The 54841-nt window shown below is 64.6% G+C and carries 61 protein-coding genes (2 of these 61 running past the window's edge); 30 read left to right on the top strand and 31 right to left on the bottom strand.

Annotated features, from left to right (window positions below; all coding sequences use genetic code 11):
- Both rarD and ACO055_RS06630 read right to left on the bottom strand, forming a co-directional pair.
- Positions 1-551 carry the 5' portion of an EamA family transporter RarD gene (rarD, locus tag ACO055_RS06625; protein ID WP_422061796.1) on the bottom strand. It extends 367 nt beyond the left edge of the window, so the window shows 551 of its 918 coding nt (coding positions 1-551); it begins with the start codon at positions 549-551; the stop codon falls past the left edge of the window.
- 19 nt (positions 552-570) lie between these two features.
- Positions 571-792, bottom strand: coding sequence for a hypothetical protein (locus tag ACO055_RS06630; RefSeq protein WP_422061797.1), 222 nt, complete (start codon positions 790-792; stop codon positions 571-573).
- A gap of 180 nt (positions 793-972) precedes the next feature.
- On the opposite strand from ACO055_RS06630, the gene ACO055_RS06635 reads away from it, so the two are divergent.
- From ACO055_RS06635 to ACO055_RS06650, 4 genes are all read left to right on the top strand, one after another.
- Positions 973-1371, top strand: coding sequence for a glycine zipper 2TM domain-containing protein (locus tag ACO055_RS06635; RefSeq protein WP_422061798.1), 399 nt, complete (start codon positions 973-975; stop codon positions 1369-1371).
- Between the two features lie 186 nt (positions 1372-1557).
- On the top strand, positions 1558-2109 hold the full coding sequence (locus ACO055_RS06640) for a GNAT family N-acetyltransferase (RefSeq protein ID WP_422061799.1): 552 nt from the start codon (positions 1558-1560) through the stop codon (positions 2107-2109).
- Positions 2106-2552 (top strand): DUF1330 domain-containing protein, encoded by a 447-nt coding sequence (locus ACO055_RS06645; protein ID WP_422061800.1) that lies wholly within the window; start codon positions 2106-2108, stop codon positions 2550-2552. Before ACO055_RS06640 ends, ACO055_RS06645 begins: the two co-directional genes overlap by 4 nt.
- 86 nt (positions 2553-2638) lie before the next feature.
- A complete protein-coding gene (locus tag ACO055_RS06650) occupies positions 2639-3388 on the top strand; it encodes a hypothetical protein (RefSeq protein WP_422061801.1) in 750 nt (249 codons plus the stop codon).
- Between the two features lie 94 nt (positions 3389-3482).
- Here ACO055_RS06650 and ACO055_RS06655 read toward each other — a convergent pair whose 3' ends face one another.
- The 3 genes from ACO055_RS06655 to thiS all read right to left on the bottom strand — a co-directional run bounded on the left by ACO055_RS06655 (position 3483) and on the right by thiS (position 4793).
- Positions 3483-3665 carry a CsbD family protein gene (locus tag ACO055_RS06655; RefSeq protein WP_422061802.1) on the bottom strand — a complete coding sequence of 61 codons (183 nt, stop codon included), beginning with the start codon at positions 3663-3665 and terminating at the stop codon, positions 3483-3485.
- A gap of 151 nt (positions 3666-3816) precedes the next feature.
- Entirely contained in the window at positions 3817-4587 is a 771-nt protein-coding gene (locus ACO055_RS06660) for a bifunctional sulfur carrier protein/thiazole synthase protein (protein WP_422061803.1), read from the bottom strand.
- A complete protein-coding gene (gene thiS, locus ACO055_RS06665) occupies positions 4584-4793 on the bottom strand; it encodes a sulfur carrier protein ThiS (protein WP_422061804.1) in 210 nt (69 codons plus the stop codon). Before thiS ends, ACO055_RS06660 begins: the two co-directional genes overlap by 4 nt.
- 94 nt (positions 4794-4887) lie before the next feature.
- Here thiS and ACO055_RS06670 point away from each other — a divergent pair, with 94 nt between their 5' ends.
- The 5 genes from ACO055_RS06670 (at position 4888) to ACO055_RS06690 (ending at position 9034) form a co-directional block, all read left to right on the top strand.
- On the top strand, positions 4888-5106 hold the full coding sequence (locus ACO055_RS06670) for a hypothetical protein (RefSeq protein WP_422061805.1): 219 nt from the start codon (positions 4888-4890) through the stop codon (positions 5104-5106).
- A gap of 30 nt (positions 5107-5136) precedes the next feature.
- Positions 5137-5577 carry a type II 3-dehydroquinate dehydratase gene (locus ACO055_RS06675; protein WP_422061806.1) on the top strand — a complete coding sequence of 147 codons (441 nt, stop codon included), beginning with the start codon at positions 5137-5139 and terminating at the stop codon, positions 5575-5577.
- Between the two features lie 70 nt (positions 5578-5647).
- Complete coding sequence (gene accB / locus ACO055_RS06680) at positions 5648-6124, top strand: acetyl-CoA carboxylase biotin carboxyl carrier protein (protein WP_422061807.1); 477 nt, start codon at positions 5648-5650, stop codon at positions 6122-6124.
- A gap of 7 nt (positions 6125-6131) precedes the next feature.
- On the top strand, positions 6132-7493 hold the full coding sequence (gene accC / locus ACO055_RS06685) for an acetyl-CoA carboxylase biotin carboxylase subunit (RefSeq protein WP_422061808.1): 1362 nt from the start codon (positions 6132-6134) through the stop codon (positions 7491-7493).
- A 191-nt stretch (positions 7494-7684) separates the two neighbouring features.
- Positions 7685-9034, top strand: a complete 1350-nt coding sequence (locus ACO055_RS06690) for a L,D-transpeptidase family protein (RefSeq protein WP_422061809.1) — start codon at positions 7685-7687, stop codon at positions 9032-9034.
- A gap of 54 nt (positions 9035-9088) precedes the next feature.
- On the opposite strand, the gene ACO055_RS06695 is transcribed toward ACO055_RS06690, so the two are convergent.
- The gene (locus ACO055_RS06695) at positions 9089-9856 is read right to left on the bottom strand and encodes a murein L,D-transpeptidase catalytic domain family protein (protein WP_422061810.1); all 768 of its coding nucleotides are present in this window, start codon (positions 9854-9856) and stop codon (positions 9089-9091) included.
- Positions 9857-10023: 167 nt separating this feature from the next.
- Between ACO055_RS06695 and ACO055_RS06700 the strand changes: the two genes are divergently transcribed.
- Together ACO055_RS06700 and ACO055_RS06705 are read left to right on the top strand one after the other, a co-directional pair.
- Positions 10024-10368, top strand: a complete 345-nt coding sequence (locus tag ACO055_RS06700) for an arsenate reductase family protein (RefSeq protein ID WP_422061811.1) — start codon at positions 10024-10026, stop codon at positions 10366-10368.
- A gap of 264 nt (positions 10369-10632) precedes the next feature.
- Positions 10633-10839, top strand: coding sequence for a hypothetical protein (locus ACO055_RS06705; RefSeq protein ID WP_422061812.1), 207 nt, complete (start codon positions 10633-10635; stop codon positions 10837-10839).
- Here ACO055_RS06705 and recF read toward each other — a convergent pair.
- The gene (recF, locus tag ACO055_RS06710; protein ID WP_422061813.1) at positions 10823-11935 is read right to left on the bottom strand and encodes a DNA replication/repair protein RecF; all 1113 of its coding nucleotides are present in this window, start codon (positions 11933-11935) and stop codon (positions 10823-10825) included. The genes ACO055_RS06705 and recF overlap by 17 nt on opposite strands.
- A gap of 318 nt (positions 11936-12253) precedes the next feature.
- Between recF and ACO055_RS06715 the strand changes: the two genes are divergently transcribed.
- Positions 12254-12382: a hypothetical protein gene (locus ACO055_RS06715; RefSeq protein WP_422061814.1), complete on the top strand. Its 129-nt coding sequence runs from the start codon at positions 12254-12256 to the stop codon at positions 12380-12382.
- A 58-nt stretch (positions 12383-12440) separates the two neighbouring features.
- On the top strand, positions 12441-12620 hold the full coding sequence (locus tag ACO055_RS06720; protein WP_422061815.1) for a PspC domain-containing protein: 180 nt from the start codon (positions 12441-12443) through the stop codon (positions 12618-12620).
- A 93-nt stretch (positions 12621-12713) separates the two neighbouring features.
- Here the strand turns inward: ACO055_RS06720 and ACO055_RS06725 are convergent, their stop codons facing one another.
- From ACO055_RS06725 to ACO055_RS06740, 4 genes are all read right to left on the bottom strand, one after another.
- Entirely contained in the window at positions 12714-13427 is a 714-nt protein-coding gene (locus ACO055_RS06725) for a TonB-dependent receptor (protein ID WP_422061816.1), read from the bottom strand.
- 120 nt (positions 13428-13547) lie between these two features.
- Positions 13548-17825 carry a DNA-directed RNA polymerase subunit beta' gene (gene rpoC / locus ACO055_RS06730; RefSeq protein WP_422061817.1) on the bottom strand — a complete coding sequence of 1426 codons (4278 nt, stop codon included), beginning with the start codon at positions 17823-17825 and terminating at the stop codon, positions 13548-13550.
- A gap of 121 nt (positions 17826-17946) precedes the next feature.
- A complete protein-coding gene (rpoB, locus tag ACO055_RS06735; RefSeq protein WP_422061818.1) occupies positions 17947-22125 on the bottom strand; it encodes a DNA-directed RNA polymerase subunit beta in 4179 nt (1392 codons plus the stop codon).
- A gap of 213 nt (positions 22126-22338) precedes the next feature.
- Entirely contained in the window at positions 22339-22950 is a 612-nt protein-coding gene (locus ACO055_RS06740; protein WP_422061819.1) for a TetR/AcrR family transcriptional regulator, read from the bottom strand.
- A gap of 210 nt (positions 22951-23160) precedes the next feature.
- On the opposite strand from ACO055_RS06740, the gene ACO055_RS06745 reads away from it, so the two are divergent.
- A complete protein-coding gene (locus tag ACO055_RS06745) occupies positions 23161-25509 on the top strand; it encodes a TonB-dependent receptor (RefSeq protein WP_422061820.1) in 2349 nt (782 codons plus the stop codon).
- Between the two features lie 31 nt (positions 25510-25540).
- On the opposite strand, the gene ACO055_RS06750 is transcribed toward ACO055_RS06745, so the two are convergent.
- The gene (locus tag ACO055_RS06750; RefSeq protein ID WP_422061821.1) at positions 25541-25840 is read right to left on the bottom strand and encodes a UBP-type zinc finger domain-containing protein; all 300 of its coding nucleotides are present in this window, start codon (positions 25838-25840) and stop codon (positions 25541-25543) included.
- A 106-nt stretch (positions 25841-25946) separates the two neighbouring features.
- On the opposite strand from ACO055_RS06750, the gene ACO055_RS06755 reads away from it, so the two are divergent.
- Positions 25947-26327 carry a RidA family protein gene (locus ACO055_RS06755; RefSeq protein ID WP_422061822.1) on the top strand — a complete coding sequence of 127 codons (381 nt, stop codon included), beginning with the start codon at positions 25947-25949 and terminating at the stop codon, positions 26325-26327.
- 167 nt (positions 26328-26494) lie between these two features.
- Here ACO055_RS06755 and ACO055_RS06760 read toward each other — a convergent pair whose 3' ends face one another.
- The 4 genes from ACO055_RS06760 to ACO055_RS06775 all read right to left on the bottom strand — a co-directional run bounded on the left by ACO055_RS06760 (position 26495) and on the right by ACO055_RS06775 (position 30112).
- The gene (locus ACO055_RS06760) at positions 26495-26863 is read right to left on the bottom strand and encodes a hypothetical protein (RefSeq protein WP_422061823.1); all 369 of its coding nucleotides are present in this window, start codon (positions 26861-26863) and stop codon (positions 26495-26497) included.
- Between the two features lie 28 nt (positions 26864-26891).
- Positions 26892-27557 carry a DUF4197 domain-containing protein gene (locus tag ACO055_RS06765; RefSeq protein ID WP_422061824.1) on the bottom strand — a complete coding sequence of 222 codons (666 nt, stop codon included), beginning with the start codon at positions 27555-27557 and terminating at the stop codon, positions 26892-26894.
- Between the two features lie 70 nt (positions 27558-27627).
- Positions 27628-29412: a diguanylate cyclase gene (locus ACO055_RS06770; RefSeq protein ID WP_422061825.1), complete on the bottom strand. Its 1785-nt coding sequence runs from the start codon at positions 29410-29412 to the stop codon at positions 27628-27630.
- Between the two features lie 91 nt (positions 29413-29503).
- Complete coding sequence (locus ACO055_RS06775) at positions 29504-30112, bottom strand: TetR/AcrR family transcriptional regulator (RefSeq protein ID WP_422061826.1); 609 nt, start codon at positions 30110-30112, stop codon at positions 29504-29506.
- A gap of 86 nt (positions 30113-30198) precedes the next feature.
- Here ACO055_RS06775 and ACO055_RS06780 point away from each other — a divergent pair, with 86 nt between their 5' ends.
- A complete protein-coding gene (locus ACO055_RS06780; RefSeq protein ID WP_422061827.1) occupies positions 30199-31641 on the top strand; it encodes a carotenoid oxygenase family protein in 1443 nt (480 codons plus the stop codon).
- Here the strand turns inward: ACO055_RS06780 and ACO055_RS06785 are convergent.
- Positions 31562-32422, bottom strand: coding sequence for an NTP transferase domain-containing protein (locus tag ACO055_RS06785; protein ID WP_422061828.1), 861 nt, complete (start codon positions 32420-32422; stop codon positions 31562-31564). The two genes, ACO055_RS06780 and ACO055_RS06785, sit on opposite strands and share 80 nt — an antisense overlap.
- Entirely contained in the window at positions 32419-33447 is a 1029-nt protein-coding gene (locus ACO055_RS06790; protein WP_422061829.1) for a D-alanine--D-alanine ligase family protein, read from the bottom strand. Before ACO055_RS06790 ends, ACO055_RS06785 begins: the two co-directional genes overlap by 4 nt.
- Before the next feature lie 133 nt (positions 33448-33580).
- On the opposite strand from ACO055_RS06790, the gene ACO055_RS06795 reads away from it, so the two are divergent.
- A complete protein-coding gene (locus ACO055_RS06795) occupies positions 33581-35095 on the top strand; it encodes a hypothetical protein (protein WP_422061830.1) in 1515 nt (504 codons plus the stop codon).
- A gap of 134 nt (positions 35096-35229) precedes the next feature.
- Positions 35230-36249, top strand: a complete 1020-nt coding sequence (locus ACO055_RS06800; RefSeq protein ID WP_422061831.1) for a hypothetical protein — start codon at positions 35230-35232, stop codon at positions 36247-36249.
- 89 nt (positions 36250-36338) lie between these two features.
- On the opposite strand, the gene rplL is transcribed toward ACO055_RS06800, so the two are convergent.
- Positions 36339-36710, bottom strand: a complete 372-nt coding sequence (gene rplL, locus ACO055_RS06805) for a 50S ribosomal protein L7/L12 (RefSeq protein WP_422061832.1) — start codon at positions 36708-36710, stop codon at positions 36339-36341.
- 56 nt (positions 36711-36766) lie between these two features.
- The gene (gene rplJ, locus ACO055_RS06810; protein ID WP_422062433.1) at positions 36767-37282 is read right to left on the bottom strand and encodes a 50S ribosomal protein L10; all 516 of its coding nucleotides are present in this window, start codon (positions 37280-37282) and stop codon (positions 36767-36769) included.
- Between the two features lie 478 nt (positions 37283-37760).
- On the opposite strand from rplJ, the gene ACO055_RS06815 reads away from it, so the two are divergent.
- The 5 genes from ACO055_RS06815 (at position 37761) to ACO055_RS06835 (ending at position 40036) form a co-directional block, all read left to right on the top strand.
- A complete protein-coding gene (locus ACO055_RS06815; RefSeq protein WP_422062434.1) occupies positions 37761-38321 on the top strand; it encodes a PadR family transcriptional regulator in 561 nt (186 codons plus the stop codon).
- Positions 38321-38644: a DUF2218 domain-containing protein gene (locus ACO055_RS06820; protein WP_422061833.1), complete on the top strand. Its 324-nt coding sequence runs from the start codon at positions 38321-38323 to the stop codon at positions 38642-38644. Before ACO055_RS06815 ends, ACO055_RS06820 begins: the two co-directional genes overlap by 1 nt.
- Positions 38645-38852: 208 nt before the next feature.
- The gene (locus tag ACO055_RS06825) at positions 38853-39377 is read left to right on the top strand and encodes a DUF2975 domain-containing protein (protein ID WP_422061834.1); all 525 of its coding nucleotides are present in this window, start codon (positions 38853-38855) and stop codon (positions 39375-39377) included.
- Positions 39377-39586: a helix-turn-helix domain-containing protein gene (locus ACO055_RS06830; protein ID WP_056373879.1), complete on the top strand. Its 210-nt coding sequence runs from the start codon at positions 39377-39379 to the stop codon at positions 39584-39586. The genes ACO055_RS06825 and ACO055_RS06830 overlap by 1 nt, the downstream gene beginning before the upstream one ends.
- Before the next feature lie 141 nt (positions 39587-39727).
- Positions 39728-40036 (top strand): zf-TFIIB domain-containing protein, encoded by a 309-nt coding sequence (locus ACO055_RS06835; RefSeq protein ID WP_422061835.1) that lies wholly within the window; start codon positions 39728-39730, stop codon positions 40034-40036.
- Positions 40037-40139: 103 nt separating this feature from the next.
- Here ACO055_RS06835 and ACO055_RS06840 read toward each other — a convergent pair whose 3' ends face one another.
- Together ACO055_RS06840 and ACO055_RS06845 are read right to left on the bottom strand one after the other, a co-directional pair.
- Positions 40140-41537 (bottom strand): amino acid permease, encoded by a 1398-nt coding sequence (locus tag ACO055_RS06840; protein WP_422061836.1) that lies wholly within the window; start codon positions 41535-41537, stop codon positions 40140-40142.
- A gap of 98 nt (positions 41538-41635) precedes the next feature.
- On the bottom strand, positions 41636-41923 hold the full coding sequence (locus ACO055_RS06845; protein WP_422061837.1) for a 4a-hydroxytetrahydrobiopterin dehydratase: 288 nt from the start codon (positions 41921-41923) through the stop codon (positions 41636-41638).
- Positions 41924-41973: 50 nt separating this feature from the next.
- Here ACO055_RS06845 and ACO055_RS06850 point away from each other — a divergent pair, with 50 nt between their 5' ends.
- Genes ACO055_RS06850 through ACO055_RS06860 form a run of 3 tightly spaced genes read left to right on the top strand, consistent with a single transcriptional unit; the run spans position 41974 to position 43654 of the window.
- Complete coding sequence (locus ACO055_RS06850) at positions 41974-42402, top strand: metallopeptidase family protein (RefSeq protein ID WP_422061838.1); 429 nt, start codon at positions 41974-41976, stop codon at positions 42400-42402.
- A gap of 23 nt (positions 42403-42425) precedes the next feature.
- The gene (gene ccmA, locus ACO055_RS06855) at positions 42426-43010 is read left to right on the top strand and encodes a heme ABC exporter ATP-binding protein CcmA (RefSeq protein ID WP_422062435.1); all 585 of its coding nucleotides are present in this window, start codon (positions 42426-42428) and stop codon (positions 43008-43010) included.
- A complete protein-coding gene (locus tag ACO055_RS06860) occupies positions 43007-43654 on the top strand; it encodes a heme exporter protein CcmB (protein ID WP_422061839.1) in 648 nt (215 codons plus the stop codon). Before ccmA ends, ACO055_RS06860 begins: the two co-directional genes overlap by 4 nt.
- 197 nt (positions 43655-43851) lie before the next feature.
- Here ACO055_RS06860 and rplA read toward each other — a convergent pair whose 3' ends face one another.
- From rplA to ACO055_RS06895, 7 genes are all read right to left on the bottom strand, one after another.
- On the bottom strand, positions 43852-44550 hold the full coding sequence (gene rplA / locus ACO055_RS06865; protein WP_422061840.1) for a 50S ribosomal protein L1: 699 nt from the start codon (positions 44548-44550) through the stop codon (positions 43852-43854).
- Positions 44551-44554: 4 nt separating this feature from the next.
- The gene (gene rplK / locus ACO055_RS06870) at positions 44555-44986 is read right to left on the bottom strand and encodes a 50S ribosomal protein L11 (RefSeq protein WP_422061841.1); all 432 of its coding nucleotides are present in this window, start codon (positions 44984-44986) and stop codon (positions 44555-44557) included.
- A gap of 174 nt (positions 44987-45160) precedes the next feature.
- The gene (locus tag ACO055_RS06875) at positions 45161-46093 is read right to left on the bottom strand and encodes an acyl-CoA thioesterase (protein WP_422061842.1); all 933 of its coding nucleotides are present in this window, start codon (positions 46091-46093) and stop codon (positions 45161-45163) included.
- Between the two features lie 99 nt (positions 46094-46192).
- Positions 46193-46729 carry a transcription termination/antitermination protein NusG gene (gene nusG / locus ACO055_RS06880; RefSeq protein ID WP_422061843.1) on the bottom strand — a complete coding sequence of 179 codons (537 nt, stop codon included), beginning with the start codon at positions 46727-46729 and terminating at the stop codon, positions 46193-46195.
- A 36-nt stretch (positions 46730-46765) separates the two neighbouring features.
- A complete protein-coding gene (gene secE, locus ACO055_RS06885) occupies positions 46766-46963 on the bottom strand; it encodes a preprotein translocase subunit SecE (protein WP_422061844.1) in 198 nt (65 codons plus the stop codon).
- A 186-nt stretch (positions 46964-47149) separates the two neighbouring features.
- Complete coding sequence (locus ACO055_RS06890) at positions 47150-48478, bottom strand: MFS transporter (RefSeq protein ID WP_422061845.1); 1329 nt, start codon at positions 48476-48478, stop codon at positions 47150-47152.
- Between the two features lie 62 nt (positions 48479-48540).
- Positions 48541-48861 carry a DMT family transporter gene (locus tag ACO055_RS06895; protein ID WP_422061846.1) on the bottom strand — a complete coding sequence of 107 codons (321 nt, stop codon included), beginning with the start codon at positions 48859-48861 and terminating at the stop codon, positions 48541-48543.
- A gap of 261 nt (positions 48862-49122) precedes the next feature.
- Between ACO055_RS06895 and ACO055_RS06900 the strand changes: the two genes are divergently transcribed.
- The gene (locus ACO055_RS06900) at positions 49123-50253 is read left to right on the top strand and encodes an NADH:flavin oxidoreductase/NADH oxidase (RefSeq protein ID WP_422062436.1); all 1131 of its coding nucleotides are present in this window, start codon (positions 49123-49125) and stop codon (positions 50251-50253) included.
- 3 nt (positions 50254-50256) lie between these two features.
- Here the strand turns inward: ACO055_RS06900 and ACO055_RS06905 are convergent, their stop codons facing one another.
- The gene (locus ACO055_RS06905; protein WP_422061847.1) at positions 50257-51039 is read right to left on the bottom strand and encodes an SDR family NAD(P)-dependent oxidoreductase; all 783 of its coding nucleotides are present in this window, start codon (positions 51037-51039) and stop codon (positions 50257-50259) included.
- Positions 51040-51165: 126 nt separating this feature from the next.
- Between ACO055_RS06905 and ACO055_RS06910 the strand changes: the two genes are divergently transcribed.
- A complete protein-coding gene (locus ACO055_RS06910; protein ID WP_422061848.1) occupies positions 51166-51927 on the top strand; it encodes a ThuA domain-containing protein in 762 nt (253 codons plus the stop codon).
- On the opposite strand, the gene ACO055_RS06915 is transcribed toward ACO055_RS06910, so the two are convergent.
- A complete protein-coding gene (locus ACO055_RS06915) occupies positions 51924-53561 on the bottom strand; it encodes a GMC family oxidoreductase (RefSeq protein ID WP_422061849.1) in 1638 nt (545 codons plus the stop codon). The two genes, ACO055_RS06910 and ACO055_RS06915, sit on opposite strands and share 4 nt — an antisense overlap.
- Before the next feature lie 122 nt (positions 53562-53683).
- Between ACO055_RS06915 and ACO055_RS06920 the strand changes: the two genes are divergently transcribed.
- Complete coding sequence (locus ACO055_RS06920) at positions 53684-54433, top strand: glucose 1-dehydrogenase (RefSeq protein WP_422061850.1); 750 nt, start codon at positions 53684-53686, stop codon at positions 54431-54433.
- Positions 54430-54841, top strand: the 5' portion of a protein-coding gene (locus ACO055_RS06925) for an SDR family NAD(P)-dependent oxidoreductase (RefSeq protein WP_422061851.1). Its footprint extends 305 nt past the window's final position; 412 of the gene's 717 nt are visible here — the first part of the coding sequence; the start codon lies at positions 54430-54432; the stop codon falls past the right edge of the window. The genes ACO055_RS06920 and ACO055_RS06925 overlap by 4 nt, the downstream gene beginning before the upstream one ends.

The following is a 54841-nucleotide window of genomic DNA, read 5'->3' on the forward strand; positions in this document are numbered from 1 at the left end:
AGGCCCGGCAGCGACCCGACCGGCACGATCTTGCGGATGAGGCCATAGGTACCAAAGCTGAGTGCGAGCGTAAGGCTGATCCACAGCGTATCGAGCGCGCCCGCGAGCAGGATCGCGACCCCGATCCCCGCGATGACCGCCGCGAGCAACTGCAACCGCGACAGCCGCTCGCCGAGGAAGATCATCCCCAGCACCACATTGATCAGCGGGTTGAGATAATAGCCCAGGCTTGCCGCGAGCACATGATCGCTGAAGATCGCATAGATATAGACGAGCCAGTTGACCGCGATCAGCACCGAGCTTGCCAGCAGCAACCGCAGCGTCTTCCAGTCCTTCAGCGCGACCAGATAGTCGCCGATCTGTCGCCGGAACGCCATGATGACAAAGCAGAGCGGCAAGGACCACACGATCCGCTGGGCCAGCACCTCGGCCGGCGGCACGCTGGTCAGCAGCTTGAAGAAGAGCGGGACAAAGCCCCAGATGCCATAGGCCGCCAACGCATAGGGCAGCCCGCCCTGATGGCTCCCAGCGGGGGCCGGTGCACGCGCCATGACGGTCAACCGCTCTGGATCAGATGATGCCGCCGCCGAGCATCAGGCGGACGACGCCGATGACGATGACGACGATATTGAGGTTTCGTCCGGCCGTCTTGTCCGAGATGGCACCCAGCGCGAGACCGACGACGGCGATCGGCACGATAAGCCAGTTCGCCCAGCCGAGCAGCGGGATGAAGGCGAAAACGGCCAGAACCAGCGCAATGGCGCCGATGACGAGCGAGGCAATGTTGAGCATGGCCGATATGTCGCATGGCCGCCGCCCGCCTTCAAGAGGCTTTCGGCTCATCGACGGATGCACTCGTTTCGTCTTGTTGCCGCATATTCATGCAACGGCCGGCGGACCCCGGTCGTTTTCCCTCTCGAAGCGCCGGGTCCCTGACCGGATCGAGGCGTCGAGACCAGGAAAGGACTTGATATGCGGACTCTCACCAAAGGCCTGATGGGCGTGTTCGTCGCCGCGAGCGTCATGGGCACCGCACCGGCCTATGCCGGCCTGTCGAGCGCCGCTCCGGCGCAGGGCTATCACAAGGCCGAAACGTCGGCGGATTTTTATCGCAAGAAGGATCGCCGCTATTACGCCTCACGCGACCAGCGCGTGAACGGCAACACGCGCATCTGGCGCGATAACGACGGCCGTTATCGCTGCAAGAAAGACAATGGCACGACCGGCCTGCTGATCGGTGGCGCCGTTGGCGGCCTGGCTGGCCACGAGATCGCCGGCAACGGTGACAAGCTGCTCGGTACGGTGCTGGGCGCCGCCGGTGGCGCGCTTCTGGGTCGCGAGATCGACAGAGACAAATATCGCTGCCGCTAAGCGATAAAGGAACCCGTTGCGGGTGTGGGTTCGAGACCCCTCCACCTGCACCTCGTGATGGAGAGGGCGTCGACTTCGGTCGGCGCCCTCAATCATGTCGGCATATCGGGCATGTCGGCATATCCGGCTTGCCCCTCCCGCGCGCTTCCCGCACAAGCATCGGCCAGATGCTGCGGGAGTGATAATATGTTGAACGGCCCTCTGCTCGTGACCGAGCGGTTGATCCTGCGCCCGCCGTCCGCCGAGGATTTTGACGCTTTCGCCGAAATGTGCGCCGAGGAAGACACGATGCGCTTCATCGGAGGCGCCTGCCCGCGGGCGTCGGCGTGGCGGCTGTGGTGCACACTGGCCGGGGCGTGGCATATCCGGGGATATTCGATGTTTTCGGTGATCGAGCGCGAAACCGGCGAGTGGGTTGGGCGGCTGGGTCCATGGGAGCCCGACGGCTGGCCGGGGCACGAGATTGCCTATGGCGTGCGCGAGAAATTCGCCGGCAAGGGCTATGCGTTCGAGGGTGCGGTCGCCGCGTGCGACTTTGCGGTCGAGTTTCTGAAATGGTCCGAGTTTCTGCACTGCATCGACCCCGCAAACACGCGCTCGCAGGCGCTGGCCAAGCGGCTCGGCGCAGTGAACAGCGGCCCCACCCGCCTGCCCGCTCCGTTTCAGGACGCGCCCGTCGACGCCTGGCGCCAGACCGCCGACAAGTGGCGCGTCAATCGCAAGGAGTTTCTGCCGTGAGCGACCAGCATATCGATCCCGAACGCCCCCAGTTCGAAGCGTTCAAGGCGTTGCCGCGCGACACGACAATCCACATGCTCAACCTCGTCCGCTTCAAGGAAAAGGCGACCTATCCCGCTGATCATCCCCTCGCGGCCGCAGGCCTGAGCGGCGCCGAGGCCTATGCGAACTATGGCAAGGACAGCGGCCCGGTCTTCCAGCGCGTCGGGGGCGGCATCGTCTGGCGCGGCACGATGGAGGCCATGCTGATTGGCCCGGCGGACGAGACATGGAACGCGATGTTCGTCGCCGAATATCCGAACAGCGGCGCGTTTCTGGAGATGGTCACCGACCCCGTTTACCGGCAAGCGGTGATCCACCGCCAGGCCGCGGTCGAGACGTCGCGGCTGATCCGCACCGCACCCGGCCTCGATCCGTCTCGCTCAGAGACAGTTTTCGGCTAACAAAGTCTTACCCGTTAACGCATTTTATTTGCGTCTTTTTAACCAGGATCGGGCATTCCCTGTAAGATATTAAGGGAGTGTTAGCTATGATCGTGCGGGGAAAATGGCTGGTTGCCGGGTTGCTGATGGCGACCGCGCCGCTGGCGGGGTGCCGCGACAATCCGAACGCCAAGGCGGATCTCGCGCCGCTCGACGACGGGCTGACCAACGCCGATCCGGCGGTCAAGGGCGCGCTCGAAGACAAGATCATGGTCGACCCGAAGCTGACGGGTCAAGCGAACAAGAATGCCGTCGGTCCGGGCAACAGGCCCGTCGACGGCGGCGTGCCCGGCGTGGCGGGCGGCAAGGCGGCCACCGCCGCGGAAGCCGCAGCCGCGCAGGCCGCAGGCAAGCTGCTCGCAGCGCCCAAGGCCCTGCCGTTCGAGGAAACTTGCGGCGGCGATTGCGCCGCCAAACGTCCGGTCACGATCGGCGGGCTGGCGCGTGACCAGCAAAAGGGCGGCTGCGACGCCAAGCTGACCTATGGCAACGCCTGGGCCGATCGCCTGCCAGCCGCGTTCAAGGTCTATCCGCGCGCAACCTTGCGCGAGGCCGCAGGCGTCGCGGGCGGCAAATGCAACGTCCGCGTCGTCAATTTCCAGACCGCGGCATCGACGCAGGCCGTGCTCGATTATTATCACACGATGGCGGTCCGCGCCGGCTATTCGAGCGACCACCGCGTGCGCGGCGACGAACATATGCTCGGCGGCACGAAAGGCGATCTGGCCTATGTCGTGATGCTGCGCCGAGACGGCGGCATGACCGACGTCGACCTGGTGGCCTCCGGGGGCAAATAAGGCGCGCGGCCAATAAGCCAAATCACGAGACGCAATGAAAAGGCCCCGGGGAGAGGGAATCCCCGGGGCCTTTTTCATGCGGGACGAACGATCGTCAGACTTTGTTGCCGAGCGCGCCTTCGACCTTGCCCCTCAGATTCTGGGCTTCGCCTTTGCGCTCCTGCGCTTCGCCTTTGGCGCGGAGGCTTTCATTGTCGGTTGCCTTGCCAATCGCCTGCTTGGTGTTGCCAACGGCTTCGTTGGCGAGGCCTTTTGCTTTGTCCTTGAGTTCGCCCATGGGGTATCTCCTTGATCACTGAGGCGCGAGGGGGTCGCCTCATGCAGGATCAACGAGGGACAGCGGGCAAAGTTGCGAATTTTTGCGACTAACCACTTGTCGTATAATAGTTTTCACAGGCGGAACATCGCAAGCCGCCGCGCGTTTTCGGTCAAATCAACCCGGCCAGCGGGCTCGAGGGATCGGCATAGCGCCGCAGCCCCATTCGCCCGGACAGATAGGCATCGCGCCCCGCCTCGACCGCCAGCTTCATCGCGCGCGCCATGCGGATCGGATCCTTGGCCTCGGCGATCGCGGTGTTCATCAGCACGCCATCGCAGCCGAGCTCCATCGCCACCGCCGCGTCGCTTGCGGTGCCGACCCCGGCATCGACCAGCACGGGCACCGACGCACCCTCTACGATCAGCCGGATCGTGACGCGGTTCTGGATTCCCAGTCCCGAACCGATCGGCGCGCCGAGCGGCATCACGGCGACCGCGCCCGCATCCTCGAGCTGCTTCGCCGCGATCGGATCGTCGACGCAATAGACCATCGGCAGGAAACCTTCCTTGGCCAGCACCTCGGTCGCCTCCAGCGTCTCGCGCATGTTCGGATACAACGTCTTCGCTTCGCCGAGCACTTCCAGCTTCACCAGATCCCAGCCGCCCGCCTCGCGCGCCAGCCGCAGGGTGCGGATCGCGTCGTCGGCATTGAAGCAGCCCGCGGTGTTCGGCAGGTAGGTGATCTTCTTCGGATCGATATAATCGGTCAGCATCGGTGCGGTGGGGTCCGACACATTGACGCGGCGCACTGCGACCGTGACGATCTCGGCCCCCGATGCCTCGACCGCGGCGGCGTTCTGCTCGAAATCCTTGTACTTGCCGGTACCGACAATCAGCCGCGACGTGAAAGTCCGTCCGGCAACGCTCCAACTGTCGGTCAACAACCGCCTCCTACAAAATGAACGATTTCCAGCGCGTCGCCCTCGGCAAGCGCGACGTCGGCAAGCGTCGAGCGCGGCACGATCGCGCGGTTGCGCTCGACCGCGACCTTCTTCACGTCGAGGCCGAGCGAGGCAACGAGGTCGGCGATGCTGCCTTCGCGGACCTGCCGCGGGTCGCCGTTGAGGATGATCGAGATAGATTTCATCGCTTCGACGCGCCTAGCCCAAGAGCGCTCCGATACTCAAGGGGAGTGCAAGCCTTCCGAACCGGGAAATTGTTGCTATAGGGAAAGCATGACGATGCTCGACAAATTTCTTTCCTTTGCAAAGCGGCTGCCTGCAGACCGGCTGGCGTCGGTCGAGGGGTCGCTGGCGGCTTTGATGGAGTCCTTTTCGGAAGGATATGAACTGACGCCGGACGAGCTGGCGGAGATCGACCGTAGGATTGCAAGCCACAATCCCGAATTTTCGCGTCAGGACGATGTCACCAAGATTTTCGGTCAGCCTTTCGCGGCATGATGACCATCATTTTCCGCTATCAGGATCGCGATGTCTGATCGTCCCACCGTCTATGTCCTGAGTGGCCCCAATCTCAACCTGCTCGGCACGCGCGAGCCGGAGATTTACGGCCACGACACGCTGAACGACATTCACGCGCGGCTGGAAACGCAGGCCGAAGGGCTGGGGCTGAAACTCGAATGCCGGCAAACGAACCATGAGGGCGTGCTGATCGACTGGTTGCACGAGGCCTATATCGCGGGAGCGAAAGCGGTTCTGCTCAACGCCGGCGGCTATACGCATACCTCGATCGCGATCCACGACGCGATCAAGTCGATCAAGGTGCCGGTGATCGAGGTACATCTGTCGGACCCGATGCAGCGCGAAGCCTTTCGCCACATCAGCTATGTCGGCATGGCTGCCGTCCAGCATTTTGCAGGCCATGGCGCGAACAGCTATACGCTGGCGCTGGACGCCGCCGCGCGTCTCTGACAATAGGGCGCATCAAAAACGGGGTCCGAGCGTCCTTATCAAGGAACGCCGCAGCAACAGGAACATTCTCATGGGTGACCATAAAGACGATGGCATCAATATCGATCCGGCCTATGTCCGCGCGCTCGCCGAGCTTCTCGACGACACCGGCCTGACCGAGATCGAAGTCGAGGATGGCGACCGGAAAGTGCGCGTCGCGCGCAAGGCAGCCGCGGTTGCCGCACCCGTCGCTTACGCCCCCGCGCCCGTGGCCGCCCCCGCCGCCGCTCCGGCGGTTGCCGCTGCGCCCGCCACCCCCGCCGCCGACAGCTTCGCCGACGCGGTGAAGTCGCCGATGGTCGGCACCGTCTATCTGTCGCCCGAACCCGGTGCCCCCAATTTCGCCGCGATCGGATCCGCCGTGAAGGCCGGTGACACGATCCTGATCATCGAGGCGATGAAAGTGATGAACCCGATCGTCGCGCCCGCATCGGGCACGCTGACCGCGGTGCATGTCGAGAACAGCCAGCCGGTCGAATTCGACCAGCCGCTGTTCACCATCGGCTGAGGCACGCATGACGATCGAAAAGCTTCTGATCGCCAACCGCGGCGAGATCGCGCTGCGCATTCACCGCGCCTGCCACGAGATGGGCATCAAGACCGTGGCCGTCCATTCGACCGCCGACGCCGACGCGATGCACGTCCGCCTGGCCGACGAGGCCGTCTGCATCGGCCCGCCCGCGGCCAAGGACAGCTATCTCAACATCCCCGCGATCATCTCGGCCGCCGAAGTCACCAACGCCAACGCGATCCATCCCGGCTATGGCTTCCTCTCCGAGAACGAGCGGTTCGCCGAGATTATCGAAGCGCATAATCTGATCTTCGTCGGCCCGAAGCCCGAGCATATTCGTACGATGGGCGACAAGGTCGAGGCGAAGCGCACCGCGGTCGCGCTCGGCCTGCCGGTGGTTCCGGGCTCGCCCGGCGCCGTGACCTATGGCGACGAAGCGCGCAAGATTGCCGACGGCATCGGCTATCCGGTGCTGATCAAGGCTGCCTCGGGCGGCGGCGGGCGCGGGATGAAGGTCGTCGCCGAAGCCGACACCCTCGAAAGCCTGATGGGTCAGGCGTCGAGCGAAGCGGCGGCGGCGTTCGGCGATCCGACCGTTTACATGGAAAAATATCTCGGCAACCCGCGCCACATCGAATTTCAGGTGTTCGGCGACGGCAAGGGCAATGCCATCCATCTGGGCGAGCGCGACTGCTCGCTGCAGCGCCGCCACCAGAAAGTGCTCGAAGAAGCGCCTTCGCCGATCATCTCGGCCGAAGAGCGCGCGCGGATGGGCAAGGTGTGCGCCGACGCGATGGCGGCGATGCATTATCGCGGCGCCGGGACGATCGAGTTCCTGTGGGAAAATGGCGAATTCTTCTTCATCGAGATGAACACGCGCATCCAGGTCGAGCATCCGGTGACCGAAATGATCACCGGCTTCGACCTCGTCCGCGAACAGATCCGCATCGCCGGCGGCGCCGGCCTGTCGGTGAAGCAGGACGACCTGGAATTTCGCGGCCATGCGATGGAATGCCGCATCAATGCCGAGGATCCGCGCACCTTCCTGCCCTCGCCGGGCAAGGTCACCAATTATCACGCCGCAGGCGGCATGCATGTGCGCGTCGATAGTGGGCTCTATGCCGGCTATTCGATTCCGCCCTATTACGACAGCATGATCGGCAAGCTGATCGTGTACGGCCGCACGCGCGAAAGCTGCATGATGCGGATGCGCCGCGCGCTCGAGGAAATGGTGATCGGCGGCATCAAGACCAACATCCCGCTCCATCAGGCGCTGCTCGCCGACCCCGATGTCATCCATGGCGATTATACGATCAAATGGCTGGAGGAATGGCTCGCGCGGCAGGATGAAGAGGCGAAAGCCTGATCCATCTTGTCTTCGTCATTGCGAGCGCAGCGAAGCAATCTCCAGCCCTCAGCCTTGCGCCAGACCGAGGGCTGGAGATTGCCGCGTCGCTTCGCTCCTCGCAATGACGACGAGCTGTGGCTCAGCTCACTTTCACTACCGTCCCTTTTTGGCTATGGGCTTTGACCATGGCCAGAAAATCTCCCCTTTCCGTGCGCAAAGCTGCGGCGCTGATCCTCCCGATGACGCTGCTCGCGGCGCCCGCCTTCGCCCAGGCGGTGAAAGAGGATTCGGTCGTCCTGCAACCCGACAAGGTCGCCGACGACGCGCCGGTCGTGGAGACGATGTCCGAAGCCAACCTGCCGAGCTGGTCGACCGCCAACGCAAAATCGCTGCTGACCTTCATCAAGACGAGCGGCGACGAAGGCCTGTTCCCCAAGGATTATAATCCCGAGGGGCTTCAGGCCGCAATCGACGGCGGCAACCAGATTCAGCTCGACAAGGTCGCGACCGACAGCTTCCTGCTGCTCGCGACGCACATGCGCGACGGCCGCACGCCCAACGCCGCGCGCAAACAATGGTTCATGACCGACAGCGACGTACAGAAGACGCCGTTGATCGCGCTCCTGACCTCGGCGCTCGTGTCGGGCACCGTCCCCGCAGCGCTCGTGGCGCTGGACCCGACGCACAAGAATTTCGCGATACTCAAGGCTTCGCTCAAGTCGGCAAAGACGACCGTCGATGCCAATGCGATCCGCGTCAACATGGAACGCTGGCGCTGGATGCCGCGCGACCTGGGCGACCGCTATGTCGTCAGCAACGTTCCCGAATATCTGACCCGCGTCGTCCATGGCGGTACGATCATCGCCACGCACAAGGCCGTCGTCGGCAAACCGACGACCCCGACGCCGCAGCTCAATCCGATGGCGACCGGCATCATCGTCAACCCGACCTGGACGCTGCCGAAAAGCATCATCGCCGAAGGCATCGGCGCGACGATCGCGCGCAGCCCCCGCGCGGCGCGCGCGCAGGGCTATACCTGGACCGGCAGCGGCAAGACGCTTTCGGTCGTCCAGCAGCCCGGCCCCGGCAACGCGCTCGGCGTGATGAAGATGGAAATGCTCAATCCGCACGCCATCTATCTGCACGACACTCCGTCAAAGGGCGCTTTCGCGTCGACCGCGCGGGCGTTCAGCCACGGCTGCATCCGCACCGAAAAGGCGCTGCATTTCTCGGGCCTCATGGCGGTCTATTTCGCCGGCCGCAGCCCCGAGGAATTCGGTGAAGCGATCGCCAGCGGCAAGACGACGAAATTTTCCTTCGAACAGCCCTTTCCCGTCTATGTCGCGTATTGGACCGTCATCCCCAACGCGGCGGGCACCGGCATCAGCAAGCTTGCCGACATCTATGGCCGCGACGCGCCCGTGGTGGCGAGCTTCGCCAAGCCGGGCCGCGCTGCGGCCGTGCTGATCTCGCCGAACCCGCCGCCCGTGGTGCCGACCGTGCCGGTGGCACAGACGACCCCGCCGCTTTCGAAACCGGGAAGCGGCGGCGTCTATTGATCTGCTGGAACGCGATGGGCCACGTCGCCCGCGCGAAGGCGGGGGGCGACGATATCAATCCGCGGTTTTCGGAATCACCGTTCCCGCACTGGTGCGGATGATATTCTCCGTCCCCGGCAGCGGGTCGTTGGTCGGCATCTGGAACAGCGGCGCCGGCGGCGGCACGCTCAGCTTGTCGGCGAACAGCAGTCGGCCCGGCCCCAGCTTGTAGAGGACCATCGGCAGCAGATCCTCGCCGAACACGAAACAGCCTTCGCTCCGTCCCAGCTTGCCCTGCGTCGCGATCAGCGACGGGTCGGCGTACCAGGCGCCGTGAATGACGATTGCCCGCATGTCGGCATTATTATTGTCAGGTTCCAGCCCCGCGAGGCGCATCGACGATCCGTTCGAGCCCCAATAATAATCGCTGGTGCGATACGCGCCGCGCGACGAAGCGAGCGAGCCCGGCGCATTCGAAAAGCGCTTGAGCCAGCCGTCATGCTGCGGGTCCGACCCGCGGCCGTGCGTCACCGGGAACATCTCGATCTTGCCGGCGACCATGTCGACCAGCGCAAAGCGCGGCCGCGACGACGGCAGGCCGAAATCGACGATGCCGACGCGGTCGCTCTGGTGGATATTGCGATCCTGCATCGCCAGCTGGCGTTTCGCGACCGCCAGATAGTCGACCGGTGCCGGCATCGGCGCCGGAGGTGGCAGGACGCCGGACGGCGACGTCTGGGCAATCCAGTCGGCCAGGGGGGCGGCACGCGCCGACGTCGCGGCCAGCGCACCTGCGCCCGCCATTGCCGCCAGCAGCTTCCGCCGATCGATCGATTCATTCACTTGACTGCAACCCCGCATTGGCCGCTCTGGCGGTCCTTCGACTTTGCATAAGTCGTGTCTCGGCCGCGAAAGGCAAGCTGATGGTTCCCCTTCATGCGGGAAGATGTGCCATATATGCCATGAATAGCGGGTTTACGCTGCTGTAAGCTCTCGTTAGGACCCGCGCCATGAAGGCAGTCATCTGGCATAACCCCGCGTGCGGCACCTCGCGCAAGACGCTGGCGATTCTCGAAGAGACCCCCGGCATTGAGGTCGAGGTCGTCCAATATCTCAAAACCCCCTACACCGAGGCGAAGCTGCGCCAGCTCATCCGCGACGCCGGCCTGACCGCCCGCGAAGCCCTCCGCCTGCGCGGCACCGACGCCGAGGAACGCGGACTGGCCAATGCCGGCGACGACGCGATCATCGCCGCGATGGTCGAAAATCCGCCCTATGTGAACCGTCCGTTCGTCGAGACCGACAAGGGCGTCCGTTATTGCCGCCCGCAGGATGTGGTGCGCGAGATTCTCTGAGAGCGGGGCCGCCGTCCGCCTCGCAAACGGACGTCTCGACAACATCGCCCCCGCGAAGGCGGGGGCCGATGTCGGTTTACGCAGGAGCGAAGGAATAGGTGGCTAGCAGCCCCCGCCTTCGCGGGGGCGACAGCTGGTTTCGAGGGGTGGGCCAGCTTGGTGCAGCGAATCCTTCCCTCCCGCCTGCGGGAGGCGAGACGAAACCACCCGCTTTCCCCCAATCGCTTCTGGACAGAATCGCGCGCGCCTCGCTACCCGCACGCCATGGGAATCACCGCAACGATCATGAACACCGCCACCGGCCAGCCGATCCAGTCGATGAGCTTTGGCCGCATGCCCAAGCCCTGGGCCAGTTTTAACCTCGCGACCGGCGAACTCGTCACCGCCGAACGGATCGATGTCGGCAAGCCGGCACCGGGGAAATTCACGGCGCCGATCAACATCTGGGTGACGGTCAAGCCGAAGGGCTGATCCGCCCGCCCGCGATGTGAAAGCGCGTAACCGGCCCCGGCATCGCGTCGAACAGCGCGGCTTCTGTCCCGGTGAGCCACGCCTGCCCGCCCTGCCCGGCCAGTCGATCGTACAGCGCGCCGCGACGGAGCGGGTCGAGGTGCGCGGCGACCTCGTCGAGCAGCAGTACCGGACGCGCACCGCGCAGCCGCGCGACACAGTCGCTGTGCGCCAGGACAAGCGAAAGCAGCATCGCCTTTTGCTCGCCGGTCGAGCAACGCGCCGCCGAGCGCCCCGTCACCGCGTGGATGGCGGACAGATCGTCGCGGTGCGGCCCCGCGGTCGCGCGGCCCGCGGCGGCATCGATCCGGCGGCGCGACGCGAAGAGCAGCTTCAACGCCTCGGCATCATAAGGCGCAGTGCGCGGCGCCCCGTCGCTGTCGACCAGCGTCAGCAGTGGCCGCGCGAAGGGCGCATCGGGCTGCCCCGCCAGTTCGGTCGACAACGCGGCAAGCATATGCTGCCGCGCCGCATCCATCATCGCGCCATGCTCGGCAAGCTGCGCCTCGAGGCTGGCCAGCCATTGCTGGTCGGCACTCGCAAGGTCGGCGAGCAACTTGCTCCGCGCGCGCAACGCCGCCTCATAGCGGTTGCTGTGCTGCGCGTGTCGCGGGTCGAGCGCGAGCACCAACCGGTCGAGAAAGCGCCGCCGGTTGCCCGCGGTCTCGACGAACAACCGGTCCATCGCGGGCGTCAGCCACAGCACCGCGATCCACTCGCCAAGCGAAGCCGCCGCCGCCGCCGCGCCGTTGATCCGGACGATCCGCCGCCCCGGATGCGCAGGCTCGATCCCCGTCCCCAATGCGACCGGCGCCAGATCGATGCCCGCCTGCACCTCGGCAAAGATGGCAAAGCCGCCGTTGGCGCCGTCGCGTACCATGTCGCTGAGCGCGGCGCGCCGAAGGCCGCGCCCCGGCGCCAGCAGCGAGATCGCTTCCAAAATATTGGTCTTGCCCGCGCCATTGTCGCCGTGCAGCGCGACCAGCCCCGTCCCCGCCGCCATATCCGCGCCGGCGTGATTGCGAAAATCGGTCAACGAAAGGCGGGTGAGCGTCATGTTGTATCGCGCCTAGCTTAGCCGCTGGCCCGACACCAGACTTCACAATCCGTCATCCCGGCGAAGGCCGGGATCTCACGCTGGCATCCTGACGCACCGGCCAGAGCCCGGTCTTCGCTGTGATGACGATTAGGTGAGATGAAATTTTTCCCATCATCGGGAAATTTTACCAACTCACCGCAAAATTCCCGTTGAAATATTATGTCGGGAACCAAAAATCCGCGGTTAACCGCCAATGAATGAAATTGGCACGCCTCCTGCATTACATTGGGCATCCCCGGATGGTCCGGTGGAACACATACAGGAAGGATAAATATCATGGCCCATTTCAATGTCGATACGTTCAAGAGCTACGCGATCGCCGGTGTTGCTTCGCTTTACTGCTCGCTGATGTTCCTCGCCGCTGTCGGCCCGAACGCTGCACACTTCGGTGGGCTGGTCGCCTGACCAGCCCCCGCTACCCAGCAAAAACGCCGGTCTGATGGCCGGGATCGAAAGGAAAGAAATGAACCAGGGTTTTCGCAAGAATCGTCGCAACGGCCTGATCTTCGGCGTCTGCGCCGGGATGGCAGACCAGTTCGGCATCGATGTCTTGTGGACGCGCGTCGCTTTTGTCGCCCTGACGCTGCTCGGCTTCGGCCTGCCTCTGCTGCTATACCTCGCGGTCGCGATCCTCGCGCCCTAGGACAGCCCGGGCCGGTCGCCTTGAAGGCGCAGTCGCACCGGCCCGCACATTCCCAAGAACCAAGGGCTCACCGGCTACCCCGGTGGGCCCTTTTCATTTGGGGCGCACGCTGAAGCGATAGGGGATGTACAGGAACACCTCGGTCGCGCTCGCCTGCGCCCAGATCAATTGCTCGTTCAGCCCCGCGACCTCGACGCCATAGTCGGGGCCGAACGCGCCCGCGGTCTTTAACGCTTCGGCGGCCACCAGCTTGACGATCTCGGGCCGATACTGGTCGGGATTGATGATCGTCAGCGTGATCTCGCCATTTTTCTCCAGCAACGCGCGGCCATTCGGCGGCACCGCCTTGATGAAGCTGTCGATCCGGCCCTGCGCACTGCCGACCGAGCCCGCGAGGCTGGCTTTCACATACAGCTCGATCTCGCTCGTGTCCGGCCGCGAGCCGCGGCCGAAGACCAGATCCTTGTAGTTCGCAAGCGTCAGCCGGGTGAGCTCGAACTCGCCAGTGACGAGATCGACCCCGGCGGCGCTGGCGCGACCGATCGCCGCCTCCAGCATCGCATGGATCTCGCGCTTGCGCATATCCTCGTCGCGCGAGTCCGATGTGAATTGCACCGGCTGGATCGCGCTGTCGGCGGTGCGCCGCAACCCGACGACGGTCTGTTCGTCGGAGAGATAGTCGGCCGACGCGCGCTGCGCCGTCACCACGACTTCGCCCTCGATATTGCTGTTGTCCTGCGCGTGGACCGGCGCGTGGACCGGCGTGGTGGCCGCCAGCAGCGCGGCCCCGATCAAATAAGCTCGCATCATCCCTCTCCTCCCGTTGGAAAGCGGAGGCTACCAGCTTGGTGCCAAAGAAAAAGCCCCGCCGGATCGCTCCGGCGGGGCTTGTCTCTTCAGGCTGTCACCCGACAGCGACGGCAGGGCTTACGCCTCGTCGCCCTTGATCAGGTAATCGCCGGCATCCGCGTCGGTGCCGTGGGTTTCGCCTTCGACGGTACCCAGGGGATCGTCGCCCATCGCCGCTTCCGGGCCCTGCGCCAGCTCGGCTGCACGCTCTTCGGCGGCAGACTGCGGGGCGATCAGATGCTCCTGGTTCACGCGCATCGCAGCGCGCAGAGCGGCATCCTTCGACGAGGCCGTGACGCGGACGCGGTTCATGGCAGCGCCGGTACCCGCCGGGATGAGGCGGCCGACGATGACATTTTCCTTGAGGCCCTGCAGCGAGTCGATCTTGCCCTGCACCGAAGCCTCGGTGAGAACGCGGGTCGTCTCCTGGAAGGACGCGGCCGAAACGAAGCTGCGCGTCTGGAGCGACGCCTTGGTGATGCCCAGCAGGACCGGGCGACCTTCGGCGTGCTTGCCATTCTTCGGCAGCTTGGCGTTATACTCCATCATCTCCAGATAATCGAGCTGCTCGCCCGGCAGCAGCGTGGTGTCGCCGCCATCGGTAATCTCGACCTTCTGCAGCATCTGGCGAACGATCACCTCGATGTGCTTGTCGTTGATCTTCACGCCCTGCAGTCGATAGACTTCCTGGATTTCCGCGACGAGATATTCGGCCAGCGCCTCGACGCCCATGACGTCGAGGATGTCGTGCGGGTTCGGCGAGCCGCTGATCAGCGCGTCGCCGCGGCGGACCTGATCGCCTTCCTGCACTTCGAGGACCTTCGATTTCGGGATCAGATACTCGATCGGATCGCCTTCTTCCGGAACGATCGCGATCTTGCGCTTCGCCTTGTAATCCTTGACGAATTCAATACGACCGCTGATCTTCGCGATGACGCTGTTGTCCTTCGGAATGCGCGCTTCGAACAGCTCGGCAACACGCGGCAGACCGCCGGTGATGTCGCGCGTCTTCGACGCTTCGCGGCTGACACGGGCGAGAACGTCGCCCGCCTGCACCGTCTGACCGTCCTCGACCGACAGCATCGTGCCGACCGCGAGCAGGTAGCGCGCAGCTTCGCCCGAGGCGTCGTCGAGCAGCGTCAGGCGCGGCTGAAGGTCTTCCTTCTTGCTGCGCCCCGCCGCCCGATATTCGATCACGACGCGCTGAGCGATGCCCGTCGCTTCGTCGACCTGTTCGATCAGGGTCTTGGTGTCTTCCAGATCCTGATATTTCACCACGCCCTGCTTTTCGGTGATGAGCGGCATCGTGAACGGATCCCATTCGGCAATCCGGTCACCCTTCTTCACCTTTTCGCCGTCCTTGTGCAGGATCTGCGCACCATAAGGCAGCTTGTGCGACGCGCGTTCGCGGCCTTCGCTGTCGATGATCGCGATTTCGCCCGAACGCGACAGCGCCAGACGGCGGCCACGCTGGTCGACGATCGTCGCCATGTCGCGATATTCGATCGTGCCGTCCGAGATCGCTTCGGCGTTCGACTGTTCGTTGACCTGCGCCGCACCACCGATGTGGAAGGTACGCATCGTCAGCTGCGTGCCGGGTTCGCCGATCGACTGGGCCGCGATAACGCCGACCGCTTCACCGATGTTGACCGGCGTACCGCGCGCCAGGTCGCGGCCATAGCATTTGCCGCAAACACCCAGCGTCGCTTCGCAAACCAGCGGCGAACGGATCTTGACCGACTGGACTTCGGCATCTTCGATCCGCTGCGTCGTCGGCTCGTCGAGCAACGTGCCCACCGTCGCGATGATGGTCCCGTCCTTGTCGACGACGTCTTCGAGCGTCGTGCGGCCCAGGATGCGCTCGCCCAGCGAGGCGATCGTCGAACCGCCCTGGATGATCGCGCGCATTTCCATGCCGCGTTCGGTGCCGCAATCATCCTCGATCACGACGCAGTCCTGCGACACGTCGACCAGACGACGGGTCAGGTAACCCGAGTTCGCCGTCTTGAGCGCCGTATCGGCCAGGCCCTTGCGCGCACCGTGGGTCGAGTTGAAATACTCGAGAACGGTCAGGCCTTCCTTGAAGTTCGAGATGATCGGCGTTTCGATGATCTCGCCCGACGGCTTGGCCATCAGGCCGCGCATACCGGCCAGCTGCTTCATCTGCGCCTGCGAACCACGGGCACCCGAATGCGCCATCATATAGATGGAGTTGATCGGGGCCAGACGGCCGTCGGGCAGCTTCGGCGTTGCACGGATTTCGTCCATCATCGCGTTCGCGACCTTGTCGCCGCACTGCGACCAGGCGTCGATGGCCTTGTTGTACTTTTCCTGCTGCGTGATCAGGCCGTCCTGATACTGCTGCTCGAAATCCTTCACCAGCGCGCGGGTTTCGTCGACCATCCCGATCTTCGACGCCGGAATGATCATGTCATCCTTGCCGAACGAGATGCCCGCCTTGAACGCGTTGCGGAAGCCCAGCGCCATGATGGCGTCGGCGAACAGCACGGTCTCTTTCTGGCCGGTGTGGCGATAGACCTGATCGATCACGTCGCCGATTTCCTTCTTGGTCAGAAGGCGGTTGACGACGTCGAAGGGGACGGTGTGCGACTTCGGCAGGCATTCGCCGATCAGCATGCGGCCCGGCGTAGTTTCAAAGCGCTTGAAATACTCCTTGCCCTGCTCGTCGGTCTGCGGAACGCGGCTGATCACCTTCGTGTGCAGCGTGACCGCACCGATGTGAAGCGCCTGGTGCACTTCCGCCATGTCGGCGAGCAGCATGCCCTCGCCCGGCTCGCCTTCGCGCTCCAGCGAGAGATAATAGAGACCAAGGACCATGTCCTGCGACGGAACGATGATCGGCTTGCCGTTCGCGGGGCTGAGGATGTTGTTCGTCGACATCATCAGGACGCGCGCTTCCAGCTGCGCCTCGAGGCTCAGCGGGACGTGAACGGCCATCTGGTCACCGTCGAAGTCGGCGTTGAACGCGGCGCAGACCAGCGGATGCAGCTGGATCGCCTTGCCTTCGATCAGCACGGGTTCGAACGCCTGGATGCCCAGGCGGTGAAGCGTCGGGGCGCGGTTCAGCAGGACCGGGTGCTCGCGAATGACTTCGTCGAGGATGTCCCAGACTTCCTTGCGTTCCTTTTCGACCCACTTCTTCGCCTGCTTCAGGGTCATCGACAGACCCTTGGCGTCGAGGCGCGCGTAAATGAACGGCTTGAACAGTTCGAGCGCCATCTTCTTCGGCAGGCCGCACTGGTGCAGCTTGAGTTCGGGACCGGTCACGATGACCGAACGGCCCGAATAGTCGACGCGCTTGCCGAGCAGGTTCTGACGGAAGCGGCCCTGCTTGCCCTTGAGCATGTCGGACAGCGACTTCAGCGGACGCTTGTTGGCGCCGGTGATCGTGCGGCCGCGGCGGCCGTTGTCGAACAGCGCGTCGACGGCTTCCTGCAGCATGCGCTTTTCGTTGCGGACGATGATGTCCGGCGCGCGCAGCTCCATCAGGCGCTTCAGGCGGTTGTTGCGGTTGATCACGCGGCGATACAGATCGTTGAGATCCGACGTCGCAAAGCGGCCGCCGTCGAGCGGCACCAGCGGGCGCAGTTCGGGCGGAATGACCGGAACGACTTCCAGGATCATCCACTCGGGACGATTGCCCGATTCGATGAAGCTCTCGACGACCTTCAGGCGCTTGATGATCTTCTTGGGCTTCAGCTCCGACTTCGTCGTCGCCAGATCTTCCATCAGGTCGACGCGTTCCTGCTCCAGATCGAGATTCTCGAGGAGCACGCGGATCGCCTCGGCGCCGATGCCGGCCGAGAAAGCGTCTTCGCCATATTCGTCCTGCGCGTCGAGCAGCTCGTCTTCGGTGAGCAGCTGGAACTTCTCGAGCGGGGTCAGGCCCGGCTCCAGAACGATATAGGCTTCAAAATACAGGACGCGCTCGAGCTGCTTGAGCTGCATGTCGAGCAACAGGCCGATGCGCGACGGCAGCGACTTCAGGAACCAGATGTGCGCAACCGGCGCGGCGAGCTCGATATGGCCCATGCGCTCGCGGCGGACCTTGGTCACCGTGACTTCGACACCGCATTTTTCGCAGACGATGCCCTTGTACTTCATGCGCTTATACTTGCCGCACAGGCATTCATAATCCTTGATCGGGCCAAAGATGCGCGCGCAGAACAGACCGTCACGCTCGGGCTTGAACGTGCGATAGTTGATGGTCTCGGGCTTCTTGATTTCGCCGAACGACCACGAGCGGATGCGTTCCGGGCTCGCGATGCCGATCTTGATCATGTCGAAGGTTTCGGGCTTCGCGACCGGGTTCATGAAGTTGGTAAGCTGGTTCATATTCGGTTCCTCGCTTAGCCCCTCCCCGTCAGGGGAGGGGTTGGGATGGGGTGTCTCGGCTTGGTTCTACCTTGCGAGACCCCACCCCCGGCCCCTCCCCTGACGGGGAGGGGTGGAATGGTTATTCGGCGGCTTCGGGAAGAGCGTCCGGGGCTTCGTCGGGATCGGTCTCCGCATAGGAAGACAGTTCGACGTTGAGGCCCAGCGAGCGCATTTCCTTGACGAGCACGTTGAAGCTTTCGGGAATGCCGGCCTCGAAGGTGTCGTCGCCCTTGACGATCGCTTCGTAAACCTTGGTGCGGCCGATCACGTCATCGGACTTCACCGTCAGCATTTCCTGGAGCGTGTATGCCGCGCCATAGGCTTGCAGCGCCCACACTTCCATTTCACCGAAGCGCTGGCCGCCGAACTGCGCCTTACCGCCCAGCGGCTGCTGGGTGACGAGGCTGTACGGCCCGATCGAGCGCGCGTGGATCTTGTCGTCGACCAAGTGATGGAGCTTCAGCATATAGATGTAGCCCACGGTCACCTTGCGGTCGAACTTGTCGCCCGTGCGGCCGTCGTACAGATCCGACTGACCCGATTCATGCAGACCCGCCAGGGTCAGCATGTTGGTCACATCGGCTTCCTTCGCGCCGTCGAACACCGGCGTCGCGAACGGCACGCCGACCTTCAGGTTCGACGCCAGTTCGATGATGCTCTCGGCACTGCGTGCCTTGATATCGTCAACATATTCGGCGCCATAGACATGCTCGAGCTGGTCGCGCACCGCTTCGGGCATATCGCCGCCGGTCGCATCGGGATTGGCGTTGCGCCATTCCTCCAGCGCCTGCGTGACCTGCTGCCCCAGGCCGCGCGAGGCCCAGCCAAGGTGCGTTTCCAGGATCTGCCCGACGTTCATGCGCGACGGCACGCCCAGCGGGTTCAGCACGATGTCGACCGGCGTCCCGTCTTCGAGGAACGGCATGTCCTCGTTCGGCAGGATGCGGCTGATGACGCCCTTGTTCCCGTGACGGCCGGCCATCTTGTCGCCCGGCTGCAGCTTGCGCTTCACCGCGACGAAGACCTTGACCATCTTGAGCACGCCGGGGGCGAGTTCGTCGCCACGCTGGAGCTTTTCGACGCGGTCTTCATACTTCGCGTTGATCCGCTTGATCGCCTCGTCATACTGCGCCTTGATCGCTTCGAGGGCGGTCTGCGCCCTGTCCTCGACGACGGCGAGCTTCCACCAGTCGGCGCGGTCGAGTTCGATCAGCATATCCTCGGTGACCGTATCGCCCTTCTTCAGGCCCTTCGGCACCGCGCTGGTCGTCTGGCCGATCAGCAGGTCCTTGAGGCTGGAGAAAGTCGCACGGTTCAGGATCGCGCGCTCGTCGTCGGCATCCTGCTTCAGGCGCTCGATTTCTTCGCGTTCGATCGCGATCGCGCGTTCGTCCTTGTCGATACCATGACGGTTGAAGACGCGAACTTCGACGACCGTGCCCGACACACCCGGCGGCAGACGCAGCGACGTGTCGCGCACGTCGCTGGCCTTTTCACCGAAGATGGCGCGAAGAAGCTTTTCTTCCGGCGTCATCGGGCTTTCGCCCTTCGGCGTGATCTTGCCTGCCAGGATGTCGCCCGGGCCGACTTCGGCACCGATATAGACGATGCCCGCTTCGTCGAGGTTGCGCAGCGCTTCCTCGCCGACGTTCGGGATGTCGCGGGTGATGTCTTCCGGCCCAAGGCGCGTATCGCGCGCGGTGACTTCGAATTCCTCGATGTGGATCGAGGTGAAGACGTCGTCCTTCACGATGCGTTCGCTGATGAGGATCGAATCCTCATAATTGTAGCCGTTCCACGGCATGAACGCGACGAGCACATTCTTGCCGAGCGCCAGTTCGCCCAGTTCGGTCGAGGGACCGTCGGCGATGATGTCGCCGGTGCGGACGATCTCGCCCACCTTAACCAGCGGACGCTGGTTGATGCAGGTGTTCTGGTTCGAACGCTGGAACTTTTGCAGGCGATAGATGTCGACGCCCGACTTGCCGGGTTCGACCATATCGGTCGCACGGATGACGATACGCGTCGCGTCGACCTGGTCGATCACGCCGCCGCGGCGCGCTGCGATCGCGGCGCCCGAGTCACGAGCCACAGTGCCTTCCATGCCCGTGCCGACGACCGGAGCCTCGGCGCGGAGCAGCGGAACGGCCTGACGCTGCATGTTCGATCCCATGAGCGCGCGGTTGGCGTCATCGTTTTCCAGGAACGGAATGAGCGAGGCTGCAACCGAAACGAGCTGCTTCGGCGACACGTCCATCAGCGTGATCTGATCGCGCGGCGCCATCAGGAATTCGCCCGCTTCGCGTGCCGAGATCAGCTCGTCGATGAAGCTGCCGTCGGCGTTGAGGTCGGCGTTTGCCTGCGCAACCGTGTGCTTCGATTCTTCCATCGCCGACAGATAGACGACTTCGTTCGTCACCTTGCCGTCGACGATGCGACGGTACGGGGTTTCGATGAAGCCATATTTGTTGACGCGGGCGAAGGTCGCAAGGCTGTTGATCAGACCGATGTTCGGGCCTTCCGGCGTTTCGATCGGGCAGATGCGGCCATAATGCGTCGGGTGAACGTCGCGGACTTCAAAGCCCGCGCGTTCGCGCGTCAGACCACCCGGCCCGAGCGCCGAAACGCGACGCTTGTGCGTCACTTCGGAGAGCGGGTTGGTCTGATCCATGAACTGGCTGAGCTGCGACGAACCGAAGAATTCGCGAACCGCGGCAACCGCCGGCTTCGCGTTGATCAGGTCGTTCGGCATCACGGTCGACACGTCGACCGAGCTCATGCGCTCCTTCACGGCGCGCTCCATGCGGAGCAGGCCGACGCGATACTGGTTCTCCAGCAATTCGCCGACCGAACGGACGCGGCGGTTGCCGAGGTTGTCGATATCGTCGATTTCGCCCTTGCCGTCCTTCAGGTTCACCAGTTCCTTGACGACGGCGAGGATGTCCTCGCTGCGCAGCGTGGTGACCGTGTCCTCGGCGTCGAGGCCCAGGCGCATGTTCAGCTTGACGCGGCCGACGGCCGACAGGTCATAGCGCTCGCTGTCAAAGAACAGGCCGTCGAACAGCGCTTCCGCGGTTTCGCGCGTCGGCGGTTCGCCGGGGCGCATGACGCGATAGATGTCGCTGAGCGCCTGGTCGCGGTCTTCGGCCTTGTCGGCTTTCAGCGTGTTGCGGATCCAGGGACCGGTGTTGTTGTGGTCGATGTCGAGCAGGACGAGCTTGTCGATCCCCGCGCCGTCGATCTTTTCCAGATTGTCGGCGGTCACTTCGTCGCCGGCTTCGATATAGATCTCGCCGGTCGCGTCGTTGACCAGGTCATAGGCGCTGTAACGGCCGAAGATTTCCTCGGTCGGGATCAGCAGCGTGTCGAGACCGTCCTTCGCGGCCTTGTTGGCCAGGCGCGGGCTGATCTTGTGGCCGGCGGCAAAGACGACTTCGCCGGTCTTGGCGTCGACGACGTCGAACGCGGGCTTCGACCCGCGCCAGTTTTCGACCATGAACGGCACGCGCCAGCCATTTTCGGCACGCTCGAAGACAAGGCGGTCATAAAAGGTGTTGAGGATTTCCTCGCCCGACATGCCCAGCGCGTACAGCAGGCTGGTGACCGGCAGCTTGCGCTTGCGATCGATGCGGACGTTGACGATGTCCTTGGCGTCAAACTCGAAGTCGAGCCACGAACCGCGATACGGGATCACGCGCGCGGCGAACAGATATTTGCCCGACGAGTGGGTCTTGCCGCGGTCATGGTCGAACAATACACCCGGCGAACGGTGCATCTGCGACACGATGACGCGCTCGGTGCCGTTGACGAAGAAGGTGCCGTTCTCGGTCATGAGCGGCATGTCGCCCATGTAAACGTCCTGCTCCTTGATATCGAGGACCGAACGGGTGTCGGTCTCGCTGTCGACTTCAAAGACGATCAGGCGCAGCGTGACCTTCATCGGCGCTGCATAGGTGATGCCGCGCTGGCGGCACTCGTCGACGTCATACTTCGGCGATTCGAGTTCGTAATGGACGAAGTCGAGCTCGGCGGTACCGGCGAAATCGCGGATCGGGAAAACGCTGCGCAGCGTCTTTTCGAGGCCCGACACATAGCCCACGGACGGATCCGAACGCAGGAACTGTTCATAGGATTCGCGCTGAACCTCGATGAGGTTGGGCATTTCCACCGCTTCGTGGATGTTGCCGAACAGCTTGCGGATTCGCTTGGTCGCGGTTGCTTCGAGGGACTTGCCCACCGACTTCGCCTTGGTCGCCATAAGTGATTGTCTCGCCTTAAGAAAAATCAGATCGCGAGCGCATCGACGCGAAAAAAGCCGCAGGCAACCGTTGCCGGTTTACCGCAGCTTTCCAACGCCTGTCGAAATCCCCGCCGCCCTATCCGTACAGCCCGTTGCGCAAACTCAGGCTCTATCTCGGACGATGGGGTGTGACGGCCATATAGGATCGGGGGTGCGGCCTGTCAAAGGGGGCTACCGCATTTTTCCGATTTCATCGAGCTTCGCCTCGATCGATCCGAGCCGCTCGAAGACGTCGGCCGCGCGCTTCGCCTCCGGCAGCGCGAGCACCGGCGTGACATAGATCGCCACGCGGCGCCGCACTGCGTCGAGCGAGGCATAGTCGTCGGCTCCCAGCACGAGCATCTGGTGGAGCAGCCATTCGATCAGCCGCTCCAGATCGTCGGGCGGCGTCCACGCCCCCGACGCCGACGCGCCCTCCAGCATCGACCGCACGATCGCGCCGGTGATCGACTTGTGCGCGGCCAGAAAGATCGAGAAATCATCGTGGAGAAGACCATCCTTAGCCACCTGATGAATCCACGGTGTGTTGCAAATGCTCAGGATGCCGCCGGCAATCACCTGTTCCAGCCGGTCCTCCAGCGGCCCCGGCCCGACCGCAATCTTCCCGCTCTGCTCGAGATAGGGGCCGGCGAGATGCTGGAGCAGCGCCAGCAGCAGCCCTTCGCGATTGCCGAACCAGCGATAGAGCGTCGCGCGCGACACCCCCGATTCGCGCACGACATGGTCGATCGTCGTGTCGTGGAATCCGATCCGCGTCACCACCTCGGCAGTCGCGTCGAGCACCGCTGCCTTCGCTGCGTCATGGCCCGCAAGCCGCGGAATTGAACCGATTGTCGCGATATAGACCTCCCCGGCGAGACTGCCGCTCTACCATATCGCATCCTTTGAGGCAAAATCTTGCTATTGTCTCACTTAGTGTGATAAGTCGCCTCTCGTGTCTCGCTTTACACATAGACCGGCCGAAGCCGGTGGAGCGGACGAGGGAGAGGATTTATGACGCGAACGGGACGGATTATTTCGCTGCTGGCCGGCACCGGCATGGCATTCGCGGCGCAGGCGCAAGAGGCCCCGGCCCCGCCCGCCGACGAGGCCGCCGAAACTGGCGGCATCCAGGACATCGTCGTCACCGCGCGGCGCACGAACGAAGCCGCGCAGACCGTCCCGCTCGCGATCAGCGTGCTTGGAGGCCAGCAACTTGCCGATGCGAATGTCGAAGGGATCGCCGATGTCGCCCGCCAAACCCCGAACTTCTTCGTCCAGACGTCGAGCGCCGATCCGACGGGTGTGTTGCTGACGATCCGCGGCCAGTCGCAACAGGATTCGATCCTGACGATCGAATCGCCGATCGGCGTCTATGTCGACGGCGTCAATTATATCCGCTCGTCGAACCTCGAAACCGCGCTGGCCGACGTCGAACGAGTCGAGGTGCTGCGCGGGCCGCAAGGCACGCTGTTCGGCAAGAACACGACAGGCGGCGCGATCAACATCACGACGCGGCAACCCGACCTCGACGCCGTCGGCGGCTATGTCCAGGGCAGCGGCGCGACGCACGACCGCTATGACGTGATGGGGGTGTTCAACCTGCCGATCGCGACCGACAAATTGGGCGTCCGCCTGATGGCGCGCTGGCTCGACTATGGCGCGCTCGGCGTCAACGGGCTCGATGAAGGCATCGGCGGCCGCGAACAGATCGCGCTCCGATCGAACTGGCTTTTCACGCCCAGCGACGCGGTGACATGGTCGGTATCGGCCGATTACACCCGCACCAAGGGCGACGCGCCGGTCAGCAAGCTCGCGTTCGTGAGCCCCTTCCCCAGCCCCGCGGCGGGCAGCCCCAACCCCGCCCCGGCGCTGATCGACATCGCGATCAGCCAAGGCATTCTCAATCCCGCCTTGCTCGCCGACCCCGTCGCCAACGGCCCCGCGATCGGCGCCGCGCTGGCGCAGACGCAGGCGCTGTTCGCGAGCCTGATCGACCGTCGCGGTCCTTATGACAATGATGCGACGGGCCTCCAGGGCGTTTACGCCCGAACCTATGGCGTCAGCTCGAACCTGGCGGTCGAGCTGACGCCGTCCTTGTCGTTCCGTTCGATCTCGGCGGCGCGCTGGCTGAAGCGCTCGCTCGACGTCGATCTCGATTCCTCGCCCTATCCGTTGCTCGAGGCGAGCCTAGCGAGCCGCGCCAAGAATCTCAGCCAGGAATTCCAGTTCGCGGGCAATGTCGGCGAGCGGCTCGACTGGATCGTCGGCGCCTATTTCAACGAGGAAACCGGCCGCGACTTTTCGCGCGCAACGGCGCTCGGCACGATCAACCCGGCAAACCCGAACATCACCGACGGCTTCGTCAAGAACAGCAGCTGGGCGGTGTTCGGCCAGTTCAACTACAACCTCACCGACGCTCTCCGTTTTACCGGCGGCCTGCGCTGGACCGAAGAGAGCAAGGAATTGCGGTCATTCAACCGCTCGTTCGGCGGCGCCGTGTGCAACATCCCACCAGCGCTTCAGCTCGGCGGAACCTGTCAGGCCCGCTTCAAGGACGGCTTTTCGGATTACAGCTATCTGGCGAGCGTCGACTGGACCGCGCGGCCGGGCCTGCTGCTCTATGCCCGCACCGCGCGCAGCTTCAAGGGCGGCGGCCAAAATCTGCGCGGCACCGGCACGGTCGACAGCTTTGCCGCCTTCGCACCCGAGACCGTCACCGATTATGAAGTCGGCGCCAAGGCCGACCTGCTCGATCGCCGGCTGCGCATCAACGCCGCGATCTTCCAGGCCAATTATCGCGACATCCAGCGCACGATCGTCCAGGCCTCGCCAGGCGGCGCCATCATCAGCCTGGTCACCAACGCCGCGCGCGCGCGCATCCGCGGCGGCGAGCTGGAAATCACGGCGGTGCCGGTGGATGGCCTCACCCTGTCGGGCGGCGTCGGGGTCAATGACGCCAAATATCTGGAATTCGTCGATGTCACCGGCAACCGGTCGAACGAACCGTTCCAGTTTCCGAAATACAGCTATCGCCTCGGCGCGACCTATGCCGCCCCCCTCGGCTTCGGCGAGCTGCGCCTCAGCGTCGACTGGAACTGGCGCAGCAGCGTCCAGCTCGTCGGCTCGGCGATCTATCGCGACAGCCTCCGCCAGCGGTCCTATGGCCTGCTCGGCGCGCGCGCAGCGGTGAAGATCGACAGCATCGGCAGCGAGGTCGCGATCTTCGGCACCAACCTGACCAACCGCCGCTATGCGATCTCGGGCGTCCAGTTCGACAACAGCCTTGGCTTCAACACGCTCTATGCGGGCGAACCGCGCGTGATCGGGGTGCAGCTGACGACGAAATTCGGCGGCGGATGAAGCCGGGGATTTGGACCCGCGCTATGACGGTTCAGAAATAGCGCGGGATCGGCCCGACTTGCGGCGTCTGGTCGGGCAGGTCGACCACGACATCGTCGACATAACACCATCCCCAGCCTTCGGGCGGATCATAGCCTTCGATGATCGGATGCCCGGTCTCTTCGAAATGGGACCGCGCATGGCGGTGCGGCGAATCGTCGCAGCACCCGACATGACCGCACGCCCGGCACAGCCGCAGATGCACCCACAGGCTCCCGATCCGCAGGCACTCCTCGCACCCCTTGGCGCTGGGGACAACGGTGCGGATGGTGGACTCGTGCGAACAGGGCATGATCCGATCTCCTTTGCGTGATCGCGCGTATCGCAGGCGCGTTTCAGAAATGGTACCACGGCCATGATTGGTATCACGGGAAGAATCTGATTTGGAGATCGACGACATGACGTCTGAACAACCCGCCGGCCCGCATTATTCGCCCTTCACCGTCGGCGGCGGCCTGATCTTTGTATCGGGGCAGCTCCCGATGCTGCCCGCCCGCGACACGTCGCTCGCCGACGCGCCCTTCGACGTGCAGGCCGAACAGACGCTCCGCAATCTGAAGGCCGTTCTCGAAAGCGCCGGCGTCGGGCTGGCGCAGCTTCTCAAGACGACCGTCTATCTTAGCGACATCGCCGACTGGGGCGCGGTCGATCAGGTGTACCGCCAGTTCTTCGGCGACCTGCGCCCTGCCCGAACCGTCATCGCGGTGGGACCGCTGCATTTTTGCTTCAAGATCGAGATCGACGCCATCGCGCTGGCAGGTGATGCCACCGCCGGTTAGCAGGTGTCGATTGCGGGCCGACAAGGGGCCAATAGCGTCCATGAGATGGTGGTTTTCAGCCACTCGTCATCCCGGACCTGATCTGGGATCCACGGCAGCGGTGACGTCATGGACCCCGGCCTTCGCCAGGGAACACGTCAAAATCGCCCGCTACCGGCCGCCCACCCTCAGCCGTCCGGATCCGGGCCAAGCAGCGGCATCACGTCGACACCATCGCATGGAAAGATCGTGAAGTGCGGATGACTCTCGAACAGCTTGGCGGCCGCCTCGTGCGAAGGGGCACGCACGACGACGAAAACCGTCAGCTCGTTGACCGCGTCCGCCACGCCGCCCGGCGACGTGCGCTTGGTCGCGCCAAGCGGACCGCCCGCATAGACGATGGCGTCCGCATGCGCCTCGTCCCAGGCCCTCAGCGCGGCGAGCCCGATTTCGTCCGTCGCGCGCCTTTCCTCGTCCGACATCGCATACCAGGCCTGCCAGCGCGCGCCGGCCTTGTTGCTGGTGAAAACCGCGAGATACGTGTCCTTCACACTCATGGTCGGGCGCTCCCGGTGTCAAACGGCGTCAGAAAATTCCCTTCAGCAGCTTGCCGGGATTCTTGCGCAGCGCCGCTTCCTCATTCCCCATGTACAGGAAGATGCCTTTCAGCGCCTGATCGGTCACCGAGTCGGTCAGCCGGTCGTGACTGATCCCCGCGATCGATAGCAGCGAGCCATTGCCCGCCAGCTGGTCGAGCTGGCGATAGGCGCCGACACTGTCGAGCGCGCCCATGATCAGCGGGCGGACCTTTTCGGTCAGCACCCCGCCCGCACTCGACTGAAGATAGCGCGTCGCGCCGTCCTTTTTCGACACCAGAGAGGGCACGTCGTTCCAGCCCATAGTGTCGATCGCGGCCCGGAACACCGGCTTGGCTGCGCCCGCCGCCTGACCGCCCGCATCGTTAAGGCTCCTGGTCAGCTTGGTGGTGAGGCCCAGCTTGTCGCCCGCTCCAAGCAGCTTCGATGCAAGCTTGCCGCTGGTACCGGGAAGCAGGATGCGAACCGCCGTGTCGGCGTAAAAGGCGCCCGGCTGCGCCAGCCGCTCGAGCGCGCCGTCGGAGGCGCCGCTGATCAATCCCTTGAAACCGCCCGCTGCCGTTTTCGCCAGCGCGCCGGGCATCAGCGCCAGTCCCGCAATCCCGGCGACACTCGCCAGCAGCATCCGCCGCGCCATCACATCGTCCCGGTCCATGTCAGCCTCCTGCGCCATCACCCGGCACGATAGCGGAAAAGGCAAGTCCGCCCAACTGATTACAGCGGCCTCAGGCCGCCATCCGCAGCCGGTTCCGTCCGTCGCGTTTTGCGGTGTAGAGCGCCTGGTCGGCCCGGTGGAGCAGTTCCTCGGCGTCGATATCGCCATCATATAGCGCCAGCCCGATACTGATCGTCGTGTCGGGCACATCGGTTTCCTCGGCCGTGCCGTTCTCGACCGCCTTGCGCACCCGCTCGGCGACGATCTCGGCCGCCTGCGCGCTCGACCGCTGAAGGATACAGACGAACTCCTCGCCGCCAATCCGGCCGACCATGTCGCCGTCGCGCAGCGCTGCCTTGGCACGCTGCGAAACCCGGCGGATCACGTCATCGCCGACAGCATGGCCATGCGTGTCGTTGATCCGCTTGAAATGATCGATGTCGAAGATCGCGACCGCGAGCGGCGCGCCATGCTCGCGCGCGCCGACGAGCGCGCGTTCAAGAAAGGCCAGCGTATGGCGCCGGTTCGGCAGCCCGGTCAGCATATCGGTATTCGCTACCCGCTCGGCAGCGCTGCGCGCGGCTTCCAGGATACGCGCATTCTCGACCGTTTCAGTCACATCCTGAATGGTGCCGAAAATGCCGACGGCTTTACCGCCCCGACTCTTTTCAATTGAGCCGTGAGATTTCACATAGCGGATTTCGCCGTCAGTGCGCCGGATGCGGCCCTGATATTCAAAAGCATGGCCGGTCCGGACGGCTTCGGCCAAAATCTTGCGGACCGCGGCCATATCCTCCTCGACATATTGCTCGACGCTATAGTCGACATCGACCGGGGTTCCGGGCTCCAGGCCATGGACGCGATAGGTCTGGTCCGACCACTGGATCGTCCAGCGGACCAGATCGACGCGCCAATGGCCGACCAGCGCTGCGGCCTCGGCCTGGACCAGCCAGCCGTTGCTCTGTTCCAGCCGCTTGGCGAGCCGCCGTTGCACGACCAGCAATGCCGCAAGCGGCAGCGTCGTAAAGAGCAGCGCCAACAGATAGAATTGCAGGAATAGCACGCGGACCTTCTGGCTGTCGTCGATCACCGCGATCGGCCCCGCCCCCTGCCCCGTCAGCAGCGAGGCGATGATCGTCACGATCAGCATACCCGTCGCGGCGCCGAACGGGCCGAGTCGGTACGCCGCGGCAACCACCGCGATGCACGGCAGGAATGTCGTCGGGAAATGCGATTGCGAAAAGGCCGTGGCGGTCACCGCTGCGGCGGCGGTCAGGATCAGGATCGCCTCGCTCTTCATGCGCGCGGACATATTGTCGAGCGCCTTGGTGTCGATCATCCGCGCGAGCATCACGATGGGCGGCGTGACGATCAGCATGCCGAGCGCAACCGTCGTGAGCCACGAAAAGAAGAAATCGACCCCCTTGCCCGCAAGCGCGGTCGCCACCGAAGCGCTGAGCGCGCTTGCCGACAGCGTTGCGATGCAGAAATCGCCCACCGGGCGCGGGGCCATGAACGACAGTTCGCTCGCATGACGGCGGCGGATCAGCCACAGCGCTGCGAAGGCTTCGGACGCATTGGCGAGCGTGAAAGCGGCCGACACGATCGGCGGCGTCCCGCCCAGAATATTCGCGGCGAGGCTGGCCGCCGCCATCCCTACAAAGGATGCTGCGTGCGCGCGGCGGGGCATCAGCAGCAACAGCGCCAGGAAATAGCCGCTCGGGGGCCAGACCGCGGCGATATTGTCGGCGCCTTTGGTCGCGTAGAGCGACAGGCTCGCCATCAGGAAATAGCCGAGCGCCGTCATCAGCGACCATAACGCCGCTTCGACTCCGGGAGAGAGCGATCGCGTCATATCCCGAATCTATCCGAAAACTGGAAAATAAACCGCTAACATTTGCTGCGGCTTAACCCGATTATACGGCAAAATCACGCGCGTTAAGATTCTAGTCGACCCCGCCGAAGGTCATGCCGACAATCTGCTCGACCTGCGCCTCGTCCCATTCGATCCGCCGGTCGAGGACGAGCATGGCGACGCCGTGCACAAGAGACCAGGCATGCAGAGCGGCAACTTCGGGATCGTCGAGGTGCGGCATTGTCTGCGCGATGCCTGCGCGGAGCAGATTATAGCCAACCTCGCCGCCGTCGGTGCCCGGTTCGCAGCGGTCACGCATCTGCCGCGTGAAGCTCAGCCGGAAGACCGCGGGTTCGTCATGGGCAAAGCGGACATAGGCGACTCCGACCGCCAGGAAACCCTGGCGCCCGCCGCCCGCCTTTAGCCACGCCTGCGCCTGCAACGCGCCGAGCCGGCGAAGCCCCTCATCGGCGAGCGCATCGAGCAGCGCCTCCTTGTCCGGAAAATGGCGGTAAAGTGCTGTCGCGCTGACTCCGACGTCGCGCGCCAGTGCCCGCAGGCCAAGCTCGGCGCCGTCGCCCTCTTCCAGCCGCTTGAGCCCAGCAGCGATCACCGCAGCGTGCAGATCGCCGTGATGATACGACCCCGAACTTCTGGCGTCGGCATTTTCTATGTTGACACTGTTATCTTCTTCGCTCATGTTGTCACCGTAAACATTCCGAGTCGCCAGTGCAATCCCCTCCACACTGCGCGACACTTTCGCCAACTTCCGTAAGGAGCATCACCATGGCAAGCAACGTCGAAAGCCTGATCCGGGGCGCCGTCACCAAAGGCATCGGCAAGGTCGCCGATTTCAACCGCAAGCGCCTCCCCCGCCCCACCGACGCACATCCCTATCTCACCGGCATCCACACCCCGATGACCGAAGAGTTCACGCTCGAGGGACTGCGCGTCGAAGGTGAAATCCCCGCCGCCCTCACCGGCCGCTACCTGCGCAACGGCCCGAACCCGGCGGTCGCGCCCGACCCGGCGAGCTATCACTGGTTCACCGGCGCGGGCATGGTCCACGGCATCCGCATCGAAGGCGGCAAGGCCGACTGGTACCGCAACCGCTGGGTCCGCGGCGCCGAGGCATGCGCCGTCCTCGGCGAGGACGTCCCGCCCGGCCCCCGCGCCGAAAGCAACGATGCGCCGAACACCAATGTCATCGGCGTCGACGGCCGGACTTTCGCGATCGTCGAAGCTGGCGGCAAGCCGGTCGAACTCGGTTATGAGCTGAACACGATTGCCCACAACCCTTTCGACGGTACGCTGAAGGGTCCGTACACCGCGCACCCGCACCTCGACCCGTTCACGGAAGAGATGCATTCGATCACCTATAAGGGCGACGATTTCAACACGGTCTGGCACGTCGTCGTCGACCAGCAGGCTCACGTCATCCGCGAACTCGCGATCCCGGTCAGCGATGGCCCCTCGATACACGACTGCGCGATCACCGAAAATTATGTGCTGATCCTCGACCTGCCCGTCACCTTCTCGATGTCGCGTCTGCTCGCGGGCTTTCGTTTCCCCTATGCATGGAATGAAAAGCATCAGGCGCGTGTCGGCCTCCTCCCCAGGAAAGGCACTGCGGACGACATCATCTGGGTTCCCGTCGAGCCCTGCTATGTCTTCCACCCCGCCAACGCGTTCGAGACCGCGGACGGCAAGATCATCGTCGACGTCGTCGCGCACGAAACGATGTTTGCCGAATCGACGCGCGGACCCGACAGCCAGAAGGCGCGCATGGAACGCTGGACGCTCGACCCCGCCGCGCGCACGTCGGTCCGCGCCGTCACCCACGACCATGCGCAGGAATTCCCGCGCTATGACGAGCGACTGACGACCAAACCCTATCGCTACGCCTATACGGTCGCGATTCCCGAGGCCGAAGCGTCCGAATGGCAGATCGCCGATACGCGGTTATTCCGCCACGACCTCGAGGAAGGCGCGACCGCCATCCACGACTTCGGCCCTGGCCGTCACCCCGGCGAGTTCGTCTTTGTCCCGCGCAGCGAAACCGGCGCGGAGGACGATGGCTGGCTGATCGGCCTCGTCGTCAACATGAACGACGAGACGACCGATCTCGTCATCCTGAATGCCGATGATTTTACCGGATCGCCACAAGCCGTCGTTCACCTGCCGCATCGCGTGCCGCCCGGGTTTCACGGGAACTGGGTCGCGGATTGACCACGTCAGGCCGCTTCATCAGCGCCTCTGTCACCCGCAGCGACCGTTCGTTGTCGACGTCGATCGCCGTTGCCCCGTTGCTTACGAGCAGCGGGGCAATGTCGACTTGAAGGTGGCGCGAGAGGCGCTGAAAGATGTGGTGGATCGGGCCGAGCCCGAAGCGAAAGCGTAGCAGGTTGATCAGGCCGAACGCCTGCATCACCCGGATCGGTTTCTTCACGAATTGGCCGCCGCCGCGGAAAGCCTCGGCGGCTTTCAGCGCGCCGCGATGGCCGATCCAATAGGCATTGCAGTTCGACACCGCGACGTCGGAAAATTCATAGAAGCGCCGTTGTCCCTCGGGATGCACTGCCAGCACATCCTCGCGCCGGGCAAGCGCGACGCCCGCCTCGATATCCAATCGCGCCGCTTCGGCACCGATCTCGGCGATCGTGGCAGCGGTCAGCAGGCAATTGTCGGCGGTCGTGATCAGCAACGGGAAACGCGCGGAGCCTGCGGCAAGCAGCACAGAATCGGCCAGATTGTCGGCGGCCGGAAGGACGACCAGCCGATCCCCCAGCAAATCGACGACCGGGTCGTTCAGATCGTCGATCAGGGCGGCATGATGCGTCGACACCAGCACCCGTTCGGCGTCGCTATCGGCGGCGCTTTCCAGCACATGTGCGATCATCGGTCGCCCTGCTACCGGCACAAGGCATTTGTCAGCGACGCCATGCGCCTCGGCAAGCGCATCGATCGCGCCCGGACGGCGGCCCGCGAGGATCAGGATCGAACCGCTCATGCCGCATCCCTCCGCGCGAACCCGACGAGTTGGCGGATCATGCTTTCGGACACGATCGTCTCGATCAGGTCGGCCTGGCTGAAGCCCGCGGCGACGGCGGCGCGGCCGAAGACCTTTTCCGACCAGAGGTTGCAATTCAGATTGACCTCGAGCAGCCGGATCTCACCCGTCGAAGAATCGACGCGAAACTCGAAACGACCATAATCGAAGGGCCGGAAGATTTCCGCCATCTGCGCCGTATATCGAGTCAGCGCCGCGCCGATCGCGGCGTCGTCGAACAGCTTCAGACTATATTTCTGGCTGCGATCGACCAGATCGCGCTTCTCCTGATAGGTGCGCAAATGGCCCGGGTCGGCCTGTTCGAAAATCATCATCGGCAGCATCGCCGGCTCACCATGCAGCGTGATCACGGGGACTTCGACGTCGCTGCCCTCGATGAAGGGTTCGACGATCGCGTCATGGTCGAGCGCGTGGATCTCGGCGATCGCCTGCGCGAGCTCGACGCGATCATGGGCATCGCGAATACCCCAGGACGCCGAGCTGTTGTTGGGTTTGATCACCCACCGCTTGGCAGGCGGGCAACGCGATGCATCGACAGGCGCGCCGCGACGGAAGATCGCCCAGGGCGCCGTCGGAATGCCCCGCGCCGAGGCCTCCAGCTTGGTCAGATGCTTGTCGTCGGACAAGCCGCGCACGATCGGCGACGCACCGACATAGCGAAGCCCCAGCCGGTTGCAGAGCAGCGGCAGAAGCATCTCGCTGTTATAAAAACCGCCGCGGTTCAGCAGGGGAAAGACGAAGTCGGCGGTCGGCCGGTCGAACAGGTCGGCGTAATTGTCGGCCACGACGAGCGGCATGCCAAGCGCCTCCAATATCTCGCGCGTTTCGCGATGATAAAGCGCATGATTGCCGTCCTCGCTATGGAGTCCGCCGGTCCATTTCGCATGTTTGGCGATGAAGAGAAGGCGCTGCGTGTCGCGCAAGCGATCGGGCAGCCGGGTGGGTGCAAGGTCGTTGGTTCGCATGTGACGCTCTGACCACGCGCAAGTTTCACGCGCATGACCTTTTGATGACCGGGCTGCAACCAAAACGCCAAATCACTGTCATCTTCGGCCGGTACTTCGGCGCCATAGCCCCCTGCCGATCGGATATGCCGCCATGCTTCTGAACCCCAAAAGCTTCGAAAAAAAAGCGCCCTCGTCGAACAGCCGCCACGCTGCGCGGCTCGCGTCGGCACTGGTCAGCGGCGGCGATGGCCGCATCCGGCTCGACGCGCAGGGGCGCAATCAATATTTCGCCAGCGCTGCGCCGAGCGACGCGCTCGCTTATGGCTCGTCGACGATCAGCAGCATTTCGGAACAGGCGTTCGAGACGTTGATCGGCCAGTGGCGCGACAGGCTCGACCGGCCGGTCGCTGCCACCGACTATGCCGGAGGTCTCGCCGCCATTCGCAATCGGCTCGCCGCCTATTTCGGTCTCGCGGGCGATGACGCGATCGTCTTTGCGGCGTCGGGTACCGACCTCGAATATGTCGGCCTTGCCGCGGCCCTCGACGGGCGACCGCTGACGGCGGTGCTTCTTGGCCGCGACGAAGTCGGCAGCGGCTGCATCCACAGCGCTGCTGGTCGCTTCTTTGCCGCCGAAACCGCTACCGGCGCGCGCGTCGTAGCGCAGGCGGCCATCGACCCCGCTTTCGCCGGAACCGAGCTGATCGATGTCGCGGTACGCGACGCCGCGGGGCGACCGCGTGCGTCCGCCGCGGTCGCTGCCGAGCTTTCGCTTCATGTCGAGCGCGCCGCCGCCAATGGCCGCCGCGCGGTCGTGCATGTCGTTCATGGCTCGAAATCGGGCCTCGCGCTTCCTGCGCTTCCGGACGTCGAGCGGCTTGTTGCGAGGCATGGCGATGCGATGGCGATCGTCGTCGATGCCTGCCAGCTTCGCATCACGCCCTCGATCGTCCGTCGATACCTCGATCTCGGCTGCGTCGTGCTGATGACGGGATCGAAATTCGCGGGCGGCCCGCCGTTCAGCGGCTTTGCACTCGTCCCGGCGGCGATCCGCGAGCGGGCGCTGCCGCTTCCCCAAGGCTTCCGCCGCGTGGCAAACCGCGCCGAGTGGCCAGCCGACTGGCCCGGTGCAGACGGTTTGCATGCGAGCAGAAATTTCGGCCTGCTCGTGCGCCTCGAGGCCGCCCTCTTCGAAATGGAGCGCTTCGCCGCGCTGCCCGCCGAGCGCGTCACGCACGTCGCGGCGCGCTTCAGCCATCACGTCATGCGCCTCGTCAAACGACTCGAGCTAGCCGAAGTCGCGGGCGCGGGGACGAGCTGCCTCGCCACCGAAACGCTGCGCACGCTCGACCTGTCGGCGCGCTGGCCGCAATGCGATTTCGACGCCGCAAAGGCGATGCACGGCCATATCGCCCGCCAGTCGCGCCAGTGGCTGGGGCAGGAAATCCGCCTCGGCCAACCGGTCAAGACGCACCCGCTTGCTGACGGACGAATGGCGGGAACGCTGCGCCTGTCACTGTCGATGCCGCTGATTGTAGAGATGGCAGCGTTTGCCGATATCGCCTTGGAAGAGCGGCTCGACCGTGACATGTCGCTGATCGGTGCAGCGATTTCGGCCGCGGGCGCCATGGTTCTCGCTACGCCGCAGACGGCACCCATCGACTGACCGCCAAAGCGGTTTCGAGGCGGGACGAACAGGCACGAAATCTTCGCCGCGCCGTCAGCGACGCACGGCTCATCGCGGAAACACAGGCCGTCGGGCAGCGCTTTGCACGCACGGTTCGTTGCTCCCTCACTATGATGAAAAATGCTCCCCTTATCCGCCCCGCCGCGAGCGCGATTGCCGCGTTCCTGGTCCTGTCCACTCCCGTCGCTTTCGCGCAGGAAGCGCCGACCATGCCGATGGCCCCGCCCGTCGTCGCGCCGCCGGCGTCGGCCCCGCCGACGGTGCAACCGCCCGCCGCTGTTGCCCCTGCGACGGCGCCGACCGCGCAGCCCGTGATCCGCGTGCCTCTTGATCTGCCTCCCGTGCCCAAGGTCGTCGAACGCGAGGCCGCAACGCCGCCCCGCGCCCGTGCCGAGCGTCCCGCTGCGCGCGCCCGCGCTGCTCAGCCTGCACCGGCCCGCGTCACAGCCGCACGAGCAGAACCCGTGGCCGCCGAACCAGTGGCGATAACGTCTGCGCCGATCGACGATGTCGCGCCGATTGCGCCGCCCGTCGTAGAACCGGTTCAGCCGGTGGCCGAGGCTGCTCCCGCGCCCGTTGCAAAAGCAACGACCAGCGGTGACAGCCTCCCCTGGGAAATCGCTGGCGGCGCTGCGGCGTTGCTGATCGCCGGCGGGGCGGGTCTCGCCTTTGCGCGTCGCCGCCGTGCGTCAACCGAAGTGTGGGATTTTGACAACAGCGCGTCGAACGCCGAATGGGCCCCGACCACAGAACCGACCTTCGTGGCCCGCGAGGAAACGATCGTGGCGTCGCCGCCCGCACCGGCATCGCAAGCCAATACCCCGAGTTTTGCCACTGCGCCGCACGGCAGCATGGGGCGACATGAAGCCTTGGCAATGGCCGGCCCAACGCCCGAAAACCCGTTCCCGACGCTGAGCAAAAGGTTGGCCCGCGCGCGTTTTCTCGACCGTCAGGAACGCACGGAATATGATGCGACGCTCGTCAGCCAGCAGGAACCGGCCCGTAAGCCGGTGAGCGCATGGGAGATCGCACAGCGGCAGGCGCCGGTTGCGCCGACCGAACAGGAAGTGCGCCGCCTCGAACCCGGCCGCACGGTCCGCACGGATCTGAAGCCCAGCTGGACGAAAAGCTGAGCCGCTGCGGCAAATAGAAAAGCGAATAGAAAAAGGGCGGCGCCGCAAAACGGCACCGCCCTTTTTTTTCGTAATCGGCTTGCGCCGGATTACTTCAGTTCGACGGTCGCGCCGGCGCCGAGCAGCTTGGCCTTCAGCTCTTCAGCTTCTGCCTTGTTGACGCCTTCCTTGACGGCCTTCGGCGCGCCTTCGACGAGCGCCTTGGCTTCGCCAAGACCCAGGCCGGTGATCGCACGGACTTCCTTAATCACGTTGATCTTGTTGCCGCCGTCACCCGTCAGGATGACGTCGAATTCGGTCTGCTCTTCAGCAGCCGGGCCGGCAGCGGCAGCGGCCGGAGCGGCAGCAACAGCAGCGGCGGCCGAAACGCCCCACTTTTCTTCGAGCAGCTTCGACAGGTCAGCCGCTTCGAGGACGGTCAGCGACGACAGTTCTTCAACGATCTTTGCAAGATCAGCCATGTTCATTCTCCATCAGAACCGGGATGTCCCGGCAGTAGTTTCAGTTCAGTTCGAAATCACGCTGCTTCTTTGGCGGCATATGCGCCAAAAACCCGCGCCAACTGGCCGGCCGGGGCTGCAGCAATCTGCGCAACCTTGGTGGCCGGAGCCTGCACCAGACCGATGATCTTGGCGCGGAGCTCGTCGAGCGAGGGAAGCGAAGCCAGCGCCTTCACGCCATTCACGTCGAGGACGACGTCGCCCATGCCGCCACCAACGATCTCAAGCCGATCGTTGGTCTTGGCAAATTCCACGGCGATCTTCGCAGCCGCGACCGGGTCGGTCGAGGTTGCAAGGGCCGTGGGGCCGGTCAGCAGATCGCTGAGCCCGCCATAGGACGTGCCATCGAGCGCGATTTTGGCAAGACGGTTCTTCGTGACGCGAAAGTCGGCCCCCGCATCGCGCATTTGCTGGCGCAGCACCGTCGACTGGGCGACGGTCATGCCGAGATTGCGGACGACCACAACCGAGGCAGCTGACGACAGCGTAGCGTTCAGCGAAGATACGGCTTCGGCCTTTTCAGTACGATCCATGCCTATACTCCACTCATCTGCCCGGATGCGCGCACGCCAATACGCACGCGCCGCCGGGCGGCTAACACACGCAAATGCCGCTGCGAGCCAAGGCTCACCTGCATTTGCGCAACGATGTCCGATGGGGTCGGTCAAGCCGCGTCACCTGCATGGCAGGCGGGCGACCGATAGAAGACTGTTCCCCGTCTCGGCTGGAAATTAAGAAGGGCATAGTCCCTTCACCAACTGTCTCGGACGGAATTGTCACGGGCGAACCCGCGGCAACACGGGGGCGCTCATAGCGGCTATGGGCGGCAAGTCAAGGAAATCGGCGGAAGTTGGCGAAAGTTGGCGAAAGTGTCGCGTCGCGTGCATTCGGGCTCTTGCAAAGTTTGTTTCAAGATATATCTTAGACCCATCGAATCGCATGAAGGAGTATAAGATGCGACATGAAATGAACCGGCATGGGTGCGACGAGCGCCATGCCATGCGCCGCATGATGCGGCAGGCGATGCGCCACGGCGGCTTGGGCCACGGACGCGGCTTCGGGCGCGGCTTTGGCGGGCGCCACGGGCAAGACGACGACGGACAGGGCCGCCGCCGGCGGATGTTCGACAGCGGCGAGCTGCGGCTCGTCCTCTTGAAGCTGATCGCCGACGAACCGCGCCACGGATACGACCTTATCCGCCAGATCGAAGAGTTGACCGGCGGCGCCTATGCGCCGAGCCCCGGCGTCATCTATCCCACACTGACCCTGCTGGGCGACATGGGATTGATCGAAGCGGCCGACAGCGACGGCGCCAAGAAATTGTTCGCGATCACCGACGCTGGCCAGGCCGAACTCGCCGCGAACAAGGAGATCATCGAAAGGCTGATCGCACGCCTGACCGAAGTCGGCGAGGAACGCCAGCGCACCGACAGCGCGTCGGTCCGCCGCGCGATGGGCAATCTGAAGGCCGTGCTGGTGAACCGGCTGGGCGACCGCGATCTCGACGAGGCGACGTTGCACGAGGTGGTGGCGCTGATCGACGAAGCGGCGCAGAAGATCGAACGACTGTGATGGCGGCCGCCGCGGTCGCGGTAGTGCCGACGGCACATGCGAGCAAATATCTGCAGCAGCTGTGCAAGCACTGGCAACATAATCTGGCGGTCGAATTCACCCCCGACCACGGCTCCGTGACCTTCCCCAAGGATGCGCGCGGGGCCACCTGGGCAAGCGACGCGATCGTCACCTTCGATGCGGGCGCCGACGCGCTGTCGGTCCGCATCGATGCCAGCGGCGACGAGCATGTCGAGGCGATGAAAGGCGTTGTCGCGCGCCACCTCGACCGCTTTGCGTTCCGCGAGGCGCCGTTGGCGTTCGACTGGAGGTCCGTCGCCTAAGCCCGCGTGATCCCGGACCCTTCGACAGGCTCAGGACAGGCTTGATCCGGGACCCACGTCCAGCATCGAAGTCCTGGGCGTCGGATCAAGTCCGGGGTGACGAAGGCGGGGAATAATCCGATAATTATCGTTTTTCGATAATATCGATTGACGATATGAATGAATCACGTCATATCATTCTCCGATAAATAATTGATCGGAGAACGATATGCCTATCGCCAATCCAACCCTGCTCGGCGCGACGCGCGGTTTGCTCTGGTTGATCCTGGGGCTGGTCGCGGCGGCAGCGCTGCTCGTGCTGGTCGTCAGCGGCGCGCTGATCGCAGCGTGGCCCGAGGTGCTGGTCGAGATCAAGAACAGCAAAAGCTTCATCGACGCCGCGGCGATCCGCCCGCTGCTCGGACTGCTGATGGTGCTGTTGCTGACCATCCTCGCGGGAGCGGCCTATATGTTGCGCCAGTTGCAGGGCCTCGTCGCCAGCGCGGCGACCGACCCCTTCATCCCCGCCAACGCCGGACGGCTGCGGCATATCGGCTGGGCGCTGGTCGTCGTGCAGCTTGTCGCGATCCCGCTCGGCTGGGTCGCGCGCCGGATCGCCGACGCGGGAGGCGACCTGCATGCCATGGGCGGCTTCTCGCTCGGCGGCGTGCTCGCCATCCTGCTCGCCTTCGTCCTCGCCGCGGTCTTCGATCAGGGCGCCGCGATGCGCGACGAGTTGGAAGGGACCGTCTGATGGCGATCGTCGTGAAACTGGACGATCTGCTTCACGCGAAGCGGATGACGCTGACCGACCTGTCCGACCGCATCGGCATCACGCTGGCCAATCTGTCGATCCTCAAGACCGGCAAGGCCAAGGCGATGCGCTTTTCGACCCTGGAGGCGATTTGCACCGAACTCGAGTGTCAGCCCGGCGACTTGCTGGCGTTCGAAGCCGACAGCTGAAGACAGCGCGGCGCACAGCTGGCCCCGTTCCGCTTCCCCGGGCGGAACGGGGCCTTTTCTGTTTTCGGCCCCTTCTGCTTTCGGAACGCAACGCCGCGCCGACAGTTTGAAAGAGATGGCGGCCAGTGGGCCGCCTTTCGCATGAAAGGAATATTCGTGACCGATGCCCAGGGGCTGCTTTGCCCGACTTGCCGCGTGAATTTGACGATGTCCGAGCGTCAGGGGATCGAGATCGACTATTGCCCGCAATGCCGCGGCGTCTGGCTCGACCGCGGCGAACTCGACAAGATCATCGAGCGCAGCGAGGGACCCCCAGCCGCCTCGCCACCGCCGCGCCAGGCCACGCCGCAGCCCGAATATCGCGAGCAGCGCCATGATGGCGACCGATATGGCAAGCCCTACAAGAAGAAGAGCTATACCAAGAGCTTCCTGAGCGACCTGTTCGATTGAACCGCTGTCGCCAGATCCGTGATCCCCGGCGAAAGCCGGGGCCCATGCGACTTGGAGCAAGGCGGCCTTGGGCCCAAGCTTACGACGGGCGCGACGATCGGTTTCAACCGACGATCGCGTTACGCCGCGCGTAGAGGAAGTAGACGACCAGACCCACCACGTTCCAGATGCCGAACCAGATCTGCGTCTTGGCCGGCAGGCTGAGGAACAGATAGAAGCAGCCGAACACGGCGATGCCGCCGACAAGCCATGGCATCGGCGTGCGGAATGTGCGCGGCGCGTCGGGCGCGCGGCGACGCATGATGAGCATGCACACCGATACGGCAGTGAACGCCGCCAGCGTGCCCGCATTCGCCAGCGCCGCCAGCTCGGCGAGCGGAATGAAGCCCGCGAGGATCGCGACGACGATCGCGGTGAAGATGGTGATCCGCACCGGCGTGCCGCGCGACGACAATTTGGCGAGGCTCTTGGGCAGCAGGCCATCGCGCGCCATGGTGAAGAAGATGCGGCTTTGCCCGAAGAAGAAAGCCAGGATCACGGTCGGCAGCGCGACCACCGCCGAGAGCGCGAGATATTTCGCCGCGCCGGGCTGACCAAGTTCGCGCAGGATCAGCGCGAGCGGTTCAGGGCTGTTCGCGAAGTGGCTGTAGCTGATCGAGCCGACCGCAGCGACCGCGACGAGGATGTAGATCAGGACGCAGGCGAACATCGACCCGACGATCCCGATCTTGAGATCGCGATCGGGATTCTTCGCTTCCTCGGCCGCCGTCGCGATCGCATCGAAGCCATAGAAAGCGAAGAAAATGATCGCCGCCGCCGCCATGACGCCGCGCTCGACGCCGTCGGGTCCGACATGCTTGGCAAAGCCGAACGGGCTGAACGGTTCGAGGTTCGCGGCATCGAACGCCGGCAGCGCGACGGCAACGAACACCGCCAGCGCGATGATCTTCACGATCACGAGGATGGCATTGACCGTCGCGCTCTCGCGCGTCCCGTAGAGAAGCATTCCCGCGACGATCGCGATGATCGCGATCGCCGGCAGATTGACGATGCCGCCAAGCTCGGGCCCTTGCATCAAGGTCATCGGGACGCCGGCCCATGCCTGCAGCAAGGGCGCCGCGTAGCCCGACCAGCCAACCGCAACCGCGCTGACGACAAGCGAATATTCGAGGATCAGGCTCCACCCGACGATCCACGCGATAAGCTCACCGATCACGACATAGCTGTAGGTATAGGCGCTTCCCGAGGCGGGGATCATCGTCGCCATTTCGGCATAGGCGAGCGCAGCACAGGCGCAGATCAGGCCCGCGACGGCGAAGGAGAGGATGACCGCAGGGCCTGCCTTGTCGGCGCCGACGCCGATCAGCGTCAGGATGCCGGTGCCGACGATCGCCCCGACGCCGAGCGCGATGAGGTGCGGCCAGCTGAGCGTTCGCGCGAGTGCATGTCCGTCCTGATGGTCCGGGACGATGGGTTTGCGGCGCAGCAGGCTGTCGGTCATTCTGGGCTCCCCTTTGTTCTTGGGCCTGTTTGTAAGGGGGCTAACGCCGGGCGCAACCCTTCCCCGTCACCCCGGACCTGATCCGGGGTGACGAAAAATTAAAGCAGCCCCTCGATCGCTTCGGCCAGCGCCACGTCGCGTTCGGACAGCCCCTCGGCATCGTGCGTCGTCAGCAATATGTCGACGCGGTTATAGACGTTCGACCATTCGGGGTGATGGTCCATCTTTTCGGCGACGATCGCGACGCTCGCCATGAAGCCGAAGGCGCGGGCGAAATCTTCGAACTTGAACTGGCGCGTGATGCCGTCGCGTTCGGGTTCATGCGTCCAGTCGGGGAAGCGGGCGAAGAGCGCGGCGCGCTGTGCATCGTCGAGTTTCTGGACCATTTTCTTCTCCGGCTGGTAAAGGGCGTGCCGCCGCCATAAGGAAGGGCGCGATGAGCGACAAGAGTGCCCTGCCCCGACTTCCGGCCGGTTGGACCGGAACCGCCCCCGATGCCGACGCGCTGTTCGCGATGGCCGAGGCGGCGCTCGATACGATGCCCGAGGTGTTCAAGCCGCACATTCGGGACGTCGTGATCGCGGTCGAGGAATTCGCCGACGACGACATCCTGAAATCGCTCGATATCGAGCATCCATACGACCTCACCGGCCTCTACGAAGGCCGCCCGCTGACCGAGCGCAGCATCGATGCGAGTGGCGGCATGCCCGACCGCGTGACGCTGTACCGCGTTCCGCTGCTCGTCGAATGGATCGAAGGCGGCGAACGGCTCGACTGGTTGGTGCGCCACGTGCTTATCCACGAGATCGGCCATCATTTCGGCTTCTCCGACGATGACATGCACGCACTCGAGGCGATAACGTGAGCGAGCAACCGCGCGCGGGGGGCATGAGCATCCTGCTGCGGCTCGACAGCGTGGCGTGTATCCGCGGCGACCGGCTGTTGTTCGAGGATCTGTCGCTGACGCTGGCGCGCGGCGATGCGCTGTGGCTGCGCGGCCCGAATGGCGCGGGCAAGTCGAGCCTGATCCGGCTGGCGGCAGGGCTGTTGCGGCCGGCCGCTGGCACCGTCGAACGCCGCGAGCGCGTTGCGCTGATCGACGAAGCGTCAGCGCTCGACACCGAATTGCCGCTGCGCCGCGCGATCGATTTCTGGGCGCGGATCGATACGGTCGATGGCCACGCGGTCGACCGCGCTATGGACGAAATGGCGCTGGCCCCACTTGCCGAGGTGCCGGTGGCGATGCTGTCGACCGGCCAGCGCAAGCGCGCGGCGATGGTGCGCGTGATCGCGAGCGGAGCGCCGATCTGGCTGCTCGACGAGCCCGCGAACGGCATGGACGATGCGGCACAGGCGCGCCTGGTCGCGGCGGTGGCGAAACATCGCGCGAATGGGGGTGCGGTGCTGCTGGCCTCGCACTTCGCGCTGGGAATAACGGACCTCGCCGAACTCGACATGGGGGTGCTGGCATGACCGCGCTGATCGCGCTGTTCTGGCGCGACCTGCGGCGGGCGTGGGGCAGCGGGGCGCTGTGGCTTCCGGTGCTGTTCTTCCTGCTCGTCGCGACCGCCTTTCCCTTTGCGGTCGGCCCCGATGCGCCGCTGCTGCGGCGCGCGGGCGGCGGGATGGTGTGGGTGGCGGCGCTGCTCGCAGCGCTGTTGCCGATCGACCGGCTGGTGCGGCCCGACAAGGATGCCGGAGTGCTCGATCAGCTCGCGGTGCGCGGCTTTGCCGACGAAGTGATCGCGGCGGTGAAGATCGGCGCGCATGCCATTGGTTTCGGCCTGCCTTTGCTGATCGCGCTGTTGCCGGCGGCGGCGCTGCTAGCGCAGGATGGCGCGCGGGTCGCAACGCTGGCGACGGGGATCGCCATCGCCATCCCCGCGCTCGCGTCGCTCGCGGTGCTGAGCGCGGCACTGACCGCGAACCTCAGGGGCGGCAGCGCGATCGGCGGCCTGCTCATCCTGCCGCTTGCGGTGCCGATGCTGATCTTTGGCGCCGGGATGCTCGATCCGTCGGCGCGCGGAGCGGTGAAACTGCTGGCGGCGGCGAGTTTGTTGCTGACGGTGATCGGGCCGTTCGCGGCCGGGGCGGCGCTGCGGGGTTTGCGGGAGTAGCGCTCCTCGTCACCCCGGACATGATCCGGGGTCCATGACTTCGACGCAGCTGTGGATCCCGGATCAAGTCCGGGATGACGAGCGGATCAAGTCCGGGATGGCGATAGGTGTATGAAACCGCGCCGCTTGCTGTGACGCGCAACAGAAAAGGGCCGGAGTTTCCTCCGGCCCTTTTCTGTATCAAGTGCCGATCGAAATCAGGCGCCGGTGACGTCGGCCGTATCGACCTTCACGCCGGGGCCCATCGACGACGACAGCGCGATCTTGCGGACATATTTGCCCTTCGCGCCGGCCGGCTTCGACTTGACGATCGCATCGACGAACGCGTCGAAGTTCTGGCGAAGCTTTTCCTCGCCGAACGACAGCTTGCCGATGCCGGCGTGGATGATGCCGGTCTTTTCGACGCGGAATTCGATCTGGCCGCCCTTGGCTGCTTTGACCGCTTCGGCGACGTTCGGGGTGACGGTGCCCAGCTTCGGGTTCGGCATCAGGCCCTTCGGACCCAGCGTCTTGCCGAGGCGGCCGACGATGCCCATCATGTCCGGCGTCGCGATGACGCGGCCATAGTCGAGGTTGCCCGCGAGCATGTCTTCCATCAGGTCTTCGGCACCGACCTTGTCGGCACCGGCGGCCAGCGCCTTGTCGGCGTTGTCGCCGCGCGCGAACACGGCGACCTTGACGTCCTTGCCGGTACCGGCGGGCAGCGTCACGACGCCGCGGACCATCTGGTCGGCGTGGCGCGGATCGACGCCCAGGTTCATCGCGACTTCGAGCGTTTCGTCGAACTTGGCCGAGGCCAGCTCGCGAACGGTCTTCAACGCTTCGTCGACGCTGTGCAGTTTCAGCGCGTCAACCTTGCCCTCGAGGGCCTTCTGCTTTTTGGTCAGCTTTGCCATGGGGTCAGCCCTCCGTCACTTCGAGGCCCATCGAGCGGGCGCTGCCTTCGATGATCTTCGTCGCCTGTTCGATGTCGTTCGCGTTGAGATCCTTCATCTTGATCTCGGCGATTTCGGCGAGCTTCGAGCGGGCGATCTTGCCGCCGCTGATCTTACCGGGCTCCTTCGAACCCGACTTCAGGTTCGCGGCCTTCTTGATCAGATAGCTTGCCGGCGGCGTCTTGGTGACGAACGAGAAGCTCTTGTCGGCGAATACGGTGATGATGGTCGGGGTCGGGGTGCCCTTTTCCAGGGAATCGGTCGCGGCGTTGAACGCCTTGCAGAATTCCATGATGTTGACACCGCGCTGGCCGAGTGCCGGCCCGAGCGGCGGCGAAGGGTTTGCGGTCCCCGCCGGAACTTGCAGCTTGATGTAGCCGCTGATCTTTTTAGCCATGATGGCCTCCTATCTTTCTGTCGCCTCTTTCGACAGGCCCAACACAGGCCGGTCGAAGTGAGCTCAAAATAAGCGGTCGAACAGAAGGGCATCACCCCTTCCTCCCGCGCGGAATCACGCCCGTATCTGACGCGAAGCGGCGCGCATAAGCGCAAACGCCCCGGAAAACAAGCCTTATGCGGCCGAGGGATCGTAGCGGATCAGCCCTTCCTGCACGGTCGAGGCAATCAGCGTGCCGTCCTGGCGATAGATGCGGCCGCGGTTGATGCCGCGTGCGCCGCCGCTCCAGTCGCTGTCCATCACATAGACGAACCAGTCATCAACGCGGACATCGTCGTGGAACCACATCGCATGATCGAGGCTGGTCGAAGAGACGCCCGGCGTATCCCAGGTCAGGCCATGCGGCATCATCGCGGTCGAAAGAAGCCCCATGTCGGACGCATAAGCGAGCAGCGCGCGGTGGATCAGAGGATCGTCGCCGACCGGCGAGGAAATGCGGAACCATTCATAATGCCGCGTCGCGCGCTCGGACGGCGGCGGGCGAAAGCTGCGCACCTCGAACGGATGCATGTGCGCGACGTGCGCAATGCGGTCATCGGAGATGGCCGGATCGACGGCGACGAAGTCGGCGAAGTCCCAGCATTCCTCGGGCGGCAAGATGCCTTCCATCGGGATCTGATGAGCCAGCCCCTGTTCGGGCACATGGAAGGAGGCGGTCAGGTTGAAGATCACCTTGCCGTCCTGGCGCACGACGACGCGGCGATTGGCAAAGCTGCGCCCGTCGAAGTCGCGGTGAACGCGGAAATGGAGCGGCTTCGATTCATCGCCGCCGCGCAGAAAATAGGCGTGGAGCGAGTGGATGCTCTTGCCGGGATCGACGGTGCGCGCCGCGGCGACCATCGCCTGCGCGATCACCTGGCCGCCGAAGATGCGGTTGCGGCGCGGGGTCTTGAACGCGGGATAGGTGAACTCGTCGGGCTCGTCCGCCGCTTCGAGCGCGAAGAGATGGACGATATGGCGGACAAGGCGCGCGCGATCGACGCTCGCGAAAATCGCGCGCGCATGGTCGGCGCGAGCCTGCATCTCTTGGGGAGTGAGCGATGTCATGTGACGGCCTGCCCTTTGCCGGTCGCCCCCGCGAAGGCGGGGGCCGCTGTCGGCATAGCGCAAGGCTGCCGACGGCCCCCGCCTTCGCGGGGGCGACGCTTATTTCATGCGTTCGACCTGCTCGAAATCGAGCTCGACGGGGGTCGCGCGGCCGAAGATCGACACCGACACCTTGACGCGCGCCTTGTCGAAGTCGAGTTCCTCGACGATGCCGTTGAAGCTTGCGAACGGACCCTCGAGCACCTTGACCTGGTCGCCGATTTCATAGTCGACGCGAATTTCGGTCTTCGGACGCGCCGCGGCCTCTTCCTTGCTGTTCAGGATGCGCGCGGCCTCGGCCTCGCTGATCGCCTGCGGCTTGCCCATCGAACCCAGGAAGCCGGTGACCTTCGGCGTGTTCTTGACGAGGTGATAGACATCGTCGCTCATCGTGAGCTTGGCGAGGACATAGCCGGGGAAGAATTTCCGCTCGGCCTGCACCTTCTTGCCGCGCTTGACTTCGGTCACCGTTTCGACCGGCACTTCGACCGCCTCGACGAAATCGGTCAGCCCCATGCGCTCGGCTTCGGCGAGAACCGAATCGCGAACCTTGTTCTCGAAGCCCGAATAGGCGTGAATGATGTACCAGCGCGCCATGATGCGTGTCCCTTTTAAGTCCTTTGGCTCCGCGATTTAGCGCGCGAGCGACGTCAGCCAGCTGACGAGAAATTTGAAAACCGTATCGACGCCGAAGAAGAAGAGCGACAGGATCGTGGTCATGATCAGCACCAGGATGGTGGTCTGCACCGTCTCGCGGCTGGTCGGCCACACGATCTTGGTGGCTTCGGTCTTCACCTGGTTGACGAATTCGCCAATTTTGGGCCTGGCCATGTCGCGCGTCCTGTCCTTCAAACGTCCAATGATCCGGGCCAGATGGGTAGCCGCCCCCCGCGCGTCAACCGCGCTTCAGGCAATAGTCCGCCCACCCTCCCCGAGCAGGTCGGCGAAAGGCGGAAGGAAAACGGCGCATCTGTCCGAATGATGCGGCCTTTACCGGTGCGATCCGGCGATTGCAAGTCAAAGGGGGGCGTGCCGATGCGCAAGGCGGCGTTGCAGCAGGACAAGCAGGCCGATCATCACGATCCAGCTCGCGGTCGGCTGCAACGCGAACAGCAGATGCAGCCCGCGTGCCGCCGATCCGTCGCCCTTCGGGTCGAAGCCGATCAGGTCGAGCAGAATATAACTGACCGCGATCGCGGCGGCGACGCCGAACTTTTGCATCAGGTTCAACAGCGCGAACAGAAAGGCAGAGCGGTTGCGACCGCAGCGCGTCGCATCTTGCGGGATCAGGTCGGCCAGCATCGAATAGGTGAAGAGCAACCCGACGAAACCCGTCCCCAGCAGCATCGAGAAACCCGCCGCCTGCGCAAAGCCGTTCGGCGGTTGCGCCAGTGTCGCCAGCAACAGGGTCGAGGTCAGGACGCCCATCGCCATCATCATCGGCGGTTTGCCGAAGCGGCGCGCGAGGAAGGTCCACACCGGCGAGGCGAGCGCTCCGCCGATGAAGCTTGCGAACAGCAGCAGCGCGCTTTGGGTGTCTAGATCGAGCACCGCTGCGGCGAAGAAGATGAAGAGCGAGGTCAAAGATCCGAAAGCGAAGCTGTTGAGAAACTGGACCCCGAACAGCAGAAGCAGCGGAGGGAAGGACAGCGTCGCGCGAAGCTCCGCACGCCAGCCGATCCCCTGTTCCACCATGATGGCGCGCGGCGGAATGCGGCCGATCGCGAACAGCGCGACCGGCGCCATGATCAGGAAGATGCTGGCATAGGCCATGATCCGCCCCTGCAGGCTGATCCCCGGCATCAGAAGCTGCGCCGCCGCGGGCGCCGCAAAGGCGACGATCAGCGCGATCTTCGAAAACCAGTCGCGCATGCCATAGAGCAGCGCGCTATCGGCGGGTGTCCGGACCAGCGCCGCGCCCCACGACAGCTGCGCGACTTCATAGAGGCTGAAACTCGAATAGAAGAAGATCATCGCGACAAAGAGCGCCGCGAATGGCAGGCGGTCACCGACCGTCACGATCAGCAGCAGCAACAGCGCGAGAGGCAGCAGCGCGCGCAGCATCCAGCGCCGGTGCGCGCCAATCCCCGGCTGGACGCGATCGACGACAGACCCGATCAGCGGATCGACGATCCCGTCCCAGATCGTGGTCAGCGAAAAGAGCAGGCCGACCAAGCCGACCGCGATCACTCCGCCTTCGGCAATATAGGGCGGCAGATAGACGCTGAACGGCAGGCTGAGGATGACCGTCGGCCCGGCGGTCGCCGCATAGGCCGCCACTACGCGCGGCCGCAAAGCCGATGCTTCGGGCGGTTGATCGGGCAATGGCAGGGCGGTCGAGGCCAAGTCGAAGGCTCCCCTCAGGACGCGTCAAGCTTTCAACTATTTACAGCGATGTCAACAGTCGCTCACCCGGGCGCGGTTATTTTCATCAGCACCAGACCCGCAACGATCAGCAGCGCGGCGACGATCCGCATCGCGCTCGCCGCTTCGCCCAGAACCGCGATCCCGACCACGAACGCGCCGACTGCACCAATCCCCGTCCAGATCGTATAGGCCGTCCCCAGCGGCAGCGATTTCATCGCCAGCGAGAGCAAGGCGAAGCTTGCGATCATGGCGACGAGGGTGACGATGGTCGGACCGGGGCGCGTAAAGCCGTCCGACTGTTTCATGGCGAAAGCCCAGATGATTTCGAACAGTCCGGCGATCGTCAGGTAAATCCATGGCATGGCAGCCTCCATCCAGAGCTGCCGGGCCGTCCCGGACTTGAACCCGCGTCGAGCGGGGAGGACGTGGCCTCTGCTTTTGCCGCCTAGCAGGGTCGGCGGGCTTCGGACATTCAATTTCACGCGTCAAAACCGCCTGGTGCCGAACCAGCATCACCGTGCATCGCCCCTCGCTCTTGTCAGTTTTGCGAATGCATCTGTTGGCACTATCGGCCTATCATGCACGATCCCTTCGGCCTGGCGGCACCGGCGGGACAGGTCCTTATGTCGGCGCAGCGGGAGAATATCGTGGTCCAATTGTTCGAGCCGTTCGCGATCGGCGGGCTGTCGCTCGCCAATCGCATCGTCATCGCCCCGATGTGCCAATATTCGGCAGAAGAGGGATGCATGACCGACTGGCACATGATGCACCTGGGCCAGCTCGCGGTCTCGGGCGCGGGTGCCCTGACGATCGAGGCCACCGCCGTGTCGCCGGACGGGCGCATCAGCTATGCCGATGTCGGCCTGTACGACGATGCCACCGAAGCGGCGATGGGGCGCGTCCTGTCCGCCATCCGGCGCTGGACGGACATCCCCGTCGCGATCCAACTCGCACATGCCGGCCGCAAGGCGAGCACGGCGAAGCCATGGCGCGGCGGCGGCCAGATTGCGCCCGATGCCGTCGATGGGTGGCAGACCGTCGCCCCGTCGAATATCCCGTTCCTCGATAGCGAGAACCCGCCCGCCGCGCTGGACGGTGCGGGGCTGGACCGGATCCGCGCGGCCTTTGCCGATGCCGCCGCCCGCGCCGCGCGGCTGGGGATCGACGCGATCCAGCTACACGCCGCGCACGGCTATCTGCTCCATCAATTCCTGTCGCCGCTGTCGAACAGGCGCGACGACGACTATGGCGGCAGCCTGGAAAACCGGATGCGCTTTCCGTTAGAGATTTTCGATATCGTCCGCGCGGCATTCGGCGCGCAAGGACCGGTGACAGTGCGCGTTTCGGGGACCGACTGGGTCGATGGCGGCTGGTCGATCGAGGAGACGATCATCCTTGCGCAAGCGATCGAGGCACGTGGGTGCGCCGCGATCAACGTGTCGAGCGGCGGGTTGCACCCGGCGCAGAAAATTGCGCTGGCGCCGGGATATCAGGTGCCGTTGGCGCGCCGGGTCAAGGATGCGGTCGCCATGCCGGTCATCGCCGTGGGGCTGATTACCGATCCGGCGCAAGCCGAGGCGATCATCGCCCGCGGCGACGCCGATGCGGTCGCGATCGCCCGCGCGGCGCTGTATGATCCGCGCTGGCCGTGGCACGCCGCCGCGGCCCTCGGCGCAACGATTGCGGTGCCACCGCAATATGAGCGGAGCGAGCCGCGCGAGCATCGCGGGCTGTACCGGACCCAGCCGAACTAGGGTCTAGACCCCCATCATGCCGGCGGTCGTCGCCCCGTCGATTACATAGTCGCTGCCCGAAATGAACGCCGCCTCATCGGACGCGAGAAACGCCACCAGCGCGCATACTTCATCCAGTTGTGCCATGCGCTTCATCGGCGCCATCCCTTCGAAGGCCGCGCGCGCCGCCGCGGGATCGGGGGCGCGGTCGATCACGCCGCGGATCATGTCGGTTTCGACGACGCCCGGCAGGATCGCATTGACGCGGATCGCATAACCCTTGCCCGCACAATGGATCGCCGCCGATTTGACGAGCGCGACGACCGCGGCCTTGGTCACCGAATAGGCCGCATAATTGCCCATCGCGCGGTGCGCATTCATCGACGAATTGACGATGATCGATCCCGCCGGGCCGTGCGGATTCTTCGCCATCGCGCGGATCGCGTGCTGGACGGTCAGCATCACGCCGGTCTGGTTCACGCCGACGATATGATTCCAGGCGTCGATGCCGATATCCTCGACACTCGCATCGCCTGCCTCGGTCCCCGCATTGGCAAAGGCGATGTCGAGTCGGCCATATTCGGCTTCGATATCAGCCATCAGAACAGTCCATGCGTCGGCATCCTGCACGCGATGCGCACAGAAGGTCGCGCCGGTTTCACCGGCGATCGCCGCCGCAGCTTCGGCATTCGAGCCGGTGAAGACGACGCGAGCGCCCTCGCCCACCATTCGCCGCACCGCCGCCGCACCGATCCCGCTCGTCCCGCCCGTGACCAAAGCGACCTTGTCGCGCAGTCGTTGCTGCATCGCGCCTCTCCTCTCATTGGCCGTCTTGCCAGTTTCGCAGGCGACAGGAACCTATCATTTGAGCAAGGTGACGCACCGGCGTCCGCCCCGCATGATAGAGCGACAGAATATAGGAGAGGATCGACGATGAGCGAAAGCGAACATCCGCCCCGCATCGATTGCGTGCTGATCTGCGGCGGCGTGTGGCACGACATGGATTTCGCGCGGCTGGAGATTCTGAAACTGCTCGCCGAAGACCCGGCGATCCGCACGCGCGTGTTCGAGAATTACGACAATATCGCCGCGATCACCGCCGCCGATATGCTGATCACCTATACGTGCGACGTCACGCCGTCGCTGCCCGCGCAGGAAGCGCTGCGCGACTGGCTGCAGCGCGGCGGGCGCTGGTATGCGCTGCACGGCACCAACTCGATCCTCCGCCTGCTCGACACCGGCGTCTGGGACGCGCCGCGCTGGGCGCCGCTGATGATGGACCTGCTAGGGTCGCAGTTCATCACCCATCCTGCGATCGAACCCTATATGGTGCGGGTCGCCGACGCCGACCATGCGCTCACCCGCGGCATCGAACCGTTCGAGACCACCGACGAGCTTTATCATCTGGAAACGCACGGCGACCTGCACGTCCTGCTCGATACCGAATGCACCGGGCCGGGAACGGGGTTCGTCGAGGCCGAGGATGCGCCAGGCACCTATCCGGTTTTCTATATCAAGCAGCACGGCGCCGGCGCCGTCCTCTATCTTACGCTTGGCCATTGCCGGGGGCATTACGACCTGCAGCCGATGATGGACTGGTGGCCAACAGTCGACCGCTGCGCATGGGATCTGCCGGTTTTCTATGACCTGCTGCGCCGCGGGATCGGCTGGTTGAAGGAACGTGAGAGCGTTTAGGCTACCGCGCGCAATGTGCGCCGGTCTTCGCGGATCAGCGCCGCCGCGCGCAGTGCGAGCGCCATCGCCGGGGCGTTCGTGTTGCCGGTCACCGGCGACGGCATCACCGAGCAATCGACCACGCGCAGCCCGCGAACGCCGTTGACGCGCAGCCGTGCGTCGGTGACCGCGCGATTGTCGCTGCCCATGCGGCACGTGCCGACCCCGTGCAGTCCGCAAGTTGCAAGGCGGCGGAAAGCGGACAGGATTTCCGCGTCGCTCTGCACCGCCGCGCCGGGTAGCAGCTCGCGTTCGACCAATCCGACGAGCGCCGGCTGGGCCATATAGCGGCGCATCGCATGGACGGCGGCGATCGCGGTCCGTTCATCCTCGCGCGTCGACAGCCAGTTCGGTTTGATATCGGGAGCGGCGTCGCTGCCCGGGCCGATGATGCGAATGCTGCCCTCGCTCGTCAGGCGAAGCAGCTGGCCATAGATCGTCATCCCCGGCTTGCGGTCGATGCTGCTGAGCGGCACCGGATGCTTGTCGTCGCCCAACGCAAAGGTGTAGCCGCCCAGATAGAGCTGCAGGTCGGGCCTGAGGTCGCGGCTGGTCAGGTTCAGGAACGCGCCGACTTCGAACGGCCCCGTCGCCATGATACCGCCGCGCGTCAGCATGTATTGCGCCATCGCGCGCATCAGGCCGATCCCGAAGAAGCTGCGATTGCTGCCGACATCGCGCGACAGGCGGTGCGGCATGCTGAACCCCAGATGCTCGCGCATCCGCCCGCCGACGTCGGGGGCGTCGACCAGCGGGTCCACTCCGGCGCCGCGAAGAATGTCGGCAGGGCCGATTCCCGACCGCTGAAGCAGCAGCGGACTTTCGAGCGCGCCGCCCGACACGATCACTTCGCCGGCGCAATCGAACCGCTGCGCTGTCCCGGCCACCTTTGCCTCCACCCCGGTCACGCGCCCGCTCTCGACTATCAGCCGCTCGGCCATCGCATGTGTTACGACGCGCAGGTTCGGGCGCTTCCTTGCCCGCGCCAGAAAGGTCGTCGCTGCACTCTCGCGGCGACCGCGCCGGACGTTGTGCGCATAGAAGCCGACGCGGTCGGAGGTGACGGCGTTGAGGTCGTCGACGGGCCGAAGCCCCATCTCGACCCCCGCCTGCACCATCGTCTCGGCGAGCGGATAGCTGTGGATCTTGGGCGCGACGCCCACGGGGCCGCCGCCGCCGCGCATCTCGCTGGCGCCCAGCCCATGATCCTCGAGACTGCGAAACGCGTCGGTCATCGCCGCGCCGGTCCAGCCGGTGCAGCCAAGCTTTTCCCATTCGTCATAGTCGGCGGGTTCGCCGCGGCTCCAGATCATGCCGTTGACCGCCGACGATCCGCCGAGCCCCTTGCCGCGAATCCACACCTCGCCCGGCGCGCCGCCATCGCCGTGCGGCTGCACGACGCCATAGGCCCAGATATGATCAGGATTGGTCACGAGTTTCGCGACACCCTTCGGGATCGCGACCCAGCGATTGTCGTTGCTCCCGCCCGCTTCGAGCAGCAGAACGCGGATGTCCGGATCGGCGCTCAATTGCTCGGCGAGCACGCAGCCCGCCGATCCCGCGCCGACGATGATATAGTCCCAGCCAGCGCTCATGCCGTCTCTCCTGTCCCGGCATGATGTGGAACCGCGGGTGCGGTCCACGCACCTAGCGCAATAAATAGTCCCCTCGCTCTCCGCCCGGCGTGATAGTGCCGGGACAAAATCGGGAGGACAGGATGGCTGGAACAAGCGGACGGATTGCCGACAAGATGGCGTTCGTCACAGGCGGCGCGTCGGGGCTGGGCCTCGACATCGTGCGGCGTTTCGTCGCCGAGGGCGCCAGCGTCGTGATCGCCGACATCGATGCGGCGGCCGGGGAAGCGCTTGCCGCCGAACTGGGCCAGCGCTTCGTCAAGCTCGACGTGTCGAACGAAGCCGACTGGCTGGCCGCGCTCGACACCTGCGAGCGCATCGACATTCTGGTCAACAACGCCGGGATCACCACGCACGGATCGATCGAGGATCTGACGATCGACGCCTTTCGTCACGAATTTTCGGTAGACGTCGACGGCGTCTTCCTCGGCTGCAAGCACATCATTCCGAAGATGAAGGACCATGGCGGATCGGTGATCAACATGTCGTCGATGTGTGGGGTCCGCGCGCAGGGTGACCTCGCGGCCTATAATGCCGCCAAGGCCGCGGTGACGCATCTCACCAAATCGGTCGCGCTCCATTATGCGCGCAAGGGATATGGCATCCGGTGCAACTCGGTGCATCCGGGCGCAATCCACACGCCGATTCTCGACAAGGTGATGGCGCAGGTCGACGACCCCCAGGCGCTCTACGACGGCTGGGTCGCAACGCATCCGATCGGCCGTCTCGGCAAGCCCGAGGAAATTTCGGCGATCGTCCTCTACCTCGCTTCCGACGAATCGGCCTTTGCCACCGGCGCGGAATTCCGCGTCGACGGCGGCAGTTCGCTGTGACCGCCGGGCGCCTCGACGGCCGCGCCGCGCTGGTCACGGGCGCCGGATCGGGGATCGGCCTCGCAACCGCGCAGCGCCTCGCCGCCGATGGCGCGCGGGTGCTGACTGTCGATCGCGCGGGCGATGTCGACATCGTCGCCGACGTCACCGAACCGGGGATCAACGCGCAGCTGACCGCCGAGGCCGAGGCGCGGCTGGGCGGCCTCGACATCGTCGTCGCCTGCGCCGGGATCACCGGAATGCAGATGCTCGACGGACACGACGACGCCTTTTTCGATGCGATGATGGCGGTCAACGTCACCGCGGTGTTTCGCCTGATGCGCGACGCGCTGCCGCTGCTCAAGCGATCACCGCACGGCCGGATCATCCTGATCGGATCGGTGATGTCGAGCTTCGGCGAAGCAGGCA

Origin of the sequence: Sphingopyxis sp. (assembly GCF_965227415.1) — a bacterium.
Lineage (GTDB): Bacteria > Pseudomonadota > Alphaproteobacteria > Sphingomonadales > Sphingomonadaceae > Sphingopyxis.

Excerpts from the sequence above, each read along its gene's own strand:
- ACO055_RS06630 (WP_422061797.1), bottom strand. The coding sequence starts at position 792 with ATGCTCAACATTGCCTCGCTCGTCATCGGCGCCATTGCGCTGGTTCTG.
- ACO055_RS06635 (WP_422061798.1), top strand. The coding sequence starts at position 973 with ATGCGGACTCTCACCAAAGGCCTGATGGGCGTGTTCGTCGCCGCGAGC.
- ACO055_RS06640 (WP_422061799.1), top strand. The coding sequence starts at position 1,558 with ATGTTGAACGGCCCTCTGCTCGTGACCGAGCGGTTGATCCTGCGCCCG.
- ACO055_RS06650 (WP_422061801.1), top strand. The coding sequence starts at position 2,639 with ATGATCGTGCGGGGAAAATGGCTGGTTGCCGGGTTGCTGATGGCGACC.
- ACO055_RS06655 (WP_422061802.1), bottom strand. The coding sequence starts at position 3,665 with ATGGGCGAACTCAAGGACAAAGCAAAAGGCCTCGCCAACGAAGCCGTT.
- thiS (WP_422061804.1), bottom strand. The coding sequence starts at position 4,793 with ATGAAATCTATCTCGATCATCCTCAACGGCGACCCGCGGCAGGTCCGC.
- ACO055_RS06670 (WP_422061805.1), top strand. The coding sequence starts at position 4,888 with ATGCTCGACAAATTTCTTTCCTTTGCAAAGCGGCTGCCTGCAGACCGG.
- ACO055_RS06675 (WP_422061806.1), top strand. The coding sequence starts at position 5,137 with ATGTCTGATCGTCCCACCGTCTATGTCCTGAGTGGCCCCAATCTCAAC.
- accB (WP_422061807.1), top strand. The coding sequence starts at position 5,648 with ATGGGTGACCATAAAGACGATGGCATCAATATCGATCCGGCCTATGTC.
- accC (WP_422061808.1), top strand. The coding sequence starts at position 6,132 with ATGACGATCGAAAAGCTTCTGATCGCCAACCGCGGCGAGATCGCGCTG.
- ACO055_RS06700 (WP_422061811.1), top strand. The coding sequence starts at position 10,024 with ATGAAGGCAGTCATCTGGCATAACCCCGCGTGCGGCACCTCGCGCAAG.
- ACO055_RS06705 (WP_422061812.1), top strand. The coding sequence starts at position 10,633 with ATGGGAATCACCGCAACGATCATGAACACCGCCACCGGCCAGCCGATC.
- recF (WP_422061813.1), bottom strand. The coding sequence starts at position 11,935 with ATGACGCTCACCCGCCTTTCGTTGACCGATTTTCGCAATCACGCCGGC.
- ACO055_RS06715 (WP_422061814.1), top strand. The coding sequence starts at position 12,254 with ATGGCCCATTTCAATGTCGATACGTTCAAGAGCTACGCGATCGCCGGT.
- ACO055_RS06720 (WP_422061815.1), top strand. The coding sequence starts at position 12,441 with ATGAACCAGGGTTTTCGCAAGAATCGTCGCAACGGCCTGATCTTCGGC.
- ACO055_RS06725 (WP_422061816.1), bottom strand. The coding sequence starts at position 13,427 with ATGCGAGCTTATTTGATCGGGGCCGCGCTGCTGGCGGCCACCACGCCG.
- rpoC (WP_422061817.1), bottom strand. The coding sequence starts at position 17,825 with ATGAACCAGCTTACCAACTTCATGAACCCGGTCGCGAAGCCCGAAACC.
- rpoB (WP_422061818.1), bottom strand. The coding sequence starts at position 22,125 with ATGGCGACCAAGGCGAAGTCGGTGGGCAAGTCCCTCGAAGCAACCGCG.
- ACO055_RS06745 (WP_422061820.1), top strand. The coding sequence starts at position 23,161 with ATGACGCGAACGGGACGGATTATTTCGCTGCTGGCCGGCACCGGCATG.
- ACO055_RS06750 (WP_422061821.1), bottom strand. The coding sequence starts at position 25,840 with ATGCCCTGTTCGCACGAGTCCACCATCCGCACCGTTGTCCCCAGCGCC.
- ACO055_RS06755 (WP_422061822.1), top strand. The coding sequence starts at position 25,947 with ATGACGTCTGAACAACCCGCCGGCCCGCATTATTCGCCCTTCACCGTC.
- ACO055_RS06760 (WP_422061823.1), bottom strand. The coding sequence starts at position 26,863 with ATGAGTGTGAAGGACACGTATCTCGCGGTTTTCACCAGCAACAAGGCC.
- ACO055_RS06765 (WP_422061824.1), bottom strand. The coding sequence starts at position 27,557 with ATGGACCGGGACGATGTGATGGCGCGGCGGATGCTGCTGGCGAGTGTC.
- ACO055_RS06770 (WP_422061825.1), bottom strand. The coding sequence starts at position 29,412 with ATGACGCGATCGCTCTCTCCCGGAGTCGAAGCGGCGTTATGGTCGCTG.
- ACO055_RS06775 (WP_422061826.1), bottom strand. The coding sequence starts at position 30,112 with ATGAGCGAAGAAGATAACAGTGTCAACATAGAAAATGCCGACGCCAGA.
- ACO055_RS06780 (WP_422061827.1), top strand. The coding sequence starts at position 30,199 with ATGGCAAGCAACGTCGAAAGCCTGATCCGGGGCGCCGTCACCAAAGGC.
- ACO055_RS06785 (WP_422061828.1), bottom strand. The coding sequence starts at position 32,422 with ATGAGCGGTTCGATCCTGATCCTCGCGGGCCGCCGTCCGGGCGCGATC.
- ACO055_RS06790 (WP_422061829.1), bottom strand. The coding sequence starts at position 33,447 with ATGCGAACCAACGACCTTGCACCCACCCGGCTGCCCGATCGCTTGCGC.
- ACO055_RS06795 (WP_422061830.1), top strand. The coding sequence starts at position 33,581 with ATGCTTCTGAACCCCAAAAGCTTCGAAAAAAAAGCGCCCTCGTCGAAC.
- ACO055_RS06800 (WP_422061831.1), top strand. The coding sequence starts at position 35,230 with ATGAAAAATGCTCCCCTTATCCGCCCCGCCGCGAGCGCGATTGCCGCG.
- rplL (WP_422061832.1), bottom strand. The coding sequence starts at position 36,710 with ATGGCTGATCTTGCAAAGATCGTTGAAGAACTGTCGTCGCTGACCGTC.
- rplJ (WP_422062433.1), bottom strand. The coding sequence starts at position 37,282 with ATGGATCGTACTGAAAAGGCCGAAGCCGTATCTTCGCTGAACGCTACG.
- ACO055_RS06815 (WP_422062434.1), top strand. The coding sequence starts at position 37,761 with ATGCGGCAGGCGATGCGCCACGGCGGCTTGGGCCACGGACGCGGCTTC.
- ACO055_RS06820 (WP_422061833.1), top strand. The coding sequence starts at position 38,321 with ATGGCGGCCGCCGCGGTCGCGGTAGTGCCGACGGCACATGCGAGCAAA.
- ACO055_RS06825 (WP_422061834.1), top strand. The coding sequence starts at position 38,853 with ATGCCTATCGCCAATCCAACCCTGCTCGGCGCGACGCGCGGTTTGCTC.
- ACO055_RS06830 (WP_056373879.1), top strand. The coding sequence starts at position 39,377 with ATGGCGATCGTCGTGAAACTGGACGATCTGCTTCACGCGAAGCGGATG.
- ACO055_RS06835 (WP_422061835.1), top strand. The coding sequence starts at position 39,728 with ATGAAAGGAATATTCGTGACCGATGCCCAGGGGCTGCTTTGCCCGACT.
- ACO055_RS06840 (WP_422061836.1), bottom strand. The coding sequence starts at position 41,537 with ATGACCGACAGCCTGCTGCGCCGCAAACCCATCGTCCCGGACCATCAG.
- ACO055_RS06845 (WP_422061837.1), bottom strand. The coding sequence starts at position 41,923 with ATGGTCCAGAAACTCGACGATGCACAGCGCGCCGCGCTCTTCGCCCGC.
- ACO055_RS06850 (WP_422061838.1), top strand. The coding sequence starts at position 41,974 with ATGAGCGACAAGAGTGCCCTGCCCCGACTTCCGGCCGGTTGGACCGGA.
- ccmA (WP_422062435.1), top strand. The coding sequence starts at position 42,426 with ATGAGCATCCTGCTGCGGCTCGACAGCGTGGCGTGTATCCGCGGCGAC.
- ACO055_RS06860 (WP_422061839.1), top strand. The coding sequence starts at position 43,007 with ATGACCGCGCTGATCGCGCTGTTCTGGCGCGACCTGCGGCGGGCGTGG.
- rplA (WP_422061840.1), bottom strand. The coding sequence starts at position 44,550 with ATGGCAAAGCTGACCAAAAAGCAGAAGGCCCTCGAGGGCAAGGTTGAC.
- rplK (WP_422061841.1), bottom strand. The coding sequence starts at position 44,986 with ATGGCTAAAAAGATCAGCGGCTACATCAAGCTGCAAGTTCCGGCGGGG.
- ACO055_RS06875 (WP_422061842.1), bottom strand. The coding sequence starts at position 46,093 with ATGACATCGCTCACTCCCCAAGAGATGCAGGCTCGCGCCGACCATGCG.
- nusG (WP_422061843.1), bottom strand. The coding sequence starts at position 46,729 with ATGGCGCGCTGGTACATCATTCACGCCTATTCGGGCTTCGAGAACAAG.
- secE (WP_422061844.1), bottom strand. The coding sequence starts at position 46,963 with ATGGCCAGGCCCAAAATTGGCGAATTCGTCAACCAGGTGAAGACCGAA.
- ACO055_RS06895 (WP_422061846.1), bottom strand. The coding sequence starts at position 48,861 with ATGCCATGGATTTACCTGACGATCGCCGGACTGTTCGAAATCATCTGG.
- ACO055_RS06900 (WP_422062436.1), top strand. The coding sequence starts at position 49,123 with ATGTCGGCGCAGCGGGAGAATATCGTGGTCCAATTGTTCGAGCCGTTC.
- ACO055_RS06905 (WP_422061847.1), bottom strand. The coding sequence starts at position 51,039 with ATGCAGCAACGACTGCGCGACAAGGTCGCTTTGGTCACGGGCGGGACG.
- ACO055_RS06910 (WP_422061848.1), top strand. The coding sequence starts at position 51,166 with ATGAGCGAAAGCGAACATCCGCCCCGCATCGATTGCGTGCTGATCTGC.
- ACO055_RS06915 (WP_422061849.1), bottom strand. The coding sequence starts at position 53,561 with ATGAGCGCTGGCTGGGACTATATCATCGTCGGCGCGGGATCGGCGGGC.
- ACO055_RS06920 (WP_422061850.1), top strand. The coding sequence starts at position 53,684 with ATGGCTGGAACAAGCGGACGGATTGCCGACAAGATGGCGTTCGTCACA.